This window comes from Mesorhizobium sp. BHscii (assembly GCF_053848065.1).
Window position 1 is genome coordinate 113,330 of sequence record NZ_JBSPKW010000012.1, and the last position, 56,871, is coordinate 170,200.

The following is a 56,871-nucleotide window of genomic DNA, read 5'->3' on the forward strand; positions in this document are numbered from 1 at the left end:
GCCCGTGGGTCGGTTTCCACTTATCCGGACGATCCATCTGACGAAAATCGGACGGTCATCACCATTACCGGTTACCGCCAAGCGCCGAGGCAAGGCGCACCAGCGAGAGGAACTCGGACCGGTACCCAAACGGGTCGGCTCCCCGGGCGGCAGTGGCAATCTCCATGATCTTGTCATAGCCGAACTTCGCGGTCGCATCCTCGTCGCGCAGCTTCTGGCCGAAAGCAGCGACGGCAACGGAGAACCGCTGGTCGGTGCTGGCCTGGTCGAAATCAGCCACTTCGTTGGCTGATGTCACCGGCGTGGTGATCAGCTTCGAGGCATCCTCGTTCGGCAGCTTGTAGCGGATTTTTACGAAGGCATATTCGTCGGCGTTGGCGACGCCGCCATTGTTCGCCGAAGCCTGGCCGTAGCGCAACTGATCGATCTGCTCGCCGCCGCTGCCCTTCGGCGTGATCTCGTAGATCGCGGTGACCGAATGGCCGGAGCCGATCTCGCCGGCATCGACGCGGTCGTTGTTGAAATCCTCGCGATTCAAGGCCCGGGTCTCGTAGCCGATCAGCCGGTATTCCGAGACCTTGTTCGGATTGAACTCGACCTGGATCTTCACGTCCTTGGCGATGGTGAACAATGTCGAGGACGCATCCTCGACCAGCACCTTCTCGGCCTCGGCCAAAGTGTCGATATAGGCGGCGGTGCCGTTGCCGTTCTGGGCGATGGTCTGCATCATTTGATCGTTCAGATTGCCGCGACCGAAACCGAACACCGACAGAAACACCCCGATCTTGCGCTCTTTTTCGATCAACCGCTTCAGATCGTCGTCGTCGGTCTGGCCGACATTGAAATCGCCGTCCGTGGCCAGCATTACGCGATTGATCCCGTCGTTGACGAAGGATTTCTGCGCCAGCCGATACGCTTCCTTGATGCCCGCCTCGCCGGCCGTGCTGCCGCCGGGCGTCAAAGTGTCGATGGCATTGAGGATCTTGTCTTTCTCCGAAACTTTCGTCGGCTCGAGGACGGTGCCGGCATCACCCGCATAAGTGACGATCGAAACCGTGTCGTCGGGCCTCAGCCTGTTGACCAGAAGCCGGAAGGCCGATTGCAAGAGCGGCAGTTTGTCCTGCTCGTTCATCGAGCCCGACACGTCGATCAGAAACACCAGATTGGCTTTGGGCTGCTCGGCCGGCTTGGCTTCGAAACCCTTGATAGCGACATGCATCAGCCTGGTGTGCTCGTTCCACGGCGTCGGCATGACGCTGACGGTCGAGTTGAACGGGGTCGAGGCAGAGTCCGGTCCTTTCCAGTCATAGGGGAAGTAGTTGATCATCTCCTCGACGCGGACGGTGTCGGCTCGCGGCACAATACCTTCCCTGAGCGAACGCCGCACGAAGGAATAGGAAGCGGTGTCGACATCGATCGAAAAGGTCGAGACCGGCTCTTCGAGCGCGGCACGCACCTGATTGCTCTTGAAATCCTCGACGCGGTCGCGATTTTGCTCCGGCAACGGCATCTGGTCGGCCGGCATAGGCGGTTGTACCATCAGTTTGGACTCGGCTGTTGTGCCGGCCCTACCCTTGACCGCTGCGGCGCTTGCGCCGCCGTCCTGTGCGAACTCGCCGCTCGGCGCCGGCGGAGGCGCATTGCTGGTCAGCGCACCTTGCCTTGTCAGGCCGCCAGCGGCAGCCGACTCTGGCTTCGGCGGCGATGCCGGCGCAAGCGCCTCGGCTGCGTCGCGGCTTTCGGCGTCGGCATCGGCTTTCTTCCTAGCCACTGGTTTGTCGGCCAGCGTTTCGGTGATCTTCTCGTCGCCACCGGAATGGAATGGCTGCTCCTGCAGCATGTAGATGGTGGCGTATCCGGCTATCGGTAGGGCGACGAGCCCGGCAATGGCCGGAGTGGCGAAGAGTTTCTTTTGCATGATTTCGCTCCAGAGCTTTTGTGCTCGCTCTGTGAGACGAAGCCCTTTCGCCGATCCTTGGGCGGCAGGTGAAGTTTTTTCGTCCAGGTCGTAAGCCCGCATGGCGGCCTCTAAGGCACGCGCCTTCGCGTCGGTACCCGGTGCCGGTGCTGCGATGTCGCGCAGTCTGTTGAGTTCGTTGTCGTCGACCATGATCACACTTCCCCGGCTGAACGCATGAGCGTCTTCAACCGTTTCTTCGCTTCATGGATGTGCCAGGAAACCGTCGTCTCCGAGATGCCTATCGCCTCGGCCGCGGCTGCGTGGCTGAGCCCTTCGCCATAGACGAGCAGCACCGCGTCGCGCTGCTTGTCCGGCAGCATCCGCACCGCTGCCCAAAGCGCCTCGGCCGGATCTTCGGGCTCGGCCGGGGCTTCTCCCGTGATCAGCTCGTAAGCTCCGTAGGCTTCGATCTTGATCGTCTCGCGGACCGTCTTGCGCATCACGTCGCGTGCCGCATTCAGCGTCATGGTGTAGAGCCAGGTGGTGAAGGCGCCGCTGCCATGATATTCGCGGATCGCCCGGCCGAGCCGGACGCAGACTTCCTGGGCGATATCCTCGGCGTCGGCCTTCTTCCCGCACCAGCGATATGCGGCGCGATAGACGAAATCATAGTGCCTTTCGAGCAATTTGCCGAAAGCCCGCCTGTCTCCGCCCTTTGCCCGCCCGATCAACTCGGCGTCGGAGGCTTCGCTTTCATCCAGCATCATCGCCATCATTTGCCTGTTTGACGAAGGCTAGTGGCGATTCCTTGGGGTGGTGGAAAGAAAAGGACAAACCGCCTTCGAGACCACCAACCATGGGTGCTCCTCACTCTCCGGGACAGACCAGGCGCACGGTGACCGTGTGCTTGCCGCTGACCGACATGCCGCCCTGTGTCACGATCTTGGCAAACGGCATCGTGCTGACATCTTGCGAGATGTCCGCCTCGCTCGCAAAGCGTTCTGCTGCAAACACCTCGCCGCTGCCGACTTCGCCTTGAGGACGCATCGACATGCCGTAGCCGCCCATGCAGCGAAGCTTTACGTCCCCGGGCCTGCCTTTCGACTTGCTCTTGAGGCTCATAACAAAGCCATCCGTATCCAGAGCCATATCGATGTCGTCGTTGAGTTGCCCGCTCGATTTGCACGTCATGCCGCCAATCTTCGCGTTCTTGATCTTGCCGGATTGTTTGCCCTTTCCGTTCACCGTCCAACTGTCCGACCCGGGCGAGCTCTTGCCCTCCATCTCGATCGACGGCATCACAAAGGAATAGGTGACATCGAACTGTGGACCCTTGATGCGGGGTTCCATCTTCGCTGCCACGGTGATTGTCCCCTCATCCACGATGCGCTTGAGCTGCGCCCGCATGGCGTTGGCCTGCTCCCGATAGCGTTCGGCTTCTTCGGCGGCGATCTGACTGGGCAACCTGTCCCAATAGACCGCAGCGGTTTCCCTTGCGCATCTCTCCCTGTGCGCGGCCTCGTGAGCCAACGTGATGTCCGCGATTTCCTTGCACTGCGAGCCGGCGCGCAGTGCCTCTAGATCGGCCGGCTTCTGCTCGCAGCTGCCAAACTTCATGTCCACCGTCAAAGGACCCGAGTAGCCGTAGGCCGGGTTGTGAGGAAGCTTGAACGTGCGCATGACGTCGGCGCGCGCCCTGGACGATCGGTCTTGGATGTTAACGTCTGAATCGGGATGGATCGGGTTCTTGTGCGCCTCGATCAGCGGATCCTCGACCGCCTTGAGCTTCGCCGCCATATCGGCGAAGAACATCGCCTCATACTCGGCGTTCTTCAGTTCTTCCTGAACGCTGCGCAGGTTGCGGCAGGAACATTTTGCTTGATCGGCAAAGGCTGGCTGGACCATCGCACTGGTCAACAGGCAAAGGCCTAGAATCTTGCTCCTGAGAGAAACCCGCATCATGCCCCCTGATCAAACGACTGCCGCCGGTATTCAGGAGCTATGTTTCGAGACTATGTCGCCGGCCCCGACGAGCTAGCCCAACGTTTCACTGAACAGCGTCGCCAATCGCTTCGAGTGGCGCTCGGCGCCCGTTGCGTCGAAGGCGCTGTGGTCCGGCACGCACCAGCCATGCGCCATGCCGGCATAGTTCTCGATGACATGGTCGACTTCAGCCGTGCGCAGCGCTTCGGCCAGCCGTGCCGACTGCTCCGGCGGAAAACTTCTGTCAACACCCGCCGTGCCGACATAGACCCGCGCCTTGATCGACGTAGCGTTTCGGTGCGGGCTGTCGGCGGCATCGCTCGCCAGATTGCCGCCATGGAAACTAGCCGCGGCAACGATCCGGCCGGGATAGGTCGCGGCGGCGTTCAGCGCCCGCGCTCCGCCCATGCAATAGCCGACGGTGCCGACCGGTCCGGTAACGCCTTCGGCATCGAGCGCATCGAGGAAAGCGCCGCTGTCGCGGATGGTCATGTCCTGTGTCGTGCCGCTGAGGAGACCCGTGATGACGGCTTTGCGCTTCTCGTCGCTGAAGGCGGTCTTGGCCTCGAAAGGGCCGTAGGGCGCGTTGCGGTAGAAAAGGTCCGGGACCAATACCGCGTAATTATCGCCTGCAAGCCGTTCCGCCATCTGGTCGAGCGCCGGCCGCGGGCCAAAAGCGTCCATATAGAGGATGATTGCGGCCTTGGCCGAGGCCGCCGAGCGGAACAGCCCGGCTTTTGCCAAGCCGTCGCTGGTCTTGATCTGAATGTCCCGCTTCGCCATCACCCACTCCTTCTGATTGTCGCGCGATCAATATCCACGCAGGCCAACAGGGCAAGTCGCAATGAGGCAACCCCTTTCAAGATTGCGTGCGGCATTCGGCGACGCTACCGACCCGCGAACGCCGCCATATGAAAGGCCTGAACCTGAGGCGGATAGCGGTAGTCGGCACCATAGGGACAGGCGTTGCGGTCGAGACAGCCGCCGGTGCGGCAAGGCGCGCCGCTTTGCCCACGCACATGCGCCAGACAAGTTTCATACGCGAAACCATCCGCAGAATACGCGTTGACGGGACAGGATTTCAGGCAAGGTTTGTCGACACATGTGTCGCAAAGGTGAATCACGCCGCAGGGTTCGTGAAGCGCTATTTCGACCTCGAACAGCAGCGCGCCGCGATAGGCGTGCCAGAGTCCGTATTGCGGATGCATGAGGATGCCGAGCGGCGACGGCCGCAACCCCTCGGCCCGCATCGCCCATTGCTGGAACGGCAGATACGGTCTGTCGGACGGAGACACGGCACGCGCGCCGAAGTCGTTCGCCACCCCGCCGATCACTTCGCGAGACCATGTATCGAGCGGATTGGCGACGGCCTGTGATTGGCTTTCTTTCCAGTGCAGGAAATGCGGCCATGGCGCGGCGCCCGCCTGCCCCACCAGCAGCACCGATCTGGCGGCACCGCCAGAGAGGCCGGAAGGCGTTTCCTCGCCGCCTGCAAAATTGAAACCGCCGCGCAAGGTGAGACCGTGAGCGGAAAGTGCTGCCGCGATGGTTTCGATCATGCTGCGCGCGAGGATCATCCCTTCCTGTCCGGGTCGGAGAAGGCGCTCCGCCAGACTTCCTTATGGATGATGTTGGCGACTTTAGCCCCGCCTGACTCGGGCTCCTTTCAGGTGAAGGCGTCGGCCATCGACGCTTTCTTCCTGGCGATGAACTCCTTCAGCCCATCGTCGATACCCTGATCGAGATGCGGCGCCTCGTAGCTTTCCAGCCAGCGGCGGGCGAGTTCGTTGGCGCGCTGCGGTGCGGTTTTTTCGCCTTCGGCCAGCCACTGCTCGTAGGAATTGTTGTCGGCGATGTTGGAACGGTAGAAGGCGGTCTGGAAATTGGCCTGGGTGTGGTCACAGCCGAGATAGTGGCTGCCCGGGCCGACCTGGCGGATGGCGTCCATCGCCTGGCCGTTCTCCGACAGGTCGACGCCTTCGGAGAATTTCTGCGTCATGCCGAGCTGGTCGATGTCCATCATGAATTTTTCGTAGCAGGAGGCGAGTCCGCCTTCGAGCCAGCCGGCCGAATGCAGCACGAAATTGGTGCCGGCGAGAATCGTTGAGTTCAGCGTGTTGGCGCTCTCATAGGCCGCCTGCGCGTCCGGTATCTTCGAAGCGCAGAGCGAGCCGCCGGTGCGGAACGGCAGGCCGAGCCGGCGGGCGAGCTGCGCCGCGCCATAGGAAACCAGCGACGGCTCCGGCGTGCCGAAGGTCGGCGCGCCCGACTGCATCGAAATCGACGAGGCGAAGGTGCCGAACAGCACCGGCGCGCCCGGCCGAATCAGCTGCGTGAACGACGCGCCGGCCAGCACTTCGGCCAGAACCTGGGTCAGCGTGCCGGCGACCGTCACCGGGCTCATTGCGCCGGCGAGAATGAACGGCGTGACGATGCAGGCCTGGTTGTGACGCGAATAGACTTTCAGCGCACCCAGCATGGTCTCGTCGAACACCATCGGCGAATTGGCGTTGATCAGGCTGGTTAGCACCGTGTTGTTTTCGACGAAATCGTCGCCGAACACGATCTTGGCCATCGCCACCGTGTCTTCGGCGCGCTCGGGCGCGGTGACCGAGCCCATAAACGGCTTGTCCGAATATTTGATGTGGCTGTAGATCATGTCCAGATGGCGCTTGTTGACCGGCACGTCGACTGGCTCGCACACCGTGCCGCCCGAATGATGGATCGACGGCGCCATATAGGCGAGCTTCACGAAATTCCGGAAATCCTCGATGGTCGCATAGCGCCTGACGCCATCGAGGTCGCGCACGAAGGGCGGGCCGTAGACCGGCGCGAAGACGGTGGCGTTGCCACCGATCTGCACCGAACGTTCGGCATTGCGGGCATGCTGGGTATAGACGGATGGCGCGGTTTTCAAAAGTGAGCGGCAGAGCCCCTTCGGGAAATGCACGCGCTCGCCCTTGACGTCGGCGCCGGCCTCTTTCCACAGCTGCAGCGCCTCGGCGTCGTCGCGAAAGATGATGCCGATCTCTTCGAGCACCGTGTCGGTGTTCTTCTCGATCAGCGCCAGCCCTTCCTCGTCCAGCACCTCATAAACGTTGATCTTGCGCTTGATGTAGGTGAGCTGGGTGCCGGGGCCGCCACCCGAGCGCGCTGCCCGGCGGGCAGCGGCACCACCGCTGGCGGCGCGTCCGCGCCGCGCGTTTGACGCTTCCTGGTCGACCGGCGCGTTCTCACTCATGATCGTCCTTCCCTGACTTTGTTCTGGCCTGATTATTACGGCCGCATATCGCGGCTTCTGGCCGGATCGTAGCCATGCACCCTATTCGAAACGGCCCGCCAGCGCCAACGCCTGTCGCAAAATCGACAAGAATTCCAATAGATTTGCAGTCGCTTTCCTTTTGCGGGAAGTCGCAAATCAGCTATGGACGCAAGCCTGTAGCGGGTTAGGTATTGACGTGATATTGGGGCCCCGCAACTGTATCCGTGCGGCAAGGAGCTGGATTAAAAATGGCCGACGACGAGATCATCCTTTCCGAGCTTTCCGACGACGAGCTCGTGCAGCAGATGCACGACGACCTTTATGACGGACTGAAGGAAGAAATCGAGGAAGGGACCCAAATCCTGCTCGAGCGCGGCTGGGCGCCCTACAAGGTGCTGACCGAGGCGCTGGTCGAGGGCATGCGCATCGTCGGCGAGGATTTTCGCGACGGCATCCTGTTCGTGCCGGAAGTGCTGTTGTCCGCCAATGCAATGAAGGCGGGCATGTCCATCCTGCGTCCGCTGCTCGCCGCCACCGGCGCACCGAAGCAGGGCAAGATGGTGATCGGCACCGTCAAGGGCGACATCCACGACATCGGCAAGAACCTCGTCGGCATGATGATGGAAGGCGCCGGCTTCGACGTCATCGACCTCGGCATCAACAATGCAGTGGAAAAATATCTGGACGCCATCGAACAGCACCAGCCTGACATCATCGGCATGTCGGCGCTGCTGACGACGACCATGCCCTATATGAAGGTCGTCATCGATACGATGAAGGAAAAGGGCATCCGCGACGACTATGTCGTGCTGGTCGGCGGTGCGCCGCTCAACGAGGAATTCGGCAAAGCCGTCGGCGCCGACGCCTATTGCCGCGACGCGGCCGTGGCGGTCGAGACCGCCAAGGACTTCATGAAGCGCAAGCACAACGTCCGCGCGTCGGCCTGAGCTTTTTAGCCAATTTCCCGAGGGACTGGCGCGGTGCCCTCGGCGCCTTTGTCCCATTGACCTCGGCGGCAAGCTCGCCACTGGATTTCTCGATCGGCATAGGCATTGCCGTCGGCATGGCGCCGGCCGGGTAGCTATTGGACGCACGGTACTTCCGCGATCACGCCATGCCCACGGTCCCAACCTCTGTCAGCTAATTCGTGCGGCAGACCCCAACGCCGCCCGGCCGGCGCCCTACAAGGCAATCTATCCCAACGCCCCCCAAGCGGCGCCGGCCTTCCCTAATCTGGCGCATCGGACCGACAAGGAGAAGCCCGCGCTCCTCCTCTGAGCGGGGCCGATCGGGTCCGATCTGCAGTGGGGGCTGAGCGCGGGGATAGGCCCACTGCTCCCGGCGAACGGACCCAATTGCCCGCTGGTTAGGCCCGGCGGCCCTCTGGTCACCCCCGATTGGCTGTCGGGCTGTTCTACCTGCCCCCGTTTGTGGCCAGACGTTCGACAAGCGGGACCTTGGCGAGGTGCTGCTCCTCGCGAGCCGTTGCCGACCGAACAATAGATTCCGTCAGCCTCTCGACATGGCGGCAAAATGCGGCTGCTCATCGTCCGCTGGCCTGCGGCTGAGCAGATTGAGCGCCCCCAATGTTCGGCATGAGGAACATACTGACGAACAGTGTTCGTTCGAATGATGCTATTCCGTTGCCTTGAGCGCAAGTTTTGGTCAGCCAGCACAGCGCCTCCTCTTAAGCTCGCTGGTGGTCAAGGCCCAGCGGCCTCCAGCTGCCAGTCCCCCTCGCAACCAAGCCGCTGGGCCGGCCCCCGCTAGAGCGAAGAGCGTTGTCCCGCATATTAGCAACATCTTGACCAAACCCTAGCGCGCTTCCAGACTCAATTTCATGGCGCGGGGCATAGGGGTATTGGTGACGTGGTGGCGATCACCGCTACAGTGCGAAAGCGGGTACGCGAGAACCAGGCGGGTGGAGAAATACCGGCCCCAGAAGCGCAACAAGCCGCTGCGTGACATTGTGGCTAGCATAGAGTCCAAGAGAACATCCGCAGCGCCTGGGCCGCCCTCAAACTGGTTCGCATAACTATTGAACAAACCCGCCCAGCCGGGGTGTTGCCGAGCGAGGAAGCAGTTTGTGCTATTCGGTTCCGAGCCTGTCCATGAAGGCGAAGCCCTTGCCAAAGCCATCATTGAGACGGTTGAAAGGCTGGCCCGATGATTCGCCTTGAGTCAGTGCCGCGACAAGCAGCGAGCAATCGAGCTCCTCCGGAAACGAAACCTTCAGGTCACCCTGAGTTGCCATACGAAGCGATTTCAATCTTGCCGTCTTTGCGGCGCGTTCGGCGCACTCGGCCTCAGCGATTACCTTCGCGGAGCGCCTAATTGTGCTATTTCCCAGCCAACACATCTATTCGATCCAGCAGAATTCCGATGCGCCGGTGATGCCCTGACTTTTTGAGATTGTCGCCGTTCATTGTGATGAAGTCGGTTTCGATCGGTGAGGTTAAAACCTGCACTCCCGCCATGAGCGCGGGCGGATCGGCTGAATAGCCGTTGGCTTGGCGCGCGCCACCTAAAGCCGACCTTGGCCGCGTCTGGACTCCAATCGGCAACAAACGCGTTGAAGGCGAGTCACGGGCTAAAAAATGCGGAAAGCAGTCGTCTCTCTGGGGGTGCTGACAGTTCTAGCGGCGGGGGCGATTGGCGGGTTGCTGATTACGTCGACCGCAGTTCTCTACCACGACGAAAAGGATCCAACGGACGGGTTCATCTGCCATTATTTCACGGGCGTGGGGACATTCACGACGCCAAGCTATGCGGTGACTGGCTGCCCGCAGTTTATCAGAATTGGGTTCTAGGCGGCTCTAGTCCCTCGTTCGAATGATGCTATTGCATTAGCTCCCGCGCATTTTGCTGGACCGACGTGGACACGTCGGGTCTAAAAGGGGAACTCCATGGACACACTCATGACGACGGCCCGGCAGTTTTGCCAAGACGATTCAGGCGCTGCCATGGTCGAATATTCGATCCTTGTCGGCATCATTGCCGCAGCAGCGATACTTGCGATCCTGGCGATTGGTGGCTGGGTTACCGGGCGTTTTACCGGCCTGTGCGCCGCGTTGGAAGCCTCGCCGCTCGGCACCTGCAACGAGGGAACGGGCGTCGGAACCTGACACGCTAAAACCCAGCGCTCTTACTGCCTGAGAAGGGTCGGCGTTCGTCGCGCCGGCCCCTTTTTACGAATTTCTGTACGACACCGCCACCCAGGCCTGTACTCTGTTAGGTGTTTGTTGCATTAACGCCAGTTGCATGGCCGCAACCATTGCGCATGCTGCCAGCCACTCGACTGGCCTTCGGCATCCAGTGCCACGCCAAAGAACGACACCGTTAGTAGACGGCTTAACCTCGCTGGCTGCCGCGATGACAGCCTCCGGCGCTAGCGGCTGAGTGCTTATGGTAGGATCGGGCGGGTTGAAGCGCCTATTCTGATTCTTTCGCCTCTTCCTTTTTCAGGATCGGCGTTTCGGCAGTTGTCGGCGTATTCGCGACGCTTGCGACTTTGGTCTGCTGATCTACGCTTGCAGCTTTGGTTTGCTGATCTACGGAAGCCGTCGTTTTAGTGTGGCCAACACATTCCGCTGCGGCGCCGGACACCGAAAGGCCCAGAGCGGCGACAACTAAGAGAGCGGTCTTCATCCTATGGCTCCTAGCTTCGTTGTTGAGAGTACAGGGAAAGATTAACGGCATATCCCCCGCTCGAAAAGTCAACTTTTCGTGCCCGCCCCAACGAAAATAATTGCAATAGGCGGAGACGATTCCGCGCTTCGGCCTCGTCTGGGCGAATTCGGCATGGACCATAAACCGATCCGCGCCTTGCAGCACGACTTTCTCGTTCCCAGATGTTACAAGGACTTAATACGCATCGCTTGAACTATCTTGAGAGCGATGCGCTTTGGCGAGACTGCCGATCAGGGGTTCTCGACCGTGTCCTCAACCGCGTTGGCTGTCGATTTGACGTCCCTGCCGACGCCACGGACGGTGTTGGCGCAGGCCGAAAGTGCCAGGGCGCAAGCGAGAATGGCGATCGGAGCAATGCGTAGCGGTTTCATGAATGGTATCTCCCTCAACAGATAGATTCGTGGGACAGCAACGAAAATCGGTTAGACTGGTTCCATGAGCATTGCGCGAAAGCTAAAACCCGATCAACGCGACAGGCTGCTTGTCATCGCCTGCGGGATGATTGCGCGCGAAGTTCTGGCCGTCAAGGAGCAGCTGGGGCTCGACCATCTCGACCTGACCTGCCTGCCGGCGGAATTCCATTTCTACCCGGACCGCATCGCGCCAGCCATGGACAAGGCAATCGAAAAGGCCAAGGCAGACGGCTACAGTAACATCTTCGTCGGCTACGCCGATTGCGGCACCGGCGGCCTGCTTGACCGTGTCTGCGAGAAGCATGGGGTCGAGCGCATGGCCGGGCCGCATTGCTTTGCCTTCTATCAGGGCATGGATGCCTATGCGAAGGTCGCCGACGACGACATGATGTCGTTCTACATGACCGATTTCCTGTGCCGGCAGTTCGACGCCTTCTTCATGAAGCCGCTCGGCCTCGACAGGCATCCGGAGCTGATCAAGGACTATTTCGGGAATTACGAGAAGCTGGTCTATATCGCCCAGACCGACGACCCGGAACTCGACAAGGTCGCCGAGAAGGCCGCAAGAATGCTCGGCCTCGCCTATGAGCGCCGCTCGACCGGCTATGGCGACCTGACGACGGAGCTGGCCAGCGCTGCGGCACAAGCCTGACGGTTCGATCAGGCGGCCCCTTCGTCCGCTGCGAGCGCGGCAATCACATCGGCAAAGCTTGTCTTGCAGACGAAGCCCAGCCTGTCCCGCGCCCGCGAGGCGTCGTAGACACGGTCGATCGAGGAAAACATCGTCCAGCCCTTTCGCGCATAGAGCGCCGGAAATTCCGGAAAATAGTGCGCGACGACGGACGATGCATCGGCAATCAATGCCTCGCAATCATCGGGCCGGAACGGCGTTGGCGCCGAGACGATGAAGATGTCGAAGCCCAGTCGTGGCGCCTTCTCCAGCGCCGCGACATGGGCCTCGGCGGCATCTTCCACGGTCAGCCGGCGGAACAACAGCTCATTGGCCTTGGTGTTGGCGTCCGACTGCTCGATCGCATGCGCCATGTCGTCTGCCTCAGGAAAGAACCGCGCAGTGCGCAGCACGATCACCGGCAGTCCGGACTGGGCGTGATAGAGGCGGCAAAGATGCTCGGCCGAAAGCTTGGTTACGCCGTAGATGTTGCGCGGCTCGGGCGTCACGTCTTCCGTCAGCCAGGCGGCCTTGCGCGTACCGCCGGTCAAGCCTGCGCGTATGGCTTTGGAGATCATCAGCGAGGTCGTCGACGTGAAGACGAAGCGCTGAACGCCTGATACCACCGCCGCGTCGAGCAGGTTGAGCGTGCCGCGCACATTCGTCTCGATGAAATCCTCATTACGTTGGTGTTCGATGTCAGGCTTGTGCAGCGCGCCGCTGTGGATGATCGCCTCGATGCGGTTTTCCCTGATCGTCCGCATGACCAGATCACGGTCGGCGACCGAGCCGATCACCTGCGTTTGCGCCGACAGGGCGGGATCGAGACCGATGACGCCATGGCCAAGAGCCCGCAGGCGCGGCGCTAGCGCGCTGCCCAGCCACCCTGACGATCCCGTAAGCAAGATCCGCATCGGCGAAACCACGATTTTTAAGCTGATCGCTGTTAAGCACGGATGACATGTCACCGCGAACGGGTAAGTTGTATGCCAAACGAGAAAACAGGCTGTTCCAGCTTTCGACCAGGAAACGCACCGATGATCGCTCGCCTCCTGATTGCCGCAGGCGTTGTCTGCTTCGCCCTGCCCGCGCTCGCCGATGGCGAGGTGCAGAAGCTGATCACGCCCGCCGACAAGGTGCGGCTCGACAAATATGACGAGACGCGCAAGGCAGCCCTTGACGAAGCCAGGGCTGGCGACGCCGCCGATGTCAAGCAGCTCGACGCCTTGCTGGCAAAGCCGTTGGTCTCGTTTTCCGACAAGGACCTGACCGGCAACTGGCAGTGCCGTACGATCAAGGCCGGCGGGCTGAGCCCGCTCGTCATCTATGGCTGGTTCAAGTGCAAGGTGAGCGACGACGGTTCGGGCTGGATGCTGGAAAAAATCACCGGTTCGCAGCGCACCAAGGGGCGTTTCTTCGACGACGGCGAAAAGCGCTCGATCTATCTCGGCTCCCTTTCTGTCAACGACGATCCTGCAAAACCCTATGGCGGCGGCCCGAAAAGCGATCAGGTCGGCTATACCTTTCGCAACAGCGCCAACGAATGGCGCATCGAGTTCCCGGCGCCCTATTACGAATCGAAGCTCGACATCCTTGAATTCAAGCGCTGAGCGCGCGATCCCTGGCTTGCGGCGTGCTGCGGCAGGTGCGCGGCAAGCCTGAGGCAGGCGATATGATTTCAAGCTACGCGCTGCGGCAGGCGGCATTCTCACGCGATAGCATCGAGGCGGTCAGGGATGCGCAGCCGGCAAGCTTGCCATATCATATCCCGGGCCTGCCCTCGAAACAGTGGTCATGCGACGATCTGGTTCTATTTCTGGACCGGCGTAAAAACCTGCGTCTGTTACCGAGCGCCGATTTACCGGACGGCGCCCCGGCGATAAGCTTGCCGGTATGAGCGAAATCGACCACCGCACCATCATCGCCAGCCTTTCGGTCGAGGATCGTCGCGACCTCACCGCCAAACTGGACAGGCCCGGCATTGTCCGGCTGACCGTTCACGGCGGGCTGGTTGTCGTGCTGGGCGTGCTGATCGCCGCCCGGATTCCGTTCTGGCCCATTCTCATGCTGCCGCAGGGGGTCCTGATCGTCTTCTTCTTCACGCTGTTGCACGAGACCATCCACGAAACGGCCTTCAGGACGGCGTGGCTCAATCGGACCATCGCCACCGTGACCGGCTTCCTGATCCTGCTGCCGCCGGCCTGGTTCCGCTATTTCCATTTCGCGCACCACCGCCACACGCATGATCCGGACAACGACCCCGAACTGATGGCGCCGAAACCGGAGACCATAGTCCAGTACCTGCGTTATCTCTCCGGCGTCCCCTACTGGACCAGCATGGCGCGCGTGATCGTCGTCAACGCGGCCGGCCGCAACCGCGACGGCTTCGTGCCGGAAAAGGGCCGCGACAAGGTGATTTCGGAAGCACGCTTATTCCTGACCGCCTATGCGGTGCTGCTGATGATCTCACTGGCCGTGCAGTCGTCGCTGCTGCTGTGGGTTTGGATTGTGCCGGTGCTCGTCGGCCAGCCCTTCTTGCGGGCCTATTTGTTGGCCGAGCACGCGCTTTGCCCGCATGTCGCCAACATGCTCGAAAACACCCGCACCACCTTTACCACGCGGCTGGTGCGCTTCGTGGCGTGGAACATGCCGTACCACTCCGAGCACCATTCCTATCCGGCCGTTCCCTTTCACCGCCTGCCGCGTTTCCATCAGATCGTCGCCGAACACCTGCGAACAACCGAGCGAGGCTATATCCGCTTCCACAGGAAGCTTGTCGGCAGCTTCGATCGTCGCACCGGCTGATCCAAACCAAGCCAAATATCGAAAACTCTCACCTTTCCTTTTGCGGCCTCCAATTGCGTCGCTTTTGAATGCGCGCGCGTCGTCCCATAACAAGCAGCCCAACAGCGCTTCCGGCAATGCTCCGAACCACTGCATCGGCCCGAAGATCGGAATCGATCTCCGGAAAAGTACGATGCAGCTGAGCCAAAGTAGTAGAGCGTCCTTTCCGATTGGACGCACGGCGCTCTACGGGAGTAGGAATTCATGGCCGATCTGATCGTCGTCTACTGGCGCGACATCCCCGCCCAGGTCATCGTCAAGAAAGGCCGGCAGAACGCCAAGCGCGAATTGCCGCTGCGTTTCACCGAGGCGATCGACATGTGTGCGATGCGCACCGGCGCCGGCGGCACCGACGACTACCTGGCCGAATGGCGCAAGGCCGACCCCGTGCCGGTCAGCGATGATCTTGAAGGCGAGGCCGAAAAAGCCCTTCAGGACATCGACGCGAAATACGACCGCGAACGGCTGGTCGCTCTGGTTAAAGCGGGCGGGAAAGAAGATGTCTGAAACGACCCCGGCGATTACCCAGGCCACTCTGGTCAAGAAGGCAGCGCCGAAATCCGACTACAAGCCGGCCGACGTGTCGCCGCAGCGGCGCGTGCAGCGCTCCTTCGCGGTCAGGCTGTGGTCCGTCCGCCACTCGCGACTCCTCGAATGGTTCTACGCCAAGTTCTCCGACATGTTTTTGCTCCTCCATCCGCTGTGGAAGCGCATCGGTTACGGCCGCGTCGAAGGTCCGATCAAATTTGTCGAAAAACGCGTCAAGGGTTTTATGTTCGACTGCCGCATGTGCGGCCAGTGCATCCTTTCTTCTACCGGCATGTCGTGCCCGATGAATTGCCCCAAGCAATTGCGCAATGGCCCTTGCGGCGGTGTGCGCGCCAACGGCAATTGCGAGGTCGAGCCTGATATGCCGTGCGTTTGGGTCAAGGCCTGGGAAGGTTCACGCAACATGGTGCATGGCGACAAGATTCTCGACGTGCAGAAGCCCGTCGACCAGTCGCTGCGTGAGACCTCGGCATGGCTGCGGGTGACGGCACAGGCTGCCGCCGCCCGCGAAGCCTCGCGCAACACCTCTAACCCTGGAGCATCGGCATGATCGGCCGCCAGCGCGACGAGAACCCGGCCGGCATCCACCTGCCACTCGATCCCCTGCCCGGCCACACCTCGCGCGGCCGGCTGGAGCGCGTTCTGAGGCGCGGCGAGTTCGCGGTGACCACCGAACTCAACCCGCCCGACAGCGCCGATCCGGAGGACGTCTACAACCGCGCGAAAATCTTCGACGGCTGGGTCGACGCCATCAACGCCGTCGACGCGTCGGGCGCCAACTGCCACATGTCGTCGGTTGGCATCTGTGCGCTGCTGACCCGCATGGGCTATGCCCCGATCATGCAGATCGCCTGCCGCGACAGGAACCGCATCGCCATCCAGGGCGACGTGCTGGGCGGGGCGGCGATGGGCGTCGCCAACATGCTGTGCCTGACCGGCGACGGCGTGCAGGCCGGCGACCAGCCGGGCGCCAAGCCGGTGTTCGATCTCGACTGTATGTCGCTCCTGGAAACCTGCCGCATCATGCGCGACAACGGCAAGTTCCTGTCCGGCCGCAAGCTGACGACGCCGCCGCAGCTTTTCCTCGGCGCGGCGATCAACCCTTTCGCGCCGCCGATCGATTTCCGCCCCTACCGGCTGGGCAAGAAGATCGCCGCCGGCGCCCAATTCGTGCAGAGCCAATACTGCTTCGACGTGCCGATGTTCCGCACCTACATGCAGCAGGTCCGCGATCTCGGTTTTACGGAAAAATGCTTCATCCTGTGCGGCGTCGGCCCGCTGGCCTCGGCCAAGACGGCCAAATGGATCCGCTCCAACGTGCCAGGCATTCATATCCCCGATTCTATCGTCAAGCGGCTGGAAGGCGCGCAGGATCAGAAGAAGGAAGGCAAGCAGCTCTGCATCGACATCATCAACCAGGTGAAGGAAATTCCTGGCGTCTCCGGCGTCCATGTTATGGCTTATCGCCAGGAGGAATATGTCGCCGAGATCGTCGATGAATCGGGCGTGCTGAAGGGCCGCCAGCCCTGGAAACGCGAGATCCGCCGCGACGACCAGCTCGTCGCCGACAGGCTCGACCACATATTGCACGACGAGATCACCGAAACCCAAGTGGATATGGTCAAGACCGCGCATTGATGGCGCGGACGGTCACCATTCGCTTGATCGAAATCAGAAACGATATAAAGAAGTCTTTATATCACGAGGGAGAGACTTCATGACCCGGACGATCGTCGCCTCGGCGACACGAGAAATCATCATCGGCTTCGACCAGCCCTTCTGCGTGATCGGCGAACGCATCAATCCGACCGGGCGCAAGAAGCTCGCCGCCGAAATGATCGCGGGCAATTTCGACACCGTCATCAGGGACGCGCTGGAACAGGCCGCCTGCGGCGCGACCATGCTCGACGTCAATGCCGGCGTTACCGCCGTCGATCCCAACGCAACCGAACCAGCGCTGCTGGTGCAGACGCTGGAGATCGTGCAGGGCCTGGTCGACCTGCCGCTGTCGATCGACAGTTCGGTGACCGCCGCCATCGAGGCGGCGCTCAAGGTCGCCAAGGGCCGGCCGCTGGTCAACTCCGTCACCGGCGAGGAGGAAAAGCTCGAGGCCATCCTGCCGCTGGTCAAGAAATACAACGTCCCGGTGGTCGCCATCTCCAATGACGAGACCGGCATTTCGATGGATCCGGACGTGCGCTTCGCGGTCGCTAAGAAGATCGTCGAGCGCTGCGCCGATTTCGGCATTCCGGCGCACGATGTGGTCGTCGATCCGCTGGTCATGCCGATCGGCGCGCTGGGCGATGCCGGCCGCCAGGTCTTTGCCCTCCTGCGCCGCCTGCGCGAAGAGCTCAAGGTCAACACCACCTGCGGCCTTTCCAACATCTCGTTCGGCCTACCGCACCGCCACGGCATCAATGCTGCCTTCATCCCGATGGTGATCGGCGCCGGCATGACCTCGGCGATCATGAATCCGGTGCGGCCGCAGGAGATGGAAGCGGTGCGCGGCGCCAATGTGCTGAACGGCACCGACGAGAACTGCACCAACTGGATCAGGACCTACAAGGACTACAAGCCGGCCGAAGGTGGCCAGGCGATCGCAGCTCCGACGGCGGTCAACGCGCCTGGCGAAGGCAACGGCAATGGCGGCCGCCGGCGCGGCGGCCGTGAAGCCCGTATGGCCCGGGGATAAGCGCGCAATCGTGAACTCTCCTGCCAACATCACCGATCCGCTCGTGCTGTTCATGCCGTCCGGCAAGCGCGGGCGGTTTCCGGTCGGCACGCCGGTGCTCGATGCCGCACGCCAGCTCGGCGTCTATGTCGAGAGCGTGTGCGGCGGACGCGCCACTTGCGGGCGCTGCCAGGTCGAGGTGCAGGAAGGCAATTTCGCCAAACATAAGATCGTCTCTTCCAACGACCACATCTCGCCCAAGGGTGCCAAGGAGGAGCGCTACGAACGCGTGCGCGGCCTTCCCGAACGACGCCGCCTGTCCTGCTCGGCGCAGATCCTCGGCGATCTCGTCGTCGACGTGCCGCAGGACACGGTCATCAACGCGCAGACCATCCGCAAGGACGCCGACACCAGGGTCATCGCCCGCGATTCGGCAATCCACATGTGCTATGTCGAGATCGAAGAGCCCGACATGCACAAGCCGCTAGGCGATCTCGATCGCCTGAAGATCGCGCTGATGAAGGACTGGGGACTCAAGAGCCTCGATTTCGACGTCCATCTGCTGCCGCAGGTGCAAGGCATCTTGCGCAAAGGCAACTGGACCGCGACCGCCGCCATCCACAAGGATGCCGAAAGTGAGACCGCGCGGGTCATCTCTTTGTGGCCCGGCCTCAAGAACGAGGCCTACGGGCTTGCCTGCGATATCGGCTCGACCACCATCGCCATGCATCTGGTCTCGCTTCTGTCGGGCCGCGTCGCCGCCTCGTCGGGCACGTCGAACCCGCAGATCCGCTTCGGCGAGGATCTGATGAGCCGCGTTTCCTATGTGATGATGAACCCGGACGGTCGCGAAGGCATGACGGTCGCGGTGCGCGAGGCGATCTCTGGTCTCGTCGATAAGGTTTGTGCGGAAGGCAACGTCCTGCGCAACGACATTCTGGATTCCGTCTTCGTCGGCAATCCGATCATGCACCATCTGTTCCTCGGCATCGACCCTACCGAGCTCGGCGGCGCGCCCTTCGCGCTGGCCATCTCGGGCGCCGTGCACATCAAGGCGTCGGATATCGGCCTGAAGCTCAACCAGGGTGCCAGGCTCTACATGTTACCTTGCATCGCCGGCCATGTCGGCGCCGACGCGGCTGCGGTGACGCTGTCGGAAGGCCCGCACCGCCAGGACGAGATGATGCTGATCGTCGATGTCGGCACCAATGCCGAGATCGTGCTCGGCAATCGCCAGCGGGTCGTGGCGGCCTCCTCGCCCACCGGTCCGGCCTTTGAGGGCGCGGAAATCTCCGGCGGCCAGCGCGCCGCGCCCGGCGCCATCGAGCGCGTGCGCATCGATCCCGATACGCTAGAGCCGAAATACCGCGTCATCGGCTCGGAATTGTGGTCCGACGAGCCCGGCTTCCTCGACAGCGTCCAGGCAACCGGCGTCACTGGTATCTGCGGCTCCGGCATCATCGAGGTGGTCGCCGAAATGTATCTGGCCGGCATCATCTCCGAGGACGGCGTCGTCGATGGCGGGCTCTCCGCCCGCTCGCCGCGGGTCACCGCGAATGGCCGCACCTTCTCCTACGTGCTGAAGGAGGGCGAGCCCAGGATCACCATCACCCAGACCGACGTGCGCGCCATCCAACTCGCCAAGGCTGCGCTTTATGCCGGCACCAAGCTGTTGATGGAAAAGCAGCACACCGATCATGTCGACCGCATCCACTTCGCCGGCGCCTTCGGCTCCTTCATCGATCCGAAATACGCCATGGTGCTGGGACTGATCCCCGACTGCGATCTCGACAAGGTCTCGGCCGTCGGCAATGCCGCCGGTGCCGGCGCGCGCATGGCGCTTTTGAACCGCGGCTATCGCCGCGAGATCGAGGAAACGGTGAGCCGGATCGAGAAGATCGAGACCGCGCTGGAGCAGAAATTCCAGGAGCACTTCGTCTACGCCATGGCGCTGCCGAACAAGGTCGACCCGTTCCCGAAACTTTCGGCGGCGGTGAAACTGCCACCGCGAAAGACGGTCAGCGAAGACGGCATTGCCGGCGACGCCGCCCCGCGGCGGCGTTCGCGCGAAGGCCACGCGGCCCGGCGCGGCCGGGGGTAATATCCCGCCGGCGAAAGCAGCACTTCGCCCTCATTCTCGTTTGCATGCAAATGTTTCCGGATCAGCCCAAACTGAAACAAGGCGCTGTTTTCGTGAAATCCACCAGATACATGCGCGGCGCATTTAACCGGCATCGAACGGCAGGCAGGAAATAACTTCCAGCCGCCGCAGCACTCCAAGGGAGATGAAGATGTCGATGTTCGAAAGCCTCGGCCGCTTTGGTACGGCCATCAAGCATGCGCACAACAGGAACAAGTCCGTCCGGGCCCTGAACAGCCTACCGCCCGAAATTCAGAGGGACATCGGCTGGCCAGTGTCGCCGCGCGAAGACCCGCAGGTCACCTTCTCGGCCCTGCTTCTGGGTTCGGCGCGCTGATGACGTTCGCCGCCAAATGCAAGCTGCTGGCCAAGCGCCGGAGCCGTCATACGGCTCCGGCGGCAAGCGACCCTCGGTTGCGCGCCGCACTGCTGCACCGGCGCTGAGCATTGCAGCGAGCCATGACTAGCTGCTGGCCTTGATTGCCAGCCAGATCACACCGCCGTGTTGTCTCAGCGCAAATCTTGACATTCTGGGCGAAGGCACGATCTTCGATAGCGGGGGTTCTCTTAGTCGGCTCAACCGAAGTCCGTGTGTCCGCATGCCCAGCCTCAAAAGCCACGTCGTTTCCTTTGTCCTCAGGTATAGCCGCAAGAAAGCCTTTTCCAGTCCGGAAAACCTGCAGCGCTGGATCGCCTATGCGCGCAAGACGGAGAACCATCAGCCGCCTGCCTTGCTCCGATCACGTTTCGACATCACGACGCGCAGCGTGGACGGCTTTCCCGTCTATGAAATCGCGCCAAAGGCTGGCGAACGGAAGCGTATCCTCTACTTGCATGGCGGCGCCTACGTCTTTGAAATCACGCCGTATCATTGGCGGTTGATCGGCGATATGGCCCGTCGGTTGGGCTTCGGCATCACCGTGCCGATCTACCCGATTGCTCCCGAACACGATTTCCACTCCATGTTCGGCATGGTCGGCAAGGTCTACCGGCAGATGCTCGATGAGACGGAAGCGCAGGACATCGTCTTTATGGGCGATTCCGCCGGCGGCAACATGGCCGTGGTGCTGACCATGATGGCCGCGGAAGACGCCCTGCCCTTGCCGTCACGCCATGTGCTGATCTCGCCCGGCCTCGACGTGTCGCTCGCCAACCCCGAAGTGTTCGAGGCGGAACGCTACGATCCGTGGCTGGGAATTCCGGGCGGGCTGGAGGCGGTCCGGCTCTACAGTGCCGGCATAAATCCCAGCGACTGGCGCATCAGCCCGCTTTACGGTGACCTCTCGGTGTTGCCGAAAACGCTGCTTCTGACCGGTTCGCGCGACATGCTGACCCCGGACAACCTGATCTTCGCGCAAAAGGCCCGTGCCGCCGGTGTCGAAATTGAGGTTGTTCTCGAGCAAGGCATGTTCCATGCATGGCCGCTCATCGACATGCCCGAGGCGCGGCGTGCGCGCGATAGCATCGTGGCGTTTTTGACCAGCGAAACCGAGAGCTATCACGCCAAAGCCGACAAATTGTCACTGCAAAAGGCAAATCGCGGCGTCACCGCTCACAACCTGGCTACGCCGTTGAGGTCCTGAATCAAAATTTCCCGGTTTCCCTGAACACTTCGAAAGTCGCACGGATGTGGTCGGCGACCGCCTTCACCGGCGCGCTGGCGTCCGGCGCCACGACCATGGCCAGATTGTAGGTGCCAATATCGGGCATGCCGTCCTTCGGGCAAAGCTCGACCATGTCGCTGCCGAGGAACGATTTCGGCAGCGGCGCTACCGCGAGGTCGGACATGATTGCAGCGCGCTGACCGGCCGTATGCGCGCTCATATAGGCCACGCGATAGTTGCGGCCTTCGCGGCCGAGCGCTTCGAGCGCCCCGGCCCGCCAGGCACAGCCCTCTTCCCACAATGACACCGGCAGCGGTTCGCGCAGATGCGCGCAGCCGCCCTTGGCACCGGCCCAGACGATCGGTTCGGTGAGCAGCACTTCGGCGCCGAGCGCGCTGGTCTTATAGGAATTGGTGAGCAGCGTGATGTCGAGCGCCCGGTCGTCCATGCGCCGGCGCAGATTGCTGCTCTGGTCGATGGTGACATCGACTGCGATAGAGGGATGCGACTGCGCAAAACGCTTCAAGACATGTGGCAGCACGCGCTCGCCATAATCGTCCGGCGAGCCGAGCCGCACCACCCCGACAATGTCGGGGATGATGAATTTCGACACCACCTCGCGGTTGATAGACAACAGCCGGCGGGCGTAGCCGAGCAGCATCTCGCCATCCGTGGTCAGCGTCACCGAGCGCGCGTCGCGCGCAAACACGGAGCGGCCGAGAATATCCTCAAGCTTCTTGATCTGCATGGAGACGGCCGAAGGCGTGCGGAAGACGGCATTGGCCGCGGTTGTGAAACTGCCGGTCTCGGCGATTGCCACGAAGGTGCGCAAGACGTCGAGATCAAGCAGCGGCAACGGATGATTGAGTGGGGCGTTCATGGGAAGCAGCCTTCAATTTTTCTGATGCAAGCTATCATTCCATTTCGTTTGATTGAACATCACTTTGGTGGGATAGTCAACTCCATCCAAGGCAGATGTATCGAAAGCGGCCTTGAACGCCCACGACATCGATCTGCAATCGACACGAAATGAAGCTGAAACAACCGGTGTAGCGCTTCGTATGCCGAGCAATCGGCAAGCTCCCGACCCAATGCAAAAGGAGAATGAAAATGTCCATCCTGTCATCGATCGGCCGCATCGCGACCGAATTCAGCGCGGCTCGCGCCCGCTACCAGACTGAACGCGCCATCCGCTCTCTGCCGATCGAACTGCAGAAGGATATCGGCTGGCCTGAAGCCGCCGACACCAAGACCGGCACTCGCTATGGCGTTGGATCCTGGGCTGGCGGAGCAAAATAGATCGTGTGTATTCAAAGCTGACGGCCTGTCGCGCAGATCATGCCCGGCAGGCCTTTTTGTTTGCAGTCAAATGTTTTTGAAGCCATGTCGCCGCTGCATGGCGCATATGAACGAGCTGCATAGCAGCTCACATTTCGAACTAAGGCCTTGTAAGTGATCATAAATATTGGGCGGAATGCCCAAAGTTGTCGCATTCCGTGTCGCTTTTCATATCAAGTGCTTCGCTTTTGCGATTTAGTTTCCCCCCACGTAAGCCTATATCAGCGCCAGCCAACGAGCTGCCCCACTCCATCAAGCGAAGGCGACCCGTCTGAGCAACCGAATGGAGAAGATGATGAAGCTTTTTGCCCGCCTTTTTTCTCGCCGTGAAATGAACCTGACGACCGCGCTCGAGCGCCAGCGCCTTGCCAACACCATGCCCGGCCAGACCGGCGCCGTGGCCGCCGCACGCCTCGGCTTCGTCGCCTGATCTGACAAGCTCGCAAGCGGCGCTATCTGCTGCTGCTTCGAAGTTGATCACAGCGCCGCTTCGGTTCTGCCGAGGCGGCGTGTTTTTTATGTGCCGACCACATGCCGCATATTTGCTCAAACCGGCGGCATGTTGGGACCGTCAACGCATAGCGATTGCCCATTTGCGACCCATGTCGCAAATAAAGTCTGTCTTTCGCCGCCTACCAATTGACAGGAAAGGTTTTTCCTGATGTCGCTATGCTGATCGCGACATCCTGTTCGCGCCATTGCAGCGTGAGGGTTACCCTGTGAACGTCGTAAATCATCCGATCAGGCGGTCGTTTGTATTCTTCCTGGTCCCCGATTTCACCATGATCGCCTTTGCAACGGCGCTCGATCCGTTGCGCTCGGCCAACCGGATGCTCGGCTACGAGGCCTATCGTTGGCGGCTCGCCAGCATCGACGGCAAGCCGGTGCGCGCCTCAAACGGCGTCGAATGCGCCGTCAACACCTCGCTGGAGGACGAACGCAAGAAGATGTCCGGCCCCGAACGGCCGAACATGGCGGTCGTTTGCAGCGGCATCAATGTCGAGCGCTACCAGAACAGATCGGCCTTCGCCTGGCTGCGCGAGGAATACAACCGCGGCGTCGCCATCGGCGGCTTGTGTACTGGCGCACATATACTGGCCGCCGCCGGCCTGTTGTCCAACAAGCGCTGCGCCATTCATTGGGAGAACCTGCCGGGTTTTTCCGAGGCGTTCCCGAAGGCCAATGTCTTTGCCGACCTCTTCGAGATTGACCAGAACATCTACACCTGCGCCGGCGGCACCGCGGCGCTCGACATGATGCTGAAGCTGATCGGCGACGATTTCGACGACAACCTCGTCAACCGGGTCTGCGAGCAGGTTTTGACCGACCGCGTACGCAGCCCGACCGATCGCCAGCGCCTGCCGCTGCGTGCGCGCCTTGGCGTGCAGAATTCCAAAGTGCTGACCATCATCGAATTGATGGAAGCAAACCTGTCCGAGCCGCTGTCGCTGATCGAGATTGCCGATCATGTCGACTTGTCGCGCCGCCAGATCGAGCGCCTGTTCCGCACCGAAATGGGACGATCCCCTGCCCGCTACTATCTGGAAATCCGCCTCGACCGGGCCCGGCACTTGCTGATCCAATCATCGATGCCGGTGGTCGAAGTGGCGGTCGCTTGCGGGTTCGTCTCCGCCTCGCATTTCTCCAAATGCTACCGCGAGCTCTATGCGCGCTCGCCGCAGCAGGAGCGCGTCGATCGCAAGCAGTTGCTGGTCGCGTAAAAAAGGCAACACCTGGATGGTGTAGACGCCATTGCCTCCCGGAGAGGAGTGCTCGCCAAGTCTGGAACGTCCGATGCTCTAGCGGCTGTCGAACATCCAGCTTCGGTCGCGCCACATTTTCTCGCCGACCTGACAGTCGGTGGCCGGCTTGTCTTGCGCCAGTACCACCGGCGGATGCGCCGCTTTGTCCGCCGCCCATTGCGGTGAGGCAGGCCCAGCAAGCTCGAGCACCAGCTTGCGGCGGATCGCTTCGGGAAACTGCGTCCACTCATTGACCGGGATCATGAACGCGCCGGGCCCACCGATGACGCAGTCGGTGTAGTAGCGGTCGAGATAGTTGACGTCGTAGACACTGGTGAAGCCGCTCCGAGTCATCAGCGGCAGGCCGTTGATGGTGATGCCTTGCTTGACCAGCTCGTCACGGATGATGTCGACGGGAGCACCTTGATTGTTGGGGCCATCGCCTGAAATGTCGATGACGCGCTTGACGCCCTGAAAGCCGCTTTCGGCGAAGAGATCGCTGCCGAATTGCAAGGCACCGGAAATCGAGGTGCGCCGTGCGCTGTTGGGCGCATGGGCGGCGAGCTGTTCGACCACCCGCTCGGCGTCGGCACGATTTGCGATCACCGTCCACGGCACGATGACGTGCTGCCAGGTCGTGCCGGCCCATTCGACATAGGTGACGGCAATCTTGCCATAGGCGCCATCGGCTATCGCCTGCAGTACCGTGTCGTGCGTCAGCGCCGCGACATAACCGCGACGCTGGATTTCGAGCTCCGCCGGTGACATCGACAGCGAAACGTCAACCGCCAGCACCAGTTCGATATCGACGGGTTCGGCGGCGCGGGATTCCGGCGCCAGCCCCAGCATCAGCGCCAGTGCAGCGGCGCCTGAAAGGAGATGTCTTGCGTGGGGAAAAGCAGACATTGCAGCAAGGTAAGCGATAATCGTCGCGCCACAAAGCGAAAAGCCCAGCGCCGGGCTAATGCATGTCGCCAAAAGTGTGCAGCGGTTTGGGGTAATGACATGCATATAAACAATAACTTAAAGCGCGTCGCATGACCCCCCTCAGACGCGACGCGCTTTAAGGCTTTGCGTTCACATTTTTGCGAGTCCGCCCCTCACCATCTATTGTGGGAGGCTCAGCTGCGTGGATTGAGGTTCTCCGGGTCGTAGAGCGGCCTGTAGCCGACGGCGGCCACTTCAACCGGGTATGTCTCGCCGAAATATTCGACGTTCAGCTTGCGGCCTTCCTGGCAATACGCCCAGGGCAGATAGGCGAGCGCGATGTTCTTGCCGATGGTCGGGCCATAGGCGATCGAGGTCGTGAACGACCGGCGGCCGAGTTCGTCGACCAGCGTCTCACCCGTTTGCGGGTCCATCACCGGCATCGTGCCGACCGGATAACGGGCTACGCCCCTGGAATCGACATTGTCCGTCATGACAAGCGTGCAAAGCATGGCCGGCTGATGCGCGCGGGCGCGATACTCCAGATGCTTTGCCTTGCCGCTGAAATCAGCCTCCTTGACCTTCGGACGGGCAAGATCGGCCTCCAGCAGATTGTACTCGGTCAAAAGATCCGCGTTCTGCAGGCGCAGGCTCTTCTCCATGCGGCGGCTGTTGGCATAGGTCTCGACGCCAAAAGCCATCACGCCGGTCGAACGCAACGCGTCCCATACGGCCAGCCCGTCTTCATATCGCATGTGCAGTTCCCAGCCCTGCTCACCGACATAGGAGATGCGGAAAGCGGTCACGTCCTTGCCGCCGATCTTGACGGGCTTGATCGCTCCAAAGGCAAAGTTCTCCGGCGTCAGCCCGTCCGGGTCCTCGACGACCTTCTGCAAGGTTGAGCGCGCGTTCGGACCCCAGATGCCGACGGTCACGTAGTTCTCGGTCACATCGGTGATGGTGACGTCGAACCCTTTGTCTTCTGCCGTCCGCTGCATGTAGTGGAAGTCCCGCGGGCCGGCATCGGCACCGTCGATGACGCGGCACCGGTCGGCCATGCGGATGACGGTCAGGTCGGCGCGCACCATGCCTTCATCGTCGAGGAAATGCGTGTAGATGCCTTTGCCGATATTGCCGTCGCCGCCGATCTTGGCCGCGCACAGCCATTCCATCAGCGCGACATGATCCGGCCCTTCCACGTCGTACATCGCGAAATGCGATAGATTTACGATGCCGCAATCCTCGCTCATGGCGAGATGCTCGGCATTGGAGACGCGCCAGAAATGGCGGTTGTCCCACTCGTTTTCGCGCACCGGCACCCGGTTGCCGTATTTCTCGAGCAGGTGCTCGTTGGCGGCATAGCCATGGGCGCGCTCCCAGCCGCCGAGCTCCATGAAATAGCCGCCGAGTTCCTTCTCGCGCTTCCAGAAGGGCGAGCGGCGCACGTTGCGAGCCTTGGAGAAGGGCTCGCGCGGATGGACGGCGGGATTGTAGACCTTCATCGCCGTTTCGGTGCAGCGGTCCCAGATGAACTGCTCTTGCGTCTGGTGCGGATAGAAGCGCGAATAGTCGATGGCGTGGTGGTCGATCGACGTCCGGCCGTCCGTCATCCAGTCGGCGATAAGCTTACCCATGCCGGGGCCGTCCTTGACCCATATTGCGACGGCATACCAGAGGCCCCGCACCTTCTGGCTCTCGCCCATAGAGGGGCCACCGTCCGACGTCACCTGCAGAAGCCCGTTGAAGGAATGGCTCTCATTATAACCCAGTTCGCCCAGGATCGGCGTCAGTTCCATGGCGCGCTCGAGCGGTGCCAGGATCTGTTCCATGTCGAGGTCGCGTTGCGAGGGCGAAAGACGGGCCTGGTGTTTCTCCAGAAGGTCGCGCGGATGGCAAAGGCGCGGATTGGTCTCCTCGTAATAGCCCCATTCGATCTGCCCACCTTCGGCGGTCTTGGGGTCGCCGGTGTCGCGCATATAGGCCGAGTTGCCCTGGTCGCGCAGCAGCGGCCAGCCGATCTCCTTGCCGGTGCCGGCGAATTCGGTGTAGGGCCCGAAGAAGGTAAGCGGATGGTCGATCGGCATCACCGGCAGGTCCTCGCCCACCATTTCCGCGATCAACCGGCCCCAGATACCCGCGCACACAATCACGTAGTCGGCCTCGATTGTGCCACGGTCGGTCACCACGCCCTTGATACGCCCGTTCTCGACTACGAGCGACTTGGCCGGCGTGTTAGCGAAGGATTTGAGCTTGCCGGAGGCTTCCGCCTGATCGACCAGCTTGCCGGCGACCGTTTGCGAGCGCGGGATGACGAGACCGGCATCCGGATCCCACAGGCCGCCCTGCACCTTCCCTTCTTCGATCAGCGGGAATTTCTGCTTGATCTCGGCCGGATCGATCAGGCGGGCACGCGTGCCGAAGGCCTTTGCCGAGGCGATCTTGCGCTTGATCTCCTCCATGCGATCGTCGTCGCCGACGCGAGCGACCTCAAGGCCGCCGATGCGGGCGTAATGGCCCATCTTCTCGTAGAAATCGATGGAATAGAGCGTCGTCCAGCAGGACAGGAAGTCATGGCTGGTCGTGTAGCAGAAGTCGGAGGCGTGCGCCGTCGAGCCGATGTCGGTCGGGATGCCTGATTTGTCGATGCCGACGATGTCGTCCCATCCGCGCTCGATCAGGTGATGGGCGACCGATGCGCCAACAATGCCGCCCAGCCCGACGATGACGACCTTCGCCTTTTCCGGAAACCCTGCCATGCCCGCGACTCCAAAAGTGCTGTTGCGGACGCCGGCGCCCGCTGACCGGCGCACAATATGCAGACGACGGCCATCGCGCTACCGCCTGTTTGCGACACGCCACAGGTGCGGCGCGACCCCGGCGCATGCCCCCGAAAATCGGAATCGATTTTCGCCTGGATCATGCGCGGAAAAATTCCACAGCGTCCTTTGCGCGCCCAAAAAGACGCGGGGGCACTGCAGTTGAGATCAGCTGCTTCAAGGGAAAATGATGCGCGCCAGGCTGGAGACGGACCTCATGGTTCATCTCCCGAAACGACGTGCAACACTGGGGCGCGACGCCCTTCGATGCTCGCCCACAGCGCCATGAAGGGGCCGGCGAGCAGCAGGAACGGCGGGATCAGATAGGGAAAGTAGATGCGGGTGTCGTGGATCGGGAAGACGGTGAACTTGGCCAGCGCGCCGAGCACCAGCGCCGCAAACAGGATACCGGCACGGCGGTCGAGCTTGAAGCCGGCGCGACTTAAGGCATACCACCCCGCCAGCGCCAGAACTGAGACGCCGACCCAGCTGTTCAGGCTGACGGCGCGGACCAGCGAGGCGGCAAAGGCCCGGAGATAGGCGACAGCCGAGAACGGCGGATCGAAACCATTCATATTGTAGTGCTGCTCGATGCTGGAGAACCACAGATGCGGCCACCAGCCGGGATGCTGCGCCCAATGCGAGATGGCGAAATAGGCGACCAGCGAGGCGGCAAAGCCGGCCAGCGCGCCCCACGCCTTCTGTCGGAAGGCGACCAGCAACACGGCGAAGATGGCAAGAAAGACGATGTTGTCGGGCCGCGCCATGAAGGCGAGAAAGAGCAGGATCGCGGTGGCCACTTCGCGACCGCGCACATACGCAAAAAGCCCGCCGAGGAACAGGGCGGAGCATAGCAGATCAGGTGTATTTGCCCGCGCCGCGTCGCCGAATTCGGCCATGATCAGCACCGCGCCGGCGACCGGCGCCAGCGCCAGCGCGCCTTCGGACCGCAGCCAGAGCAGCGCGATCGCACCGAACAGCTGCACCGACAATACTGAGATCACACGCATCGCCTCGACCGGCGACATCACAGAACTCATCGTCGAAAGGATCTCGGCGTAGAGGAACTTGACCCGGTACATGCCGAGCAGCGAATGGAAATCGGCGGCATTCCCGGCCATATGACTGCGGAAGCCGCCGCTGTCGTCCGTCAGTGTCTTGTACTCGCCCGCCGAGACGCCGTCCCTAACCGTGCCATAAGCATAGTCGTGCAGCGCCTGCACATCGGGATAGCTGCCCTCCTCGGCGATCGCGAGGTAGGGCAGCATGTCCCAATTGGCGTCGGGGATGAACCATGTCGTCACGGCGATCAACACGATGTAAAGCGCGAAGGCCGCCGCCCCGACCGGTGCGGCAAGACGCGCATAGGTGCCCTCGCCCCATGCCAGACCGGCCTCGGTGACCCGGTCGAGCAGGTTTGTCGAAACGGGAGATTTGGTCAGCATGGTTTCGCTCGGCGGACCTGGCTAGCGGACCTGGCTTTTGACGAAATCCTTCACGATCGACACGATGCCGCGCGACAACAGGCTGTCGAGCGCCTCGACAAAGCGGTCGACATGTTCGCGTTGGCAGATCAACGGCGGTTCGAGACGGATGACATTGCGGTTGTATTCGGTGAAGGCGACGAGCACGTCGTAGTCGCGCAGCAACAGCGCTCCGACCAAGCCGGACAAGGATCCCTTCAGCTTCTCGTCGAGCACGCTGACCACCGGCCGCAGCACCATCGGCAGGGTCTGCGAAAAATCGTGGAATTCCAGCCCGACCATCAGGCCCTTGCCGCGGACCTCCTTGATGATCTTCGGGTATTTTTCCCTCAACGCCTGAAGGCGTTGCAGCAGGTAGTCGCCGGTCACAGCGGCGTTGTCGATGAGCCCCTCGTCGTAAAGCACGTTAAGTGCCTCGATCGAGGTGACGCAGGCCTCACCCATGCCGCCGAAGGTAGCCATGGCGTGGATCATCGCCGTCTTCGGCGTGCCATAGGCCTTCATGTAGACCTCGCGCCTGGCAATCATCGCGCCGACCGCCGCCTTGCCGCCGCCGAGCGATTTTGCCAGCGCCGTCACATCAGGAACGACGCCGTAATGCTCGAAGGCATAGAAACGGCCGGAGCGGCCATAGCCGCACTGCACTTCATCGGCGACCCACAGCACACCGTACTGGTCGCATAGCGCACGCAGCTTCTGCCAGTATTCGGCAGGCGCCTGGATGATGCCGCCACCACCCTGGATGGTTTCCAGCACGATGACGCCGATCTCCGGGTCCGAGCGGAAGGTGCGCTCGACCGCTTCGATGTCGGCGAAAGGGATGCGCACGACATTGTCGGCCACCTTGAAGTCGGCGCGGTAAAGCGAGCCGTCGGTGATCGCCAGCACGCCCTTGGTCTTGCCGTGGAAGGAATTCTCGGCATAGACGACCTTTGGCCGCTTCGGGCCGGCGGCGCGCTCGGCGAGCTTCACGGCCGCCTCCATGGCTTCCGAGCCGGACGAGCCCAGAAACACCATGTCGAGATCGCCGGGCGAGCATTTGGCGAGATTGTGCGCCAGGGCGGCCGCATATTGCGACATGAAGGCGATGGCGATCTCCTGCCGCTTCTCCTCCTGGAATTTCTTGCGCGCTTCGAGAAGGCGCGGATGGTTGTGGCCGAAGGCCAGCGAGCCGAAGCCGCCGAAGAAATCCAGGATCCTGCGGCCGTTCTGATCGATGTAGAACATGCCTTCGGCGCGCTCGATCTTGATCTTGTGGAAGCCGAGCAGCTTCATGAAATGCAGCTGGCCGGGATTGAGATGCGCCTTGAACAGGTCGGTCATGCGCGCGACGTCCATCGCCTTGGCCTGCTCGACGCTGATCAAATCGGGCTTGGCGGTGATGGCGGGCAAAAGCGCCGGCGCGCTGACCGTGGCGCGCGCAGTCGTGTGGTCTGGCTTCGTCATGACGGTCATCTCAAGGGTCTCCTGCTGGCCCATCACTCGGCGGGCACATGTCTGGCGGCGACGGCATGGCCGTCTTTCTTGGCGCGGTATTCGCTATAGGCGGCGATCAGCATGTCCTCGTCGCGATATTGCGGCACCCAGCCGAGTTGGCGTTCGGCCTTGGACACGTCGAGCACGCAGTCCTCGTCGGCGATCAGATACTGCTCCGGATCCATGATCGGCATGTTCAAGAGATCGAGCAGGTCGAGCGTGCGCTTGACTGCCCAGCCCGGTGTCGGGATCAGGATCGACTTCGACCCGGCATGCCTGATCAGATCGCCGAGCAGTTTCCTGACCGGCGGCGGGTTGAGCGAACCGAGATTATAGGCTTCATCAGGCACGCCGGCTCTCCAGGCGGCGCGCGCTGCCTCGGCGCAGTCGAACACCGAGATGAACTGATACGGGTTCTTGCCCGAGCCGATCATAGGCACCGGAAGATTCCAATCGATCAGCTTGAACAGTTTTTCGAGGATGCCGAGGCGGCCGGGACCGATGATCAGGCGCGGCCGAAACAGCGAGATCGACATGCCGCGCTTGCGCCATTCGGCGGCCAGCTCCTCGGTCTTCTGCTTCGACCAGCCATATTCGCCGAGCGGCGCGACCGGATGTTCCTCGGTCATCGGCTGCGTGATCGTATGGCCGTAGATCATGTCGGTCGTGTAATGGACGAGCTTGGGCGCGCCGGCTCTGTCCATCGCCTTTATGATGTGCTCGGTGCCGTGGAAGTTCACCGGGAAGAAGAACTGGTGGCGCTTGGCGCGCACCTGGATCGGCGACAGCATTTTCGCCGAAAGATTATAGACCATGTCGTCGGCCTTCAGCCCGACCGAAGCGACCGAGGCCGGATCGGTGACGTCGCACCTGACATATCGGACCGAACGGTAATGCGGCAGGTCGCTCTTGGCGATGTCGGCGACGACCACCTCCTCGCCGTCGGCCAGAAGTTTCGGGGCAAGGTGGCGGCCGACGAAACCGTCGCCGCCAAAGATCACATGTCTCATCGAACAATCCCGCTGGTGTGAATCTTGTCGGGGGAAAGGCCAGCCGTCTCGTCCTCGTGCTCTCGATCGCCCAAGTCTCGGCCACTTTGGGCGATCAGCACCGTGCCGACGCAGATGAAGGCGATGCCGGCAATGCGCCAGGCATTGAGGTCTTCGCGGAAGATGAAATAGGCGAAGATAGCAACGGCGACATAGGCGAGGCTGAGGAACGGATAGGCGAAGCTGAGCTCGACCTTGGACAGCACATAGAGGTGCGAAGCCATCGAGATGACGAAGGTGCACAGGCCGAAGAAAACCCACGGGCTGAAGACAATCTGCAACAGCTTCAGCAACGGATTGGTGCCCTCGAAGGAGATCGTACCGAGTGACATCATGCCCTGCTTCAGCATGAGCTGCGCAGCGGCGTTGGTCATGACCGTGAACAGAATGAAGACGATGTATTTCATGTTTCTTCCGCCAGCCCTTCAGCCGTTCTATTACAAACCTGCAAACGCTTCATGAAGCACAAAACGTTTTAAGCAAATCTTGGTCTTATAGACCGTTAATCACGAACCGTTGTAATTTTATCTATTCTGCGGCTTCAGCGGTTTCGCGCCGAGCCTCGAGTTTTTTCGCCGTTCGCGCCCAGAAACTCGACATGAAGGCGGGATCGCGGATCGCTTCGAGGCATTGCCATTCCGGAAAGGATGCGGCGAAAGTGTCGGCGCCCATGCGGGCGTCCTTGTAGGGATTGACCGCGCCACCGGCCTCGACCGTGATGTGGTCGAGCTCCTTCAGCAGCGCCAGCGTCCCCCGGCCACGGTTGGAAAAATCCAGCGTCAGCGTGAAACCCGGTCGCGGGAACGACAGCAGTGCCGGCGAGCGGATCGAGCCGAAGCGCTTCAGGACCGTCAGGAACGAGCCCTGCCCCGCCCGTTTTGCCGCCGCAAGCAGCGCCGGCACCGCTCGGCGCGCGACGTCTTCCGGCACCACGCTCTGGTGCTGGAAAAGCCCGTTCGGTCCGTAGAGCCGGTTCCAGTTGCCAACGCCGTCGAGCGGAAAGAAAAAACCCTGGTAGCCTACCTGGCGCGGCGCGGTAGACCTGCCTTTCTTCCACCGGTAGGCGGCATTGAAGGCAGTCAGGAACGGCCGGTTGAGCACGTTGAACGGCGGCTGGAACGGCACCGAAAGGTTGCCGCCGGCACGAGAGGCCACATGGGAGCCATGCTCGGCGTGATTGCCGGTAAACAGCAGCCCGCGCCCACGGCCGTGGCCGCCGGCAAGCTGGTCGATCCATGCGACGACGTATTCGTTGGCTTGGTCGGCCGCTTCGGCAAGCTCGAAGAATTCGCCGAGGTCGCGGAACGGCGTCGCTGTCTCGACGATATCGAGGGATGGCACCCGCATCAGCCGGATCGATGCGGACAGGATCAGTCCGGTCAGCCCCATGCCGCCGATCGTCGCCGCAAACAGGCGTGCATTGTCGGTGGCCGAGCAGTAATGGGGCCGTCCATCCGATTTTAGCAGCGTGAACGATTCGACGTGGCAGCCGAAGGTGCCGCGCCGGTGATGGTTCTTGCCGTGAACGTCATTGGCGATGGCGCCGCCGAGCGTGACGACCTGCGTGCCTGGAACGACGGCCGGAAAGAAGCCGTATGGCGCTGCATGGGCGATGATGTCGGACAGAAGCACGCCGGCCTCGGCCTCGATCACGCCTGTCTCGGCATTGAAGGCGCGGATCCTGTTGAGCGGCCGCATGTCGACGACCATGCCGGCCTGGTTCTGGCAGGAATCGCCGTAGGAGCGGCCGTTGCCGTAGGCGAGCAAGGCATTTCTTGCCGCCTTGCCGCTCTTCAGCAGCGCAACAGCGTCGTCCGCCGGGGTCACATCGAGTGCCGGCGGCGTGGCAAGACCGAAGCTCTGGAACCGCTGCTTCGCCACGCCTACCAGCCTCCGGCGACCAGGAACACGGCGCCGATGAGCACGACGATCTGGCTGCGCCAGTCGCGGATGATGAAGACGACCGGATCGTCATGCATCTCGTCGCGGCGGGCGAGAATCCAGACGCGGATGGTTAGGTACAGGACGATCGGCGCCAGGGGCCAGACCAGCCACGGGTGAGGATAGAGTTCGCGCACCGCAACACTGTCCATATAGAGTGCCAGCACCAGCGCCGAGGAAAAGGCCGAGGCCATGCCCGCCTGGGCGACGATCTCCTGGTCTTCGGTGCGGTAGCCGCGGCCGGCAATGCGTTCGCCGGCCGGAATCGCGGTCGTGCGCAGCTCGACAAAACGCTTCACCAGCGCCAGCGACAGGAAAAAAAAGATCGAGAAGGCCAGCAGCCAGAACGAGACGTCGACGCCGGTCGCCGCGGCGCCCGCCAGAACGCGGATCGTGTAGAGTCCGGCCAACGTCAGCACGTCGATCAGGAGCATGCGCTTGAACGACAGCGAATAGGCGGTGGTGATGACTATGTAGCCGCCGAGCACGCCGAGGAATTCGATCGGCAGCAGAAGCCCTGCACCAACACCTATTGCAAGCAAAACCATCATCGAACCGAGGCCGAACGGGATCGACAGCGCGCCGCTGGCGAATGGCCGGTTGCGCTTGGTCAGGTGTTTGCGATCGAGCGCGAGATCAAAGAAATCGTTGAGGATGTAGATGGCGGAAGCGACTGCGCTGAACGATACGAATGCCAGCAGGCATTCCCAGACCATGTCGGCGTTGAAGTATTCGTGCGACAGTACCATCGGCACCGCGATCAGCGAGTTCTTTAGCCACTGATGAACGCGCAGCATCTTGACGATGGTTCTGAACGTCGGCTTCGGCGCCGGCATCATTTCGGCACCGTGGGCGGCCTGCCATCGCGCAGCATGGCGGTCGGGCGCGACGACGATTGCCGCGCGCGCGGCGTCGAATACCCTAAGGTCGTGCCGGCTATTGCCGGCATAGTCGAAGCCGCCATCGCCATAGGCGGCGACAAGCGAGGCGCGCTTTCTGCCTGAGGTCATGTTGTGGGGGCCGTCGGTCGCCAGGACGCGATCGAATATCCCGAGATGTGCGGCGATCGCCTCGGCCGATTTGCGCGGCGTACCGGTCGCCAGCACAATCTGGCGGCCCTCGCCATGTTCAATGCGAAGGCGCTGAAGCAGCGCCTCGCGGTAAGGCAGCGACGCAGGATCGATGTCGATGCGTTGAGCGATGGCCTGCTTCAACCGCGCCGGCCCGCCGGCGAGCCAGAACGGCACGAGGAAAATATAGAGCGGATTCTTCTTGAGAAGGATGAACAGCCCTTCCCACAACAGGTCCGTCGCGATCAGCGTGCCGTCGAGATCGACGGCAAGCGGAATTGCGTTCCTGTCCGACCGCGCGTCCATTTTCCGTTGCCCTGCCTAAAAGCCCATGATCCCGAAAACCGATTTCTCGGAAAGGATCATGCGCCATTCCAAAATCCGCGCCGTGCTTCGGCGTCTTCGGCCCGATATAACGGGGAACAGCGCAGCGAATGTTAAAACGCCCAGCCTGGCCTGGCTTGCGTGACGGTATTTCGCCCTTCATCGTTAAGTTTCGCTGACCCGAAACGATAAAAGGCCGGGCATTGCCCGGCCTTCGAAAAATCGTCAACGTTTTTTGACGCGGCTACTTGATACGGGCGACGCCGCCCGAGATTTCGATCGTTTCCGAACCGGTCAGCGCCTCGAGGTCGCCATTCGGCATGGTAACGAAACAGCCGGTCGGGCAGAATTCCGCGGTTTCGCCGGCGGCTAGCGCCAGCTCCGTCTTGCCACCGCCTTCGGTCACGACGAGTGTGCGGGTCTCGGCGTCCTTGTTGGTCGCGCTGGCGCCGAAGGCTGAACCGCCCACGGCAAGAAATGCGATGGCGGCGACGAGAGACTTCCACATTTGCAATATCGGTGTTTCCACCGCCTCTGTTTGCATTTCGCAAGGCATTCTCGCCCTTTGCATGTGAGCTTATATGAGATGCAAGCTGAACGGCAACTGAATGCCGCATTCATGCCGCAATTGCTTTCGCTGTGTCGAAAGCCGGTGATACCTGAATATCAATATTACCCTAATCGGGATCCGGCTTGCGCGTCTTGCGCCCGGATCTGGCCAGGCGTTTCGTCTCGGCCGCGGCTTCGGCCGCCGCGCGCTCCTTCTCGGCGAATTCAGCCTCGATCTGGTCATCGTCGATCGGCCATGCGTCATGCTTTTTGGTCTCGACGACGGCGCGCGGCGCCGACGGAATTTCGATATGCTGATCCGCGAACTCATCGAGGACGGCAAACCGGATGTCGTTCTGTACGATGTTGCCATTCATGACGTCGGCCAGGAACACACGGATTTCGAATTCGAGAGCGGCCGGCCCGAAATTGGTGAACAGCACGAAGGGTTCGGGATTCTTCAGCACCAGCGGATGGCCGCGCGCAATCTCCAAAAGGACAGCATGGACCTGCTTGACGTCGCTGCCGTAGGCGACGCCGACCTTGATGTCGATGCGACCGAGCTTGTTGCGGTGCGTCCAGTTGCCGACGGCATTGTTGATCAGGTTTGAATTGGGCAGGATCACCGACTGCCGCTGGAACGTCTCGATCTCGGTAGCGCGCACACTGATCTTCTTGACCGTACCGCTGATGTCACCGGCGACGATCCAGTCGCCGACCTTGAACGGCCGCTCGGCCAAAAGGATCAGACCGGAGACGAAGTTGGAGACGACATTCTGCAGGCCAAAGCCGATACCGAGGGACAGGGCGCCGGCGACAAGCGCCAGATTGGAGAGATCGATGCCCGCCGCCGAGACGCCGACGAGTGCTGCGAGCGCCACGCCGGCATAGCCGACCGCCAGCCGGATTGAGTTTCGCACGCCGGTGTCGACTTTGCCGCGCGCCATCACCGAACCGTCGAGCCAGCCCTGGAACCAGCGCGTCAGGAAATAGCCGATAATGAAGACAATGATGCCGGTCAGGATGCCGGTCACCGAGATCGTCACCGAGCCGATGGTGAGGCCCGTCGCCAGCTTATAGCCCCAGGCCTGGATGTCGCCGGGCTGGAAGCCCCACGTCAACAGGATCAGCGGCAGGAACACCAGCACGATCATCAGGTTTATGGCGACGCTGACGACCAGGCCGAGCTGGTCGAGCGCGGACTCCTCATAGCTGGAATTGGTCGATAGCCAGCGCCCGATCGACGTGTTGGCAAAGCCGCCTTCCTCGCTGATCGCCCGCGCCGACAGAAAGCCGATATAGGCGGTGACCAGAATGGTTCCGGTGACCACGACTTGCAGCGAGACGAAGATGGCGAGGCCGATATAGCCGAGCAGCGCCGTGGCGATGGTGAAAACGCCGAGCGCGACAGCCGTGTAGCGCAGCCACACCGGCCAGGGGCGCCAGCTTCCGTCGGGTGCCTTGAACGGTTTCAGCAGCCCCATCAGGATCAGGATGACGCCGACGATGATGGTGGCGACAAAACTTCTGGCGATGGTCAGCGACAGCGGCGAGCCCATCTTGTCGTTGACGACCGACAGGAAATTGTTGACGCCGATTACCACCGCCATGGCGGTCGTCAGCCGCACCAGCCAGCGTGCCGGACCCGTTTCAACGGGTATGAGCCGCCAGTTCGGCAGCCGCGGCTCCAGCGCCGCATTGGTCAGCCGGTTGACGCAGAACACCACCGCGATGACGGCGACCAGCGCATTCAGGAAAACGCCAATGTCGCCGCGCAACACGTTATAGTAGTTGAAAAAGAACACGGTCGAGACGAGAAAGACGCCGACCGCCAGCGTCGGCAGCAATGTCGACCAGAACGCCACCGACAGCCGGCTGAGATAGGACGGATCCTCGACGGAAGGGTCTGCTTCGAAGACACGTCCGAACAGACGCCGCCCACCGACAAAAAGCACCGCCGCCAGGGAGAGCGCCGTCAAGGTCGCGGCCAGCACGGCCTGGAACTTGAACTTGAAGGCGAAGGTCAGCCAGGACGACACCGCCTTGTAGAAGCCGCTAAATTCACCGTTGGCATCGGAAATGACCTCAGGGCTCAGAGCGTCGGACAGCACGTAGCGCTTAGTGAGCAGATTGCGAAACAGCTCGCTGCGCATATTGGCGATCTTGTCGATGAGGCCGCTGATGCGGATCGACAGGTTTTGCGCCGTGGCGATAACAGCATTGATCTCGGCCTTTTGGGACGCCAGCGCCTGGCGTTCGCTGGTCACGATGTCGGGTTCGGGCGGCTGGCCCGCGGCCGGCGGCACCCCGAGCTGATCGAGCCTTGCGTTGATCTCCGAAAGTCGCGGGCGGAAGGCAAGCGCGCTGTTCAGCGCACCTCGCGACATTTCCTCGAGCTGCAGGCGGATATCGACAAGGCTGGCGTCGTCGGCACCGTCCTCCTGGATTTTCTTTTCGAGATTGTCGGTCCTCGTCGTCAGATCCTGCAGGATTTTCTGCTGGTCGGCGACCACCCCGGACGCAGCATGGTCAAGCCCCTGCGCCGCCGCATCAAGCGAAAGCGGCGCCGAGGCAACGATCGCCAGGACCAGAACGAAGCGGAGCAGTCGGAAAAGCATGATCGTTTGGCGACTCACAGGCGGTAAGGCGTTCTAAAGCTCGTCCTTGATAAAGACGCTCATACCGGGGAGCAAGCCGTCCGCTCTGTCCGGCGGTCTCGGCGTCGGCCAGTCGAAAAGCGATGGCGCAATATTGGCTTTGCGGCAGCGGCCTGCTCTATAGTGTGCCCCATCGCCCAAAACGGATGACAAAAAGCCAGAACGGATAACAAAAAGAATGGCGGAGTATTCGGTCTTTTCGCTTCTCAAAAACGCGCTGACCGGCAACAAGGACTGGAAGCCGGCCTGGCGCAAACCGGACCCTAAGGCGTCCTATGACGTGATTGTCATCGGCGGCGGCGGCCATGGCCTGTCGACCGCCTATTATCTCGCCAAGGAGCACGGCATCACCAATGTCGCCGTGCTGGAGAAGGGCTGGCTCGGATCCGGCAATGTCGGCCGCAACACGACGGCCGTGCGCTCCAACTATCTGCTGCCGGCCAACACGCGCTTCTACGAACATTCGATGAAGCTGTGGGAGAAACTCTCGCACGACCTCAACTACAACGTCATGTTCTCGCAGCGCGGCTGCCTCAACCTCGCGCATACACCCGCCCAGCTCGACGATTTTGCCCGCCGCGGCAACGCCATGCGCCATCTCGGCGTGGACGCCGAACTGATGACCACGGCCGAGATCGCACGCCTGGTGCCGGCGCTGGACGTCTCCGCCACGGCGCGCTTCCCAATCGTCGGCGGCCTGATGCAGCGGCGCGCCGGCACCGCCCGCCACGATGCCGTCGCCTGGGGCTATGCGCGCGGCGCCGACCGTCGTGGCGTCGACATCATCGAGAATTGCGAGGTCACCGGCTTCCTGCGCGACGGCGACCGCATATCAGGCGTCTCGACGTCGCGCGGAGAGATCCGCGCCAAGAAAGTGGCGGTCGCGGTGGCCGGCAGCACCGGGCAAGTCATGCGGCTCGCCGGCATCGATACCATGCCGATCGAGAGCCATGTGCTGCAGGCCTTCGTGACGGAATCGCTGAAGCCGTTCATCAACACGGTTCTGACTTTCGGCATGGGCCATTTCTACATGTCGCAGTCGGACAAGGGCGGGCTTGTCTATGGCGGCGACCTCGACGGCTATAACAGCTACGCCCAGCGCGGCAGTTTGCCTGTTGTCGACGAGGTGATGAGCGAGATGCTGGCACTGTTTCCGGGTCTCGCCCGCGTCCGCATGCTGCGCTCATGGGGCGGCGTCTGCGACATGTCGATGGATGGTTCGCCGATCATCACCACCGGTCCGGTGCCGGGCATGTATCTCAACTGCGGCTGGTGCTACGGCGGTTTCAAGGCGACGCCGGCCTCCGGCTGGTGCTTTGCCTGGACCATCGCCAAGGACGAGCCGCACGACTTTAACGCCCCCTTCACGCTCGACCGTTTCCATCGCGGCCTTGTGATCGACGACAAGGGCCAGGGCGCAACGCCTAGGCTGCATTAGGTAGGACATCGATGCTCATCACCTGCCCCTATTGCGGCCCGCGCGACGTCATCGAGTTCACCTATCAGGGCGATGGCAACCGCGAGCGCCCTCAGCCTGCCTCCCAAAACCTCGATGCCTGGAACGCCTATGTCTACAACAGGTTGAACCCGGCGGGCGACCACAACGAGATCTGGCAGCATTCCGGCGGCTGCCGCGCCCACCTCAGGGTCGTGCGCAACACGCTGACACACGAGGTCTCCAGCGTCGCCTTCGCGCGCGGCGATCACAAATCCGCCGCGCGCCACAAGGCGGAGGGCAAGCCATGAGCCCGCGCCGCACCGATGCCGGCGGCCGGATCGACCGGCTGCGAACCATCCGGTTCACCTTCGACGGCGCGCCCTACACCGGTCATGCCGGCGACACGCTTGCCTCGGCGCTGCTGGCCAACGGTGTCACCCTGTTCGGGCGCTCGTTCAAATATCACCGCCCGCGCGGCGTGCTGACATCAGGCGTCGAAGAGCCGAACGCCCTGGTGACGGTGCTGCGGGGCGAGGTTCGCGAGCCCAACATTGCCGCGACCACGGTCGAGATCTATGACGGGCTGACCGCCGTCAGCCAGAACCGCTTTCCATCGCTGTCCTGGGATCTCAGCGCCGCCAACCAGCTCGGCGGCAAGCTTCTGTCTGCCGGCTTCTATTATAAGACCTTCATGGGACCTGCGATCGGCCCGCTGAAAGGCACGCGTTTCTGGATGTTGTGCGAGCATTTCATCCGCCGCGCCGCCGGTCTCGGCCGTGCTGGGATCGCTGCCGACACGGCGCGCTATGAGCGCATGAACGCTTTCTGCGATGTGCTGGTGGTCGGCTCCGGTCCGGCCGGGCTGATGGCTGCGAGGGCCGCCGCCGATCAGGGCGCGCGTGTCATCCTCAGCGAGCTCGAACCGCATTTCGGCGGCTCGGCCAACTGGTCGGGCGAGACGATCGACGGCATGCCGGCCGCCGACTGGGCAGCGCGAGCCGCCGGCCAGCTCGAAGGCTATGACAATGCCCGCCTGCTGCCGCGCACCACGGTCTGGGGCTACTACGATGGCAACACGCTCGCCGCGCTCGAACGGGTCACCGATCATAAGGAGAGGCCCGGCAAGGGCGAACCGCGCCATCGCTACTGGACCATCCGCGCCAAATCGGTGGTGCTGGCCACCGGCTCCTTCGAGCGGCCGCTGGTGTTTCCGGGTAACGACCGGCCGGGTGTGATGCTGGCGCATGCCGCCGAGCGCTACGCCAACGAGTACGGCGTGCTGCCGGGCAACAGGATCGCGCTCTTCACCAACAATGACAGCGCCTATCGCTCCGCGCTTGCGCTGAAGAAGGCCGGTGCGGCGATCGTCGCCATCGTCGACGTGCGGCCGGAGCTTTCGAGCGAGATGCGCGAGCTCGCCGACGAAGTGGAGGCCAAGAACCTTTCCGCTCACGCCGTGGTCGCCACCGAAGGCGGCAAGGCGTTGTCCGGCATCAAGGTGCAGCGCTTCGACATGACCAACGGCGCGCTTGCCGGCGACGCGCGCAGCATTCAAGCCGACTGCCTGCTGATGTCGGGAGGCTGGTCGCCGACCATCCATCTGGCCAGCCAGGCCGGCGCCAAGGCGGAATGGAATGCCGCCAGACAAGCCTTCCTACCACCGAACGCGACGCAGCGATGGATTGGCGCCGGCGCCTTCACCGGCAGCTTTTCCACCGCCGAGGCAATCGCCGAAGGCCGCGCCGCCGGCCTTTCCGCGGCGGGTGGAACGGGCACGCCAGCGGCCTTGCCGGTCGTCGAAGCCGCACCCGGCGATCCCGATCCGGCGCCGGTGTTCGAAATCAAGGCTGATGGAAAAAGCTTCGTCGATTTCCAGCACGACGTGACCGCGGAGGATGTGCGGCTGGCGCATCGCGAGGGCTTCATCTCGGTCGAGCACCTGAAGCGCTACACCACGCTCGGCATGGCGACCGACCAGGGCAAGAGCTCCAACATACCGGGCCTCGCCATCATGGCCGAAGCATTGGGCAAGCCGATCCCCGAAGTCGGCACGACACGTTTTCGCCCACCCTTTTCGGCGGTGTCGATTGGCTCACTCGCCGCCGAACGGTTCGGTGATCTGAGGCCCGAGCGGCTGACGCCGATGCATGACTGGCACGTCGCCAACGGCGCGACCATGTATTCGGCCGGCCTCTGGTTTCGCCCGATGATCTACGGCCACGCCGGCGAAACGATCGAGCAGGCCTATGTACGCGAAGCTAAGGCGACGCGCGAGAGCGCCGGCATCGTCGACGTCTCGACGCTGGGCAAGATCGCCGTGCAGGGTCCGGACGCGGCGGAATTCCTCGACCGGGTCTACACCAACATGTTCTCGACGCTGGCCGTCGGCAAGGCCCGCTACGGGCTGATGCTGCGCGAGGACGGCCTTGCCTTCGACGACGGCACGACATGGCGGCTCGGCGAACAGGACTTCTTGATGACCACCACCACCGCCAATGCCGGCAAGGTGATGCAGCACCTGGAATATTTCCTCGACGTCATCTGGCCGGAGCTGAAGGTCCACGTGACCTCGGTGACCGACCAATGGGCGGGTGCGGCGATCGGCGGGCCAAAGGCGCGAGCCATTCTTGCTGCTTGCGTCACCGGCACTGCCGTCGACAACGCCGCACTGCCCTTCATGGGCATCGTGCATGGCAAGATATCAGGCGTGCCGGTAATGATCTGCCGGCTTTCCTTCTCCGGCGAAATGGCCTTCGAAGTTTACTCCGGCGCAGGCTACGGCACCCATGTCTGGGAAGCGTTGATCGAAGCCGGCAAGCCGTTCGGACTGGTGACTTACGGGCTTGAGGCGCTGGGCACGATGCGTATCGAGAAAGGCCACGTCACCGGCGCCGAGATCGACGGCCGCACCACGGCGCGCGACCTGCATCTCGACTGGATGCTGTCCAAGAAGAAGCCCTTCATCGGCTCGGCTATGATGGATCGCGAGGGCCTGATCGCACCCGGCCGTCTGGAACTCGTCGGGCTGATTTCGCTCGACAACCAGCCGCTCAACGGCGGCGCGCATATCGTCGAGGCGCTTGACGAAGCCAATCCGCACGATTCCATCGGCCACATCACCGCTTGCTGCTATTCGCCGGCCATCGGCAAGTACATCGCGCTCGCTTTGGTCAAGGACGGCAAGGCACGGCGCGGCACGCGCGCCCATATCTCCGATCCCCTGCGCAACCGGTTCGGCCCGGTCGAGATCGTCTCCAACCACTTCTTTGATCCGGACGGGAGCCGCATGCATGGTTGAGCGCCAATCACCGCTTGAGCCGGCACCGCTTGAGCCGGAACTGCGCACCGGCTCGCACGGCGATTTCGAACACGGCATCGATGTCATCCTCTCCGAAACCAGGCCGGGGTCGATCCTGCAGCTCGCTGCCTGGCCGGGCCAGGAGAAGGAGTTGATCGCCGGTATCCGCACCGTGACCGGCCTTGCTCTGCCCGATGGCGCCGGCGCCGGCAGCACCGACGGCGTGAGATCGGTGTTCGGTTTCGCGCCAGGAAAATTCACGGTGGTCGACGAGGCCGAGGGCCTGGTGTCGGGCTTTGCCGGTGTCGTGACGCCGGCGATCGGCACGATGACCGACCTGTCGCATGGCCGCACCGCGATCCGCATCGCCGGACCGAAGGCCGAATGGGTGCTGGCGAAATTCTTCGCCATCGACTTCGCGCTGCCGGCCTTTCCGGTCGGTGCCGGCCGTTCGACCATGCATCATGACGTCTTCGCCCAGATCCAGCGCACCGGCGCCGACCAGTTCGACATCTATGTATTCCGGTCGTTTGCGCGCTCGTTCTGGAAGGCGCTCTGTCACGCCAGCGAGGAAGTCGGTTACGAAGTGCAGTAGACCGAGACGGCGCGTCGTCGCCTCACTTGGCGCCATCTCATTTGGCGAACGTCACCCACTCTTCCAGCGGCGCGCGGTCGGTGCGGAACTCGTTTTCGGGCTTGGACGTGTCTTCATGGCCGAGCGCCATGCCGCAGACGACGATCTCCTCGTCTGGAATGTTGAGCACCGGCCTGATCTGCTTGTGGTAGGGTGCAAAGGCGGCCTGCGGGCAAGTGTGCAGGCCCCTGCCCCGTGCCGCCACCATGATATTCTGCAGGAACATGCCGTAATCGATCCACGACCCCTTGTTCAGCCGCCGGTCGACGGTGAAGATCATGCCGACCGGCGCGTCGAAGAAGACGAAGTTGCGGTCGTGCTGCGCGCGCATCCTGTCCACCTCACGCCGGCCGATGCCGAGAACGCTGTAGAGGCCGAAGCCATTGGCCCGCCGCCGGGTGAGATAGGGTTCGAAGAACTGGTCGGGATAGTAGCGATACTCGTCCCACTCGGCCTTTTCGGCACGGATGCCGGAGTTGAGGATGGCATCGGTGATCCGCTGCTTGACCTCGCCCTTGGTCACGTAGACCCGCCAGGGCTGCATGTTGGTGCCCGAAGGGGCGCGCGCGGCAACGGTGAGAATGGCGCGGATCGTCTCGTCGTCGACCATGTCGGGCAGAAACGCCCGGACCGAGCGGCGCGACGTGATCGCCTCGTCGACGATCGCCGCATCATCTGTAATCTTAGTCCTGTTTTCCAGCATGGGCGTCCTTTGCGCCTGACCCGGAACCCGGAATCGATTCCGGAAAGGATCATGCGCCGTCCAGAAAATGAAAGAGCACCATTGCGGGTCCAATTTGACGCGTGGCGCTCTATCGTAAGCCTCGACCGGACGCCCTCACTCGCCGTTCGTGGCCGAGCCTTTGCCTGAACTGCCAAAATGGCGCAAGCAATTCTTGTGGCCCTATGAAAATCCTCTTGATTTTTTCACGAACCTGACGTCTCATGAAATTTGCCCCGACTTTTTCACGAAGGGGATTTCTCACCAAGAAATTTCATCAAGAGAAATGGCTTTGCCCTCAACCGCTGTCAGATCGGAGCAGGAAGACCGCGAACGGCTGCTGGCCGGCGATATCAGGGCGCTGCGCAGGGCGCGCGGTCTGACCCTTGCCGAGATCGGCCTGAAGCTCGGCCGCTCCGTCGGCTGGGTCAGTCAGGTCGAGCGCGGCCTGTCGATACCATCGCTGAGCGATCTCAAAGCCTTTGCGGAATTGTTCGGCGTGCCGGTCAGCCTGTTCTTCAGCCACGACGTGCCTGTGGAGAACGAGCGCGGCGTGGTCGTGCGCGCCGGCAGCCGCCGCACGCTTGGTACAAGCGATTCCGGATTGGTGGAGGAGCTTCTGTCGCCCGATCTCGGCGGTAGCTTCGAAATGCTGCGTTCGGTCTTCGCGCCGGGTGCTGAACTGAAGACCGAAGCGCGCCGGCCGACGGAGGAAGCCGGGTATGTTGCTTCCGGCAGCTTCGACATCGAGATATCAGGCGTCTGGCACCGGCTTGGCGAAGGCGACTCCTTTCGCTTCGACGGCAAGCCGTTCCGCTGGCGCAATCCTGGAGCGGAGCCGGCGGTAGTCATCTGGGTGGTTTCGCCACCTGTTTACTGAATGCATGTCCCCCAACAGTGTGCAGCGGTTTTGGGATAACGACATGCATCAAAACAGAATCAAAGCGCGCTGGACCGCGCTTTAGGTTTGGAGAAAAACATGGCCGGTTTGCCGATCACGGCACGTGTGGTGATCATCGGAGGCGGTGTCGTTGGCTCCTCCTCGCTCTACCATCTCGCCAAGGCGGGCTGGACCGACTGCGTGCTCCTGGAAAAGAATGAGCTCACCTCCGGCTCGACCTGGCATGCGGCCGGCAACGTGCCGACCTTCTCCTCGTCATGGTCGCTGATGAACATGCAGCGCTATTCGACGGAGCTCTATCGCGGGCTGGCCGACGCGGTCGGCTATCCCATGAACTACCACGTCACCGGCTCGCTCAGGCTGGCCCATACAGCCGAGCGCATGCAGGAGTTCCAGCGCGCCAAGGGCATGGGCCGCTATCAGGGCATGGACATCGACGTGATCGGGCTCGACGAGATCAAGCGCCGCTACCCGTTCATCGAAACGCATGAGCTGAAGGGCGCGCTCTACGATCCGAACGATGGCGACATCGACCCGGCGCAGCTGACCCAGGCGCTGGCCAAGGGCGCCCGCGACCTAGGTGCGAAGATCATTCGCTTCTGTCCGGTCACCGGCGTGCGCCGCGAGAACGACGAGTGGGTGGTCGAGACCGCGCAGGGCGAAATCCGCTGCGAGGTGGTCGTCAACGCCGCCGGTTACCGTGCGGCCGAGGTCGGAAAGATGTTCGGCCGCTACGTGCCTATGATGGTGATGAGCCATCAATATATCCTGTTCGAGGAAATCCCCGAACTGGCCGCATGGTCGAAGGAGCAAGGCAAGAAACTGCCGCTGCTGCGCGACGTCGACACCTCCTATTACCTGCGCCAGGAAAAGAACGGCATGAATCTCGGCCCCTATGAGCGCAATTGCCGTGCGCATTGGGTCGGTCACAACGACCCGATGCCAGACGATTTTTCTTTCCAGCTGTTCCCCGACGATCTCGACCGGCTGGAGGACTATCTGGCCGATGCCGTCGCCCGCGTGCCGATCCTTGGCACCGCCGGTCTGTCCAAGGTCATCAACGGCCCGATCCCCTACGCGCCGGACGGCAATCCACTGATCGGGCCGATGCCCGGCGTGCCCAACGCCTTCGAGGCCTGCGTCTTCACCTTCGGCATCGCCCAGGGCGGCGGCGCCGGCAAGGTGCTGGCCGAATGGGTGACTGAGGGCCAGACCGAGTGGGACATGTGGTCCTGCGATCCGCGCCGCTTCACCAGCTTTGCCTCGGCTCCGGATTATTGCGTCGCCAAGGGCATGGAAATCTACGGCAACGAATACGCCATTCAGTTTCCGCGCCATGCCTGGCCGGCTGGGCGCGACCGCAAACTGTCGCCGATCCATGATCGCATCAAGGCGCTCGGCGCCCAGTTCGACGCCTATAATGGCTGGGAGCGCGCCACCTGGTACGCGCAAGCCGGCGACGATGTTTCGGAAGCCGCGACGCTGACCTTCCGTCGCGACGGGCCATGGCAGCATCGCGTCCGCGAAGAATGCCTCGCCGTGCGCGACGCCGCCGGCATTTTGGACCTGCCCGGCTTTTCCCGCTTCAACCTCGACGGCCCTGGCGCTGCGGAATGGCTGAGCCGGCAGGTTACGGGGCTGGTGCCGAAACCCGGCCGCATCGGGCTCGTCTATTTTGCCGACGACAAGGGCCGCATCGTCACCGAAATGTCGGTGGTGCGCCACGATGAGAATTTGATGACGCTGATCACCGCCGCGGTGGCGCAGTGGCACGATTTCGAGTGGCTGAAATGGCGCATGCCGAAGGACGCTTCATTCAAGCTGGTCGACCGGACCGAGGAATACCCCACGCAGATCCTCGCCGGGCCCAATTCGCGAAAAATCCTCGCCGATGTCTGCGCCGCCGACCTTGCTCTGCCCTGGCTGACGCACCAGGAGACGACGGTCGCCGGCCGTTGGGCAAGGCTGGTGCGCGTGTCCTTCGCCGGCGAACTCGGCTGGGAAATCCACACCAAGGTCGACGACACCGCCGCCGTCTTCGACGCTGTCTGGGCGGCCGGCCAGAAGCACGGCCTGAAGCCGTTCGGCATGTACGCGCTGGATTCGCTGCGGCTCGAAAAAGGCTATCGCGCCTGGAAAGGCGACCTGTCGACCGACTATTCGATCCTGCAGGGTGGGTTGGAGCGTTTCGTCAGATGGGACAAGCCCGACTTCCGCGGCAAGGCAGCGCTACAGAACGAGAAGCAGCAGGGCGTCAAGAAACGCTTTGTCACGCTGATCATCGAAAACCCCGGCGACTGCGATGCGCCCACCATGTCGACGCTGTGGCATGACGGCCGGATAGTCGGCGAGACGACGTCCGGCGGCTGGGGTCATCGCATCGACAAATCGATCGCGCTCGGCATGCTGCGCGCCGATCTCACTGAGCCGGGAACCACGGTCGAGGTCGAGATCTTCGGCGAGCGCTTCAAAGCGATCGTGCAGAAGGACGAACCGCTGTGGGATCCAAAGAACGAGAGGTTGCGCGCGTGAAGACGGTTATCCTCACTGACGGCGGCATGGGTCAGGAACTGGTACGCCGCAGCAAGTCCGATCCCACCCCGCTATGGTCGGCCAGGGTGCTGATCGACGAACCGGACCTGGTGCGCGACCTGCATGCGGAGTTCATCCGGGCCGGCGCCCGTGTCATCACCATCAACACCTATTCGGCAACGCCCGAACGGCTGGCGCGGGAGGGCGCGGAAGAGCTGTTCAAGCCGCTGCAGAAGCGCGGCATGGAACTGGCAAGGCAAGCTCGCGACCAGGCCGGCGACGCGGCAATCGCCGGCTGCCTGTCGCCCCTGTTCGGCAGCTACGCGCCGGCACTGACGATATCCTTCCAGGATACGCTCGACATCTACCGCCGCATCGTTGCCGAGCAGGCTGACGGCGTCGATCTGTTCCTGTGCGAGACCATGGCGTCGGCCGAGGAGGCGCGCGCGGCTGTCACCGCGGCGTCGGAAAGCGGCAAACCGGTGTGGGTGTCTTGGACACTTGCCGATCACGGCGCACCACGACTGCGCAGCGGCGAAGCCATTGCGGCTGCGTCGAGCGCTCTCGACGGGCTGCCGGTCGCAGCTAGACTGGTCAATTGCTGCAGGCCCGAAGCGATTGCTGCAGCGTTGCCCGAACTGATCTGCCTCGGCGGCCCGGTCGGCGCCTATGCCAACGGCTTCACCTCGATTGGGGCGCTCAAGCATGGCGGCACCGTGGAAGTGCTGCACGCCCGCCACGACCTTGATCCGGACGCCTATGCAGGCCAGGCAGTCGGCTGGGTTGAGGCCGGCGCCGGCATCGTCGGCGGCTGCTGTGAAGTCGGACCGGCCCACATCGCCGCCCTGCGTGACCGGCTCGAACAGGCCGGCTACGAAATTTCGGGAGTAGCATAATGCCCAGACCATCATCGCGCATTTCCGGCATCGTGCCTTCCGGCAAGGATGGTTGGGAGGTTCATTTCGCTGCCTGGACACGCAAGGAGGCCGGCGAGGACATCATCATGCTGTCGGTTGGCGACCACGACTTCGACACGCCGGCGCAGACGATCGAAGCCTGCGTGACCGCGGTTCGCGCCAGCAACCACCACTACACCCCGCTTCCCGGCATTCCGCGCCTGCGCAAGGCAATGGCGGCGGCGTCGACCGTGTGCACCGGCATTGCGACCAACCCCGACCAGGTCATCGCCACGCCAGGCGGACAGGCAGCGCTTTACGCGGCGGTACAAGCCGTTCTCGACCAGGGCGACCATGCCATCGTGGTGGCGCCCTATTACGCAACCTACCCCAACACGTTCAGTGCAGCGGCCGCCGATTTCACCGTGGTCGAGACACCCGCCGAGGATGGTTTCCAGCCGCGAGCCGCCGACATTCGTGCCGCGCTCCGGCCGAACACGCGCGCCATCCTCATCAATACGCCCAACAACCCGACGGGTGCTGTCTACTCGCGCCAGCGGCTGGAAGACCTGGCGCACATTTGCCGGGAACATGACCTCTGGCTGCTGTCGGACGAGGTCTATTGGACGCTGGGCGGCGGCGAGCACATCTCGCCGCGCTCGCTACCCGGCATGGCGGAACGCACGCTGGTCATCAATTCCATGTCGAAGAGCCACGGCATGACCGGCTGGCGCATGGGCTGGCTGACCGGGCCAGACGATATGATCTCGCTGCTGACCAACCTCAATCTGGTGACGACCTACGGCCTGCCGGCCTTCATCAGCCTCGCTTGCGCCGAGGCGCTGGAAAACGGCTATGGCGTCAAGGAGATCGCCGAACGCTATGCCGCAAGGCGCAGCGTCGTCCTCGACGCAATGCACGGCATGAACAACATCACCGTGCGCGGCTCCGAAGGCGGCATGTATGTCATGCTCGACATCTCGGCCATCGAGCCGGACGACGAGAAATTCGCCTGGGCTTTCCTCGACAAGGAAAAAGTCGGCGTCATGCCGGGCTCGAGTTTCGGCGATGCCGCCGCCGGCCACATCCGCGTCAGCCTCTGCCAGCCCGAGGCGATACTTTTGGAAGCAGCCCTTCGCCTGCGCCGCTTCGCTTCCAACTATCGCCGTGAGGCGGCATGAGCGCCCTGCCCCAGAATACCATCCCGACAAAGGCCATTCCTCCCAAAGCAAGGGCCGTCATCATCGGCGGCGGTGTTTCAGGCTGTTCGGTCGCCTACCATCTGGCCAAGCTCGGCTGGACCGATATCGTGCTGCTCGAACGCAAGCAGCTGACATCGGGCACGACATGGCACGCCGCCGGCTTGATCGGCCAGCTGCGCGGTTCGCAGAACATGACGCGGCTGGCGAAATATTCGGCCGACCTCTACGTCAAGCTCGAAGCCGAGACCGATGTCGGCACCGGCATGCGGCAGGTCGGTTCGATCACCGTGGCGCTGACCGAGGAGCGCAAGCACGAGATTTATAGGCAGGCGTCTCTCGCCCGCGCGTTCGATGTCGACGTGCGCGAGATTTCGCCTGATGAAGTCAAGGAGATGTACCCGCATCTCAACATTTCCGATGTGGTCGGCGCCGTGCATCTGCCGCTCGACGGCCAGTGCGACCCGGCCAATATCGCCATGGCGCTGGCCAAGGGTGCACGCCAGCGCGGTGCGACGATCGTCGAGAACGTGAAGGTAACCAAGGTCCATACCAGGGATAGCCGCGTTACCGGCGTCTCCTGGACGCAAGGCGACGAGCAAGGCATGATCGAAGCCGCTGTCGTCGTCAATTGCGCGGGCATGTGGGCGCGCGAGCTCGGACGCCAGAACGGCGTCACCATCCCGCTGCATGCCTGCGAGCACTTTTACCTCGTCACCGAACCGATCCCCGGCCTGACCCGCCTGCCGGTGCTGCGCGTGCCGGACGAATGCGCCTACTACAAGGAAGACGCCGGCAAGATGATGCTCGGCGCCTTCGAGCCGGTGGCCAAGCCATGGGGCATGGACGGCATCCGCGAAGATTTCTGCTTCGACCAGTTGCCGGAGGATTTCGAGCATTTCGAGCCGATCCTTGAAATGGGCGTCAACCGGATGCCGATGCTGGCCAGCGCCGGCATCCACACTTTCTTCAACGGTCCCGAGAGTTTTACGCCTGATGATCGCTACTATCTCGGCGAGGCGCCGGAGCTTTCCGGCTACTGGATGGCGACCGGCTATAATTCGATAGGCATCGTTTCCTCCGGCGGCGCCGGTATGGCCCTGGCGCAATGGATCAATGACGGCGAGGCACCCTTCGATCTGTGGGAGGTCGACATCCGCCGCGCCCAGCCGTTCCAGAAGAACCGCCGCTACCTGAAGGAGCGCGTCTCCGAGACGCTCGGCCTGCTCTATGCCGACCATTTTCCGTACCGCCAGATGGCGACCTCGCGGAACGTCAGACGCTCGCCGCTGCACGAACATCTGAAGGCGCGCGGTGCGGTGTTCGGCGAGGTTGCCGGCTGGGAGCGCGCCAACTGGTTCGCCAGGCCCGGCCAGGAGCGCGAATACCGCTATTCATGGAAGCGGCAGAACTGGTTCGACAACCAGCGCGAGGAACATCTGGCCGTCCGAAACGGCGTCGGCCTGTTCGACATGACCTCGTTCGGCAAGATCCGTGTCGAGGGCCGCGATGCCTGCGCCTTCCTGCAGAAACTCTGCGCCAACGACATGGACGTGGCGCCGGGCAAGATCGTCTATACCCAGATGCTCAACCAGCGCGGCGGTATCGAGAGCGATCTCACCGTCTCACGGCTATCTGAAACGGCCTACTTCCTGGTCGTGCCTGGCGCGACGCTGCAGCGCGATCTCGCGTGGCTAAAAAAACACCTCTCCCATGAATTCGTCGTCATCACCGATGTCACCGCTGCCGAAGCCGTGCTTTGCCTGATGGGTCCGGATGCGAGGAAGCTGATTCAAAAGCTGAGCCCGAACGATTTCTCCAACGAAACCAACCCGTTCGGGACGTTTCAGGAGATTGAAATCGGCATGGGGCTGGCCCGCGCCCACCGTGTAACCTATGTCGGCGAACTGGGCTGGGAGCTTTATGTCTCGACCGACCAGGCCGCCCACGTGTTCGAGGCGATCGAGGAGGCCGGCGCCGATGTCAGCCTAAAACTCTGCGGCCTGCACACGCTGGATTCCTGCCGCATCGAAAAGGCCTTCCGGCACTTCGGCCACGACATCACCGATGAGGACAATGTGCTGGAGGCAGGCCTAGGCTTCGCAGTGAAGACCGCCAAGGGCGATTTCCTTGGCCGCGACGCCGTGCTGAGAAAAAAAGAAACCGGATTGGACCGGCGGCTGCTGCAGTTCCGCCTGAAAGACACGCAACCCTTGCTCTTTCACAATGAGGCGATCCTGCGCGACGGCAAGATCGTCGGCCCGATCACCTCGGGCAATTACGGCCATCATCTCGGCGGCGCCATCGGCCTCGGCTACGTGCCTTGCAAGGGCGAGAGCGAGGCGGACGTGCTGTCGTCGTGCTACGCGATCGAAATCGCCGGCGAGCGCTTCGCCGCCGAGGCATCGCTGAAGCCGATGTATGATCCGAAATCGGAACGGGTGCGGATGTAGCTCAGAAGCGCTCCAGCTTCGTTCGCACTCTCTCCAGGAACGCCGCCCTCGTCTTCGGTGTCGATGAGTCCATCAGGTAGTGCGCCAGAAAGAACGTCCTGCAGCGGGTGGCGCAGAGTGCCCGCATGCCGCGCAGGATTGTCTTGCGTCCCGGCTGGCCGACGACGACGCTCCACCAGGTCGGTGCGCCGCAGGTCGTGATCACCCCGATCTTCGTCACATGCCTCATCAGCGACTGAATCCGTCGCTTGCCGGCCGGCAGCCGGAAGGCGACGTCGGTCGCCCAGACCCGGTCGAGCCAGCCCTTCAGCATCGCCGGCAGCCCATACCACCATGTCGGATAGATAAAGAGGATTGCCTGGGCCCAGTTGAGATTTTCGATGTGCGGCTTGAGCGCCGGATCCTGTGGGGCGTGTTCATTATAGGAGCGTCGCTCGCCGCAGCCCATGACCGGATCGAAATTTTCCGCATAGAGGTCGAGCAGCCGCACCTCCCAGCCCCTCGCCTTCAGCACCTCGATGGCACGATCCCGGATCGAGGCGCAAAAGCTTTCCGGGACCGGATGGCAGTAAACCACCAGGACCCGCATCAGAAGGCATCCATGCTGGCGGCGACTTTCGCCGTGAATCTCTTCCGCGTTTCATCGGTCGACAGGTTCATCGAATAATGCGCAAGATAGGACACGGAGGCACCTGGCTTGACCGTGGCGCGCAACACACGCTTGACCAGCTTGCGCGGCGGGTCGCCCATCAGCATTGCGTGCAACCGGCTGCCGCCATAGGTGGTGACCGCCGCCAGCTTGCGGATGTTGTGCAGCGACGGCTGCACCTTGCCATTGACCAGCTTGAACGAGACGCCGGGCAGGAAGACGCGGTCGAAAAAGCCTTTCAGGATCGCCGGATAGCCGAAGTTCCACACCGGAAACGACAGCACCAGCGCCTCGGCCCGCAGCAGGCGCTCGACATAGGGCGCTGCCGGATCACCGGCGCCGCGATCGTCGTGATAACCGAGCCGCTCGGTCCGCGTCAGCCGGGGATCGAAATTCTCGGCATAGAGATCGCAGTCGTCGACGGCGTGGCCGGCTGCCGTCAGCCGCTCGACGATCACCTTGTGCAAACCGGCATTGAAGCTGGTCTCGACCGGATGGGCGTAGAGAACGAGGATGTTCATCACCCCGCCTTCTGCAACCCCTTGAACAGGAACGACTTGCCCGAGCGATAATCGTAGTCCGGGTTTTCCCAGGCGATCATCTTGCCTGGATTGAGCAGCCCTTGCGGATCGGTCTCGCGCTTGAAGGCGAGCTGCACCTCGTCCGTCTGCTTCATGCCGCCCTCTTCCAGCGTGTAGCGGTGCGGGTTGAAGACCCAGCAGCCATTCTCTTCGTGGATGCGGATGATCTCGTCGAGCCGCTCGGCCGTCGTGAAGCGGATCAGCGGCAGTCCGGCCACGCCGATCGCGCCGTCGAAGCGGATAAATTCGAGATGTGTCGGCACTTCGTCGCCGAAGCGGTCGATCATCGCCTTGACGTAAGCGAGGTGATCCGGCGAAGGATAGCGGGTCTGCAGATAGGTAATCGTCGGGTCGACCCTGATGGCGCGCAGCGTCGTATGGTTCCAGGTCAGCTCATAGACCGGCGGCAGGCCCTTGAGATCGGCCTCCTTGTCGGCGCGGAAGACGATCTCGCCCTTGCTGCGCGCAGTAAGAGCGACAAAGGCGTCCATGGCATGCGGCGCGATCATGCAGACGACGATGCTTTGCTCGCGCCTGAAAAACCGCTGGTGCCGCTTGAAATAATCGTAAGGGATGGGCGCGGCGATCGGCGTGATCAGCTTCGCTAGAATGCCGTCCTGAATGGCGAGATCATTGCCGAAGCCGGCCGCATCCATGAAATCGTCGAAGCCGACGATGACGTCGATCCAGTCGTAAGATGCGGTCAGCGGCATCTCGACCTCGGTGATGATGCCGTTGGTGCCGTAGGCATGCATCACCTTCAGCACCTCCTCGCCGGTAAGATCCATGATGCGAGGCTCCGCCTCCATCGTCACGGTCCTGAGCCGGATGACATTGCCGAGGTCGCGCAGCCCACCCCAGCGGATCGAGCCGACGCCGCCCGATCCGCCGGCGACGAAACCGCCGATCGACGCGGTGTTATAGGTCGATGGCGACATTCGCAGCTCCTGGCCGGAATGCGCGCGCGTCGCCCTGTCGATGTCGGCGAGGACGGCACCGGGTCCGGTCACGACGCGGCCGGGCGCGATCGTCTTGACTGCATTCATTTCGGCGAGATTGAGCACGACGCCGCCGGACAAAGGCATCGCCTGCCCGTAATTGCCGGTGCCGCTGCCGCGCGGCGTCACCGGCACGCCATGCCGGTGACAGGCGGCAAGCACTCGGATCACCTCGTCTTCCGTCTTCGGCGTCACGATCAGATCGCCGGTCACATGGTCGAGCTGTTGCTTCAGCACCGGGCTGTACCAGTAGAAGTCACGGCTCTTTTGCTGGACGATCGCCGGATGGTCGTCGATCTTCAGACCGTCGAGATCGCGTTTGAGCGTAGCCAGCTCCATCATCCCACCATCAGATCATCGAGTTCGGCATAATCGGGCAATTGGCGCTCGATGGCGCGGCCGTCGCGCACCACGATGCGATCCGATTCAGGCCGCGACAGCAATTCCGTCCAGCTCCGCCCCTTGAAGACGACGAAATCGGCGGCGCCGCCGGCTGCAAGGGTGCCGAAACCGTCGAGCCGCATCACCTGGGCCGGCGTTGAAGTCACCGCCTGTGGCCAATCGCCGACCGGGTGATCGAAATGCAGGATGCGCGTCGCCATGCGGTAGACCTCCAGCATGTCGAGATCGCCATAGGCGTAGAACGGATCTCGGGTATTGTCGGAGGCGACGGCGACAGGAATGCCGCGCGCTTTCATCTCGTGCAGCAGCGTCACGCCACGCCAGCGCGGCGTGGTCTTGTCGCCGCGCCGGTCCTGCAGATAGAGATTGCACATCGGCAGCGACACCACGGCAAGCCTCGCCTTCGCCACCTTATCCAGCGTGTCGAGCACATCGAGATCGGGCTGGCGTGCCAGCGAGCAGCAGTGGCCGACGAGGATGTTTCCCTCAAAACCGTTCCACAAGGCCGCCTCGGCGATCTTCTTCAGCGAGATCGCCGAGATATCGTCAGTCTCGTCGGCGTGGAAATCGAGGTCGAGGCCATGCTTGATCGCCTGCGCGAACACCTGGTCGAGAAGCTCTTCCAGGTCCGGCAGCATATAGGTGACGACGCCGAGCACGCCGTTGGCCGCGGCGACGCGTTTGGCCAGCCTTTCGAACCACTTCCTGTCGCGCACGCCTTCGATGCCAAGCAGGCAGGCCGCCTGCAGCTCGATGCGGCCACGCCATTTCTCCCGTATCGTCTCGAACACCGGCCAGGAGATCTCTTCCTGCGGCGCGACGCTGTCGAGATGGGTTCGCATAGCCCTGGTGCCGTGCGCGTAGGCTGAGCGCAGCGAAAAAGCCATGCGGCGGGCAACGTCGTCTGCGCTCCAGCGGGCAGCGCGATCGGCGCCGGTGGCGTTCAACGCGCCCATGAACGTGCCGTCCGGATTGGGTTTTCGAGGCCAGATATGGCCCTTGTCGATATGCGTGTGGCAGTCGACGAAGCACGGCATGACGACGCGGCCGCCGAGGTCGGCGGCAGCTGC

Annotated in this window: 51 protein-coding genes (1 of these 51 running past the window's edge); 25 read left to right on the forward strand and 26 right to left on the reverse strand. The window is 62.4% G+C overall.

The annotated features are described in order from the left end of the window. Positions 1–64: 64 nt before the first annotated feature. The 6 genes from ACWTU7_RS17930 to ACWTU7_RS17955 all read right to left on the reverse strand — a co-directional run bounded on the left by ACWTU7_RS17930 (position 65) and on the right by ACWTU7_RS17955 (position 7,124). On the reverse strand, positions 65–2,110 hold the full coding sequence (locus ACWTU7_RS17930; RefSeq protein ID WP_455839393.1) for a YfbK domain-containing protein: 2,046 nt from the start codon (positions 2,108–2,110) through the stop codon (positions 65–67). 2 nt (positions 2,111–2,112) lie between these two features. Continuing rightward, positions 2,113–2,673, reverse strand: a complete 561-nt coding sequence (locus ACWTU7_RS17935; RefSeq protein WP_029351906.1) for an RNA polymerase sigma factor — start codon at positions 2,671–2,673, stop codon at positions 2,113–2,115. Between the two features lie 94 nt (positions 2,674–2,767). Beyond that, positions 2,768–3,817, reverse strand: coding sequence for a hypothetical protein (locus ACWTU7_RS17940; protein WP_455846532.1), 1,050 nt, complete (start codon positions 3,815–3,817; stop codon positions 2,768–2,770). A 117-nt stretch (positions 3,818–3,934) separates the two neighbouring features. Further along, positions 3,935–4,666 carry a dienelactone hydrolase family protein gene (locus ACWTU7_RS17945; RefSeq protein WP_455839394.1) on the reverse strand — a complete coding sequence of 244 codons (732 nt, stop codon included), beginning with the start codon at positions 4,664–4,666 and terminating at the stop codon, positions 3,935–3,937. A 104-nt stretch (positions 4,667–4,770) separates the two neighbouring features. Continuing rightward, on the reverse strand, positions 4,771–5,460 hold the full coding sequence (locus ACWTU7_RS17950; protein WP_455839395.1) for a hypothetical protein: 690 nt from the start codon (positions 5,458–5,460) through the stop codon (positions 4,771–4,773). A gap of 89 nt (positions 5,461–5,549) precedes the next feature. Next, positions 5,550–7,124 carry a trimethylamine methyltransferase family protein gene (locus ACWTU7_RS17955; RefSeq protein ID WP_236386362.1) on the reverse strand — a complete coding sequence of 525 codons (1,575 nt, stop codon included), beginning with the start codon at positions 7,122–7,124 and terminating at the stop codon, positions 5,550–5,552. Positions 7,125–7,393: 269 nt separating this feature from the next. On the opposite strand from ACWTU7_RS17955, the gene ACWTU7_RS17960 reads away from it, so the two are divergent. Further along, on the forward strand, positions 7,394–8,092 hold the full coding sequence (locus ACWTU7_RS17960; RefSeq protein ID WP_455839396.1) for a corrinoid protein: 699 nt from the start codon (positions 7,394–7,396) through the stop codon (positions 8,090–8,092). 1,142 nt (positions 8,093–9,234) lie between these two features. Here the strand turns inward: ACWTU7_RS17960 and ACWTU7_RS17965 are convergent. Further along, entirely contained in the window at positions 9,235–9,399 is a 165-nt protein-coding gene (locus ACWTU7_RS17965; protein WP_156768590.1) for a hypothetical protein, read from the reverse strand. Positions 9,400–10,051: 652 nt separating this feature from the next. Between ACWTU7_RS17965 and ACWTU7_RS17970 the strand changes: the two genes are divergently transcribed. Continuing rightward, a complete protein-coding gene (locus tag ACWTU7_RS17970) occupies positions 10,052–10,270 on the forward strand; it encodes a Flp family type IVb pilin (RefSeq protein WP_029351922.1) in 219 nt (72 codons plus the stop codon). A 307-nt stretch (positions 10,271–10,577) separates the two neighbouring features. On the opposite strand, the gene ACWTU7_RS17975 is transcribed toward ACWTU7_RS17970, so the two are convergent. Together ACWTU7_RS17975 and ACWTU7_RS17980 are read right to left on the reverse strand one after the other, a co-directional pair. Beyond that, positions 10,578–10,793 (reverse strand): hypothetical protein, encoded by a 216-nt coding sequence (locus ACWTU7_RS17975; protein ID WP_029351924.1) that lies wholly within the window; start codon positions 10,791–10,793, stop codon positions 10,578–10,580. Between the two features lie 272 nt (positions 10,794–11,065). After that, on the reverse strand, positions 11,066–11,206 hold the full coding sequence (locus tag ACWTU7_RS17980; protein WP_023798937.1) for an entericidin A/B family lipoprotein: 141 nt from the start codon (positions 11,204–11,206) through the stop codon (positions 11,066–11,068). Between the two features lie 64 nt (positions 11,207–11,270). Here ACWTU7_RS17980 and ACWTU7_RS17985 point away from each other — a divergent pair, with 64 nt between their 5' ends. Continuing rightward, positions 11,271–11,900 (forward strand): DUF1638 domain-containing protein, encoded by a 630-nt coding sequence (locus ACWTU7_RS17985; protein ID WP_029351925.1) that lies wholly within the window; start codon positions 11,271–11,273, stop codon positions 11,898–11,900. A gap of 8 nt (positions 11,901–11,908) precedes the next feature. On the opposite strand, the gene ACWTU7_RS17990 is transcribed toward ACWTU7_RS17985, so the two are convergent. Next, positions 11,909–12,832 (reverse strand): NAD-dependent epimerase/dehydratase family protein, encoded by a 924-nt coding sequence (locus ACWTU7_RS17990; RefSeq protein ID WP_455839397.1) that lies wholly within the window; start codon positions 12,830–12,832, stop codon positions 11,909–11,911. Positions 12,833–12,955: 123 nt separating this feature from the next. Between ACWTU7_RS17990 and ACWTU7_RS17995 the strand changes: the two genes are divergently transcribed. The 10 genes from ACWTU7_RS17995 (at position 12,956) to ACWTU7_RS18040 (ending at position 21,705) form a co-directional block, all read left to right on the forward strand. Then, positions 12,956–13,528 (forward strand): DUF4893 domain-containing protein, encoded by a 573-nt coding sequence (locus ACWTU7_RS17995; protein WP_455839398.1) that lies wholly within the window; start codon positions 12,956–12,958, stop codon positions 13,526–13,528. Positions 13,529–13,551: 23 nt separating this feature from the next. After that, positions 13,552–13,815, forward strand: a complete 264-nt coding sequence (locus ACWTU7_RS18000) for a hypothetical protein (RefSeq protein ID WP_455839399.1) — start codon at positions 13,552–13,554, stop codon at positions 13,813–13,815. Further along, positions 13,812–14,723, forward strand: a complete 912-nt coding sequence (locus tag ACWTU7_RS18005; protein WP_455839400.1) for a fatty acid desaturase — start codon at positions 13,812–13,814, stop codon at positions 14,721–14,723. The genes ACWTU7_RS18000 and ACWTU7_RS18005 overlap by 4 nt, the downstream gene beginning before the upstream one ends. 243 nt (positions 14,724–14,966) lie before the next feature. After that, positions 14,967–15,269, forward strand: coding sequence for a virulence factor (locus ACWTU7_RS18010; protein ID WP_095521910.1), 303 nt, complete (start codon positions 14,967–14,969; stop codon positions 15,267–15,269). Continuing rightward, positions 15,262–15,861: a methylenetetrahydrofolate reductase C-terminal domain-containing protein gene (locus ACWTU7_RS18015; protein ID WP_065012251.1), complete on the forward strand. Its 600-nt coding sequence runs from the start codon at positions 15,262–15,264 to the stop codon at positions 15,859–15,861. Before ACWTU7_RS18010 ends, ACWTU7_RS18015 begins: the two co-directional genes overlap by 8 nt. Continuing rightward, the gene (locus tag ACWTU7_RS18020; RefSeq protein WP_287348979.1) at positions 15,858–16,949 is read left to right on the forward strand and encodes a methylenetetrahydrofolate reductase; all 1,092 of its coding nucleotides are present in this window, start codon (positions 15,858–15,860) and stop codon (positions 16,947–16,949) included. Before ACWTU7_RS18015 ends, ACWTU7_RS18020 begins: the two co-directional genes overlap by 4 nt. Before the next feature lie 79 nt (positions 16,950–17,028). Then, positions 17,029–18,003 (forward strand): methyltetrahydrofolate cobalamin methyltransferase, encoded by a 975-nt coding sequence (locus tag ACWTU7_RS18025; RefSeq protein ID WP_455839401.1) that lies wholly within the window; start codon positions 17,029–17,031, stop codon positions 18,001–18,003. Further along, complete coding sequence (locus tag ACWTU7_RS18030) at positions 17,954–20,083, forward strand: ASKHA domain-containing protein (protein ID WP_455839402.1); 2,130 nt, start codon at positions 17,954–17,956, stop codon at positions 20,081–20,083. Before ACWTU7_RS18025 ends, ACWTU7_RS18030 begins: the two co-directional genes overlap by 50 nt. Positions 20,084–20,273: 190 nt before the next feature. Then, positions 20,274–20,459, forward strand: coding sequence for a hypothetical protein (locus ACWTU7_RS18035; protein WP_029351944.1), 186 nt, complete (start codon positions 20,274–20,276; stop codon positions 20,457–20,459). A 262-nt stretch (positions 20,460–20,721) separates the two neighbouring features. Further along, positions 20,722–21,705, forward strand: a complete 984-nt coding sequence (locus ACWTU7_RS18040) for an alpha/beta hydrolase fold domain-containing protein (protein WP_455839403.1) — start codon at positions 20,722–20,724, stop codon at positions 21,703–21,705. Between the two features lies 1 nt (position 21,706). Here the strand turns inward: ACWTU7_RS18040 and ACWTU7_RS18045 are convergent, their stop codons facing one another. Beyond that, the gene (locus ACWTU7_RS18045; protein WP_029351948.1) at positions 21,707–22,606 is read right to left on the reverse strand and encodes a LysR substrate-binding domain-containing protein; all 900 of its coding nucleotides are present in this window, start codon (positions 22,604–22,606) and stop codon (positions 21,707–21,709) included. Positions 22,607–22,836: 230 nt separating this feature from the next. Between ACWTU7_RS18045 and ACWTU7_RS18050 the strand changes: the two genes are divergently transcribed. The 3 genes from ACWTU7_RS18050 (at position 22,837) to ACWTU7_RS18060 (ending at position 24,785) form a co-directional block, all read left to right on the forward strand. Beyond that, complete coding sequence (locus ACWTU7_RS18050; RefSeq protein WP_029351950.1) at positions 22,837–23,025, forward strand: hypothetical protein; 189 nt, start codon at positions 22,837–22,839, stop codon at positions 23,023–23,025. Between the two features lie 322 nt (positions 23,026–23,347). Continuing rightward, a complete protein-coding gene (locus tag ACWTU7_RS18055) occupies positions 23,348–23,494 on the forward strand; it encodes a hypothetical protein (protein WP_166487820.1) in 147 nt (48 codons plus the stop codon). A gap of 289 nt (positions 23,495–23,783) precedes the next feature. Next, a complete protein-coding gene (locus tag ACWTU7_RS18060) occupies positions 23,784–24,785 on the forward strand; it encodes a GlxA family transcriptional regulator (protein WP_029351952.1) in 1,002 nt (333 codons plus the stop codon). A 78-nt stretch (positions 24,786–24,863) separates the two neighbouring features. Here ACWTU7_RS18060 and ACWTU7_RS18065 read toward each other — a convergent pair whose 3' ends face one another. From ACWTU7_RS18065 to ACWTU7_RS18110, 10 genes are all read right to left on the reverse strand, one after another. Continuing rightward, complete coding sequence (locus ACWTU7_RS18065) at positions 24,864–25,712, reverse strand: DUF1194 domain-containing protein (RefSeq protein WP_455839404.1); 849 nt, start codon at positions 25,710–25,712, stop codon at positions 24,864–24,866. Positions 25,713–25,927: 215 nt separating this feature from the next. Further along, a complete protein-coding gene (locus ACWTU7_RS18070; protein WP_455839405.1) occupies positions 25,928–28,489 on the reverse strand; it encodes a GcvT family protein in 2,562 nt (853 codons plus the stop codon). A 275-nt stretch (positions 28,490–28,764) separates the two neighbouring features. Next, positions 28,765–29,994 carry a hypothetical protein gene (locus tag ACWTU7_RS18075; RefSeq protein WP_455839406.1) on the reverse strand — a complete coding sequence of 410 codons (1,230 nt, stop codon included), beginning with the start codon at positions 29,992–29,994 and terminating at the stop codon, positions 28,765–28,767. Between the two features lie 21 nt (positions 29,995–30,015). Next, positions 30,016–31,488 (reverse strand): aspartate aminotransferase family protein, encoded by a 1,473-nt coding sequence (locus ACWTU7_RS18080; protein WP_455839407.1) that lies wholly within the window; start codon positions 31,486–31,488, stop codon positions 30,016–30,018. A 23-nt stretch (positions 31,489–31,511) separates the two neighbouring features. Further along, the gene (locus tag ACWTU7_RS18085) at positions 31,512–32,519 is read right to left on the reverse strand and encodes an NAD-dependent epimerase/dehydratase family protein (RefSeq protein ID WP_287091619.1); all 1,008 of its coding nucleotides are present in this window, start codon (positions 32,517–32,519) and stop codon (positions 31,512–31,514) included. After that, entirely contained in the window at positions 32,516–32,965 is a 450-nt protein-coding gene (locus ACWTU7_RS18090; protein WP_029351963.1) for an EamA family transporter, read from the reverse strand. Before ACWTU7_RS18090 ends, ACWTU7_RS18085 begins: the two co-directional genes overlap by 4 nt. Before the next feature lie 121 nt (positions 32,966–33,086). Next, positions 33,087–34,439, reverse strand: coding sequence for an FAD-binding oxidoreductase (locus tag ACWTU7_RS18095; RefSeq protein WP_455839408.1), 1,353 nt, complete (start codon positions 34,437–34,439; stop codon positions 33,087–33,089). 2 nt (positions 34,440–34,441) lie between these two features. Beyond that, entirely contained in the window at positions 34,442–35,875 is a 1,434-nt protein-coding gene (locus tag ACWTU7_RS18100) for a UbiA family prenyltransferase (RefSeq protein ID WP_455839409.1), read from the reverse strand. A gap of 262 nt (positions 35,876–36,137) precedes the next feature. Beyond that, positions 36,138–36,401, reverse strand: coding sequence for a hypothetical protein (locus tag ACWTU7_RS18105; RefSeq protein WP_029351968.1), 264 nt, complete (start codon positions 36,399–36,401; stop codon positions 36,138–36,140). Between the two features lie 169 nt (positions 36,402–36,570). Continuing rightward, entirely contained in the window at positions 36,571–39,060 is a 2,490-nt protein-coding gene (locus ACWTU7_RS18110; protein ID WP_455839410.1) for a mechanosensitive ion channel domain-containing protein, read from the reverse strand. Positions 39,061–39,277: 217 nt separating this feature from the next. Here ACWTU7_RS18110 and ACWTU7_RS18115 point away from each other — a divergent pair, with 217 nt between their 5' ends. The 4 genes from ACWTU7_RS18115 to ACWTU7_RS18130 are packed head-to-tail and all read left to right on the forward strand — an operon-like array spanning position 39,278 to position 44,430. Beyond that, positions 39,278–40,537 (forward strand): sarcosine oxidase subunit beta, encoded by a 1,260-nt coding sequence (locus ACWTU7_RS18115; RefSeq protein ID WP_455839411.1) that lies wholly within the window; start codon positions 39,278–39,280, stop codon positions 40,535–40,537. A gap of 11 nt (positions 40,538–40,548) precedes the next feature. Further along, positions 40,549–40,845 carry a sarcosine oxidase subunit delta gene (locus tag ACWTU7_RS18120; protein WP_095518537.1) on the forward strand — a complete coding sequence of 99 codons (297 nt, stop codon included), beginning with the start codon at positions 40,549–40,551 and terminating at the stop codon, positions 40,843–40,845. Continuing rightward, positions 40,842–43,835 (forward strand): sarcosine oxidase subunit alpha, encoded by a 2,994-nt coding sequence (locus ACWTU7_RS18125; RefSeq protein ID WP_455839412.1) that lies wholly within the window; start codon positions 40,842–40,844, stop codon positions 43,833–43,835. Before ACWTU7_RS18120 ends, ACWTU7_RS18125 begins: the two co-directional genes overlap by 4 nt. Continuing rightward, positions 43,828–44,430: a sarcosine oxidase subunit gamma gene (locus ACWTU7_RS18130; RefSeq protein WP_455839413.1), complete on the forward strand. Its 603-nt coding sequence runs from the start codon at positions 43,828–43,830 to the stop codon at positions 44,428–44,430. The genes ACWTU7_RS18125 and ACWTU7_RS18130 overlap by 8 nt, the downstream gene beginning before the upstream one ends. Before the next feature lie 37 nt (positions 44,431–44,467). Here the strand turns inward: ACWTU7_RS18130 and ACWTU7_RS18135 are convergent, their stop codons facing one another. Continuing rightward, positions 44,468–45,172, reverse strand: a complete 705-nt coding sequence (locus ACWTU7_RS18135; protein ID WP_455839414.1) for a nitroreductase — start codon at positions 45,170–45,172, stop codon at positions 44,468–44,470. Between the two features lie 304 nt (positions 45,173–45,476). Here ACWTU7_RS18135 and ACWTU7_RS18140 point away from each other — a divergent pair, with 304 nt between their 5' ends. The 5 genes from ACWTU7_RS18140 to ACWTU7_RS18160 all read left to right on the forward strand — a co-directional run bounded on the left by ACWTU7_RS18140 (position 45,477) and on the right by ACWTU7_RS18160 (position 53,171). Next, positions 45,477–46,070: a helix-turn-helix domain-containing protein gene (locus ACWTU7_RS18140; protein ID WP_455839415.1), complete on the forward strand. Its 594-nt coding sequence runs from the start codon at positions 45,477–45,479 to the stop codon at positions 46,068–46,070. 99 nt (positions 46,071–46,169) lie between these two features. Further along, positions 46,170–48,623 carry a GcvT family protein gene (locus tag ACWTU7_RS18145; RefSeq protein ID WP_455839416.1) on the forward strand — a complete coding sequence of 818 codons (2,454 nt, stop codon included), beginning with the start codon at positions 46,170–46,172 and terminating at the stop codon, positions 48,621–48,623. Continuing rightward, on the forward strand, positions 48,620–49,519 hold the full coding sequence (locus tag ACWTU7_RS18150) for a homocysteine S-methyltransferase family protein (RefSeq protein WP_455839417.1): 900 nt from the start codon (positions 48,620–48,622) through the stop codon (positions 49,517–49,519). Before ACWTU7_RS18145 ends, ACWTU7_RS18150 begins: the two co-directional genes overlap by 4 nt. After that, positions 49,519–50,700, forward strand: coding sequence for a pyridoxal phosphate-dependent aminotransferase (locus ACWTU7_RS18155; protein ID WP_455839418.1), 1,182 nt, complete (start codon positions 49,519–49,521; stop codon positions 50,698–50,700). Before ACWTU7_RS18150 ends, ACWTU7_RS18155 begins: the two co-directional genes overlap by 1 nt. Beyond that, on the forward strand, positions 50,697–53,171 hold the full coding sequence (locus tag ACWTU7_RS18160; protein ID WP_455839419.1) for a GcvT family protein: 2,475 nt from the start codon (positions 50,697–50,699) through the stop codon (positions 53,169–53,171). The genes ACWTU7_RS18155 and ACWTU7_RS18160 overlap by 4 nt, the downstream gene beginning before the upstream one ends. Position 53,172: 1 nt before the next feature. On the opposite strand, the gene ACWTU7_RS18165 is transcribed toward ACWTU7_RS18160, so the two are convergent. The 4 genes in view from ACWTU7_RS18165 to ACWTU7_RS18180 are tightly spaced (each overlapping or abutting the next) and all read right to left on the reverse strand, a layout consistent with a single transcriptional unit that may run on beyond the window. Further along, positions 53,173–53,760 (reverse strand): NAD(P)H-dependent oxidoreductase, encoded by a 588-nt coding sequence (locus ACWTU7_RS18165; RefSeq protein ID WP_455839420.1) that lies wholly within the window; start codon positions 53,758–53,760, stop codon positions 53,173–53,175. Continuing rightward, a complete protein-coding gene (locus ACWTU7_RS18170; protein WP_455839421.1) occupies positions 53,760–54,341 on the reverse strand; it encodes an NAD(P)H-dependent oxidoreductase in 582 nt (193 codons plus the stop codon). Before ACWTU7_RS18170 ends, ACWTU7_RS18165 begins: the two co-directional genes overlap by 1 nt. After that, a complete protein-coding gene (locus ACWTU7_RS18175) occupies positions 54,341–55,741 on the reverse strand; it encodes an FAD-binding oxidoreductase (RefSeq protein ID WP_455839422.1) in 1,401 nt (466 codons plus the stop codon). The genes ACWTU7_RS18170 and ACWTU7_RS18175 overlap by 1 nt, the downstream gene beginning before the upstream one ends. Next, on the reverse strand, positions 55,738–56,871 hold the 3' portion of the coding sequence (locus ACWTU7_RS18180) for a cytosine deaminase (RefSeq protein WP_455839423.1). It continues 174 nt past the right edge of the window; 1,134 of the gene's 1,308 nt are visible here — the last part of the coding sequence; its start codon lies beyond the right edge, outside the window — the gene reads right to left on this strand; the stop codon is at positions 55,738–55,740. Before ACWTU7_RS18180 ends, ACWTU7_RS18175 begins: the two co-directional genes overlap by 4 nt.

What these genes read in the sequence shown, in the direction of transcription:
- ACWTU7_RS17930 (WP_455839393.1), bottom strand. Translation starts at nt 2,110, where the DNA reads ATGGTCGACGACAACGAACTCAACAGACTGCGCGACATCGCAGCACCG.
- ACWTU7_RS17935 (WP_029351906.1), bottom strand. Translation starts at nt 2,673, where the DNA reads ATGGCGATGATGCTGGATGAAAGCGAAGCCTCCGACGCCGAGTTGATC.
- ACWTU7_RS17945 (WP_455839394.1), bottom strand. Translation starts at nt 4,666, where the DNA reads ATGGCGAAGCGGGACATTCAGATCAAGACCAGCGACGGCTTGGCAAAA.
- ACWTU7_RS17950 (WP_455839395.1), bottom strand. Translation starts at nt 5,460, where the DNA reads ATGATCCTCGCGCGCAGCATGATCGAAACCATCGCGGCAGCACTTTCC.
- ACWTU7_RS17955 (WP_236386362.1), bottom strand. Translation starts at nt 7,124, where the DNA reads ATGAGTGAGAACGCGCCGGTCGACCAGGAAGCGTCAAACGCGCGGCGC.
- ACWTU7_RS17960 (WP_455839396.1), top strand. Translation starts at nt 7,394, where the DNA reads ATGGCCGACGACGAGATCATCCTTTCCGAGCTTTCCGACGACGAGCTC.
- ACWTU7_RS17965 (WP_156768590.1), bottom strand. Translation starts at nt 9,399, where the DNA reads ATGGCAACTCAGGGTGACCTGAAGGTTTCGTTTCCGGAGGAGCTCGAT.
- ACWTU7_RS17970 (WP_029351922.1), top strand. Translation starts at nt 10,052, where the DNA reads ATGGACACACTCATGACGACGGCCCGGCAGTTTTGCCAAGACGATTCA.
- ACWTU7_RS17975 (WP_029351924.1), bottom strand. Translation starts at nt 10,793, where the DNA reads ATGAAGACCGCTCTCTTAGTTGTCGCCGCTCTGGGCCTTTCGGTGTCC.
- ACWTU7_RS17980 (WP_023798937.1), bottom strand. Translation starts at nt 11,206, where the DNA reads ATGAAACCGCTACGCATTGCTCCGATCGCCATTCTCGCTTGCGCCCTG.
- ACWTU7_RS17985 (WP_029351925.1), top strand. Translation starts at nt 11,271, where the DNA reads ATGAGCATTGCGCGAAAGCTAAAACCCGATCAACGCGACAGGCTGCTT.
- ACWTU7_RS17990 (WP_455839397.1), bottom strand. Translation starts at nt 12,832, where the DNA reads ATGCGGATCTTGCTTACGGGATCGTCAGGGTGGCTGGGCAGCGCGCTA.
- ACWTU7_RS17995 (WP_455839398.1), top strand. Translation starts at nt 12,956, where the DNA reads ATGATCGCTCGCCTCCTGATTGCCGCAGGCGTTGTCTGCTTCGCCCTG.
- ACWTU7_RS18005 (WP_455839400.1), top strand. Translation starts at nt 13,812, where the DNA reads ATGAGCGAAATCGACCACCGCACCATCATCGCCAGCCTTTCGGTCGAG.
- ACWTU7_RS18010 (WP_095521910.1), top strand. Translation starts at nt 14,967, where the DNA reads ATGGCCGATCTGATCGTCGTCTACTGGCGCGACATCCCCGCCCAGGTC.
- ACWTU7_RS18015 (WP_065012251.1), top strand. Translation starts at nt 15,262, where the DNA reads ATGTCTGAAACGACCCCGGCGATTACCCAGGCCACTCTGGTCAAGAAG.
- ACWTU7_RS18020 (WP_287348979.1), top strand. Translation starts at nt 15,858, where the DNA reads ATGATCGGCCGCCAGCGCGACGAGAACCCGGCCGGCATCCACCTGCCA.
- ACWTU7_RS18025 (WP_455839401.1), top strand. Translation starts at nt 17,029, where the DNA reads ATGACCCGGACGATCGTCGCCTCGGCGACACGAGAAATCATCATCGGC.
- ACWTU7_RS18030 (WP_455839402.1), top strand. Translation starts at nt 17,954, where the DNA reads ATGGCGGCCGCCGGCGCGGCGGCCGTGAAGCCCGTATGGCCCGGGGAT.
- ACWTU7_RS18035 (WP_029351944.1), top strand. Translation starts at nt 20,274, where the DNA reads ATGTCGATGTTCGAAAGCCTCGGCCGCTTTGGTACGGCCATCAAGCAT.
- ACWTU7_RS18040 (WP_455839403.1), top strand. Translation starts at nt 20,722, where the DNA reads ATGCCCAGCCTCAAAAGCCACGTCGTTTCCTTTGTCCTCAGGTATAGC.
- ACWTU7_RS18045 (WP_029351948.1), bottom strand. Translation starts at nt 22,606, where the DNA reads ATGAACGCCCCACTCAATCATCCGTTGCCGCTGCTTGATCTCGACGTC.
- ACWTU7_RS18050 (WP_029351950.1), top strand. Translation starts at nt 22,837, where the DNA reads ATGTCCATCCTGTCATCGATCGGCCGCATCGCGACCGAATTCAGCGCG.
- ACWTU7_RS18055 (WP_166487820.1), top strand. Translation starts at nt 23,348, where the DNA reads ATGGAGAAGATGATGAAGCTTTTTGCCCGCCTTTTTTCTCGCCGTGAA.
- ACWTU7_RS18065 (WP_455839404.1), bottom strand. Translation starts at nt 25,712, where the DNA reads ATGTCTGCTTTTCCCCACGCAAGACATCTCCTTTCAGGCGCCGCTGCA.
- ACWTU7_RS18070 (WP_455839405.1), bottom strand. Translation starts at nt 28,489, where the DNA reads ATGGCAGGGTTTCCGGAAAAGGCGAAGGTCGTCATCGTCGGGCTGGGC.
- ACWTU7_RS18075 (WP_455839406.1), bottom strand. Translation starts at nt 29,994, where the DNA reads ATGCTGACCAAATCTCCCGTTTCGACAAACCTGCTCGACCGGGTCACC.
- ACWTU7_RS18080 (WP_455839407.1), bottom strand. Translation starts at nt 31,488, where the DNA reads ATGACCGTCATGACGAAGCCAGACCACACGACTGCGCGCGCCACGGTC.
- ACWTU7_RS18085 (WP_287091619.1), bottom strand. Translation starts at nt 32,519, where the DNA reads ATGAGACATGTGATCTTTGGCGGCGACGGTTTCGTCGGCCGCCACCTT.
- ACWTU7_RS18090 (WP_029351963.1), bottom strand. Translation starts at nt 32,965, where the DNA reads ATGAAATACATCGTCTTCATTCTGTTCACGGTCATGACCAACGCCGCT.
- ACWTU7_RS18100 (WP_455839409.1), bottom strand. Translation starts at nt 35,875, where the DNA reads ATGGACGCGCGGTCGGACAGGAACGCAATTCCGCTTGCCGTCGATCTC.
- ACWTU7_RS18105 (WP_029351968.1), bottom strand. Translation starts at nt 36,401, where the DNA reads ATGTGGAAGTCTCTCGTCGCCGCCATCGCATTTCTTGCCGTGGGCGGT.
- ACWTU7_RS18110 (WP_455839410.1), bottom strand. Translation starts at nt 39,060, where the DNA reads ATGCTTTTCCGACTGCTCCGCTTCGTTCTGGTCCTGGCGATCGTTGCC.
- ACWTU7_RS18115 (WP_455839411.1), top strand. Translation starts at nt 39,278, where the DNA reads ATGGCGGAGTATTCGGTCTTTTCGCTTCTCAAAAACGCGCTGACCGGC.
- ACWTU7_RS18120 (WP_095518537.1), top strand. Translation starts at nt 40,549, where the DNA reads ATGCTCATCACCTGCCCCTATTGCGGCCCGCGCGACGTCATCGAGTTC.
- ACWTU7_RS18125 (WP_455839412.1), top strand. Translation starts at nt 40,842, where the DNA reads ATGAGCCCGCGCCGCACCGATGCCGGCGGCCGGATCGACCGGCTGCGA.
- ACWTU7_RS18130 (WP_455839413.1), top strand. Translation starts at nt 43,828, where the DNA reads ATGGTTGAGCGCCAATCACCGCTTGAGCCGGCACCGCTTGAGCCGGAA.
- ACWTU7_RS18135 (WP_455839414.1), bottom strand. Translation starts at nt 45,172, where the DNA reads ATGCTGGAAAACAGGACTAAGATTACAGATGATGCGGCGATCGTCGAC.
- ACWTU7_RS18140 (WP_455839415.1), top strand. Translation starts at nt 45,477, where the DNA reads ATGGCTTTGCCCTCAACCGCTGTCAGATCGGAGCAGGAAGACCGCGAA.
- ACWTU7_RS18145 (WP_455839416.1), top strand. Translation starts at nt 46,170, where the DNA reads ATGGCCGGTTTGCCGATCACGGCACGTGTGGTGATCATCGGAGGCGGT.
- ACWTU7_RS18155 (WP_455839418.1), top strand. Translation starts at nt 49,519, where the DNA reads ATGCCCAGACCATCATCGCGCATTTCCGGCATCGTGCCTTCCGGCAAG.
- ACWTU7_RS18160 (WP_455839419.1), top strand. Translation starts at nt 50,697, where the DNA reads ATGAGCGCCCTGCCCCAGAATACCATCCCGACAAAGGCCATTCCTCCC.
- ACWTU7_RS18165 (WP_455839420.1), bottom strand. Translation starts at nt 53,760, where the DNA reads ATGCGGGTCCTGGTGGTTTACTGCCATCCGGTCCCGGAAAGCTTTTGC.
- ACWTU7_RS18170 (WP_455839421.1), bottom strand. Translation starts at nt 54,341, where the DNA reads ATGAACATCCTCGTTCTCTACGCCCATCCGGTCGAGACCAGCTTCAAT.
- ACWTU7_RS18175 (WP_455839422.1), bottom strand. Translation starts at nt 55,741, where the DNA reads ATGATGGAGCTGGCTACGCTCAAACGCGATCTCGACGGTCTGAAGATC.